The sequence below is a fragment of the Pseudomonas sp. LBUM1641 genome, assembly GCF_059716235.1.
Window position 1 is genome coordinate 6983114 of sequence record NZ_CP166815.1, and the last position, 56703, is coordinate 7039816.

The window sequence follows — 56703 nt, forward strand, 5'->3', positions numbered from 1 at the left end:
ATTGGCTGGCGTGGAAGCTGAAGGCACAGCGTTGCGGGTTGAACTGGAACTGCCGGTGCCTGAAGGTGGCTTCCCGGGTTGGCCGCATCTAGTTGACCTGAAGATGAGCCTCCTGCTGGATGATCAACTGCACATCCGCCTGACCAGCCACAACCGTGGCACCGAGACCGTCAGCCTCAGCCAGGCGCTGCACAGTTATTTTGCGGTCAGTGATGTGCGCAACGTGCAGGTCGACGGCCTGGACGGGCGAGCCTATATCGACACCGCCGACGGCTGGAGCCACAAGCAGCAATCCGGGCTTCTGCACTTCACCGCCGAGACCGACCGCATCTACCTCGACACGCCGGCTCAGCTGAACATTGTCGATAAAGACTGGCAGCGCCGCGTTCAACTCACCAGCACAGGCTCGCGCTCGACGGTGATCTGGAACCCGTGGACTGAACGTGCCAAGGCCTTCAGCGACATGGCCGACGATGGCTGGCAGGGCATGCTGTGCATCGAGACCGCGAACGTGCTGGACGATGTGGTGACACTGGCGCCTGGTGAAAGCCATACCTTGGGCGTGAGCATCAGCGGTATTGCCCTGTAAACCCAATCAAAAATGTGGGAGCGGGCTTGCTCGCGAATGCGGTTTTCCAGTTAGTGCATGTACTGACTGACACACCGCTTTCGCGAGCAAGCCCCCACATTAGGTTCTGCGTCAGATCAGAGATCCGACTCTTTGACCGCCCGCACTTTCCCCGCATCCAGCGCATACGCCGCATCGGCCAGGTCATTGTTGACCTTCTCCACCTTCAGCGTGCCCGTCACCCACAGCGGCGTGTAGATATCATCCAGCTTCAAACCCTTGGGATAACGCACCAGCACCAACTGGTTGGGCGGCGGTGGCGGCACGTGGATGCAGGCACCCGGGTAAGGCACCAGGAAGAACAGCGTGCTGCGGCCCTTGGCGTCGGTTTCCAGTGGCACGGGGTAGCCGCCGATGCGGATGTTCTTGCCGTTCATGGCGGCCACGGTCTTGGTGGAATACATCACCGCCGGCAAGCCCTTGCTCTGCTTCAGGCCACCCTTTTCGGTGAACGTGCCTTGGGCTTCCGGGGAGTTGTGGTCGATTTCCGGCATTTCTTCGAGGGCTTTCTGGTCCGACTTGGGCATCAGTTCCAGCCAGTCGGTTTCCGGCAGTTCACCCGCGTGGACCAACCCGGTGCATAGAAGAAGGGATAACAGAAGACGGCGCATGGAGAGGCTCGGCAAGGATTACAGTGCCGGCATTCTAGCCCTCTGCGCCTGCGCAGCGCAGAGGGCTTGGTCGCTAAATTACTTCTTTTTCAGCAGACCGTAGATCACCAGCAGCACCACGGCACCCACCAGCGCACCAATGAAGCCTGCGCCTTGGCCAGCCTGATAGATGCCCAGTGCCTGGCCACCATAGGTAGCAACCAGCGAACCGGCGATACCCAGCAGGATGGTCATGATCCAGCCCATGCTGTCGTCGCCTGGCTTCAGGAAACGCGCCAGCAGGCCGACGATCAAACCGATAAAGATGGTTCCAATGATACCCATGGCATTTCCCTCTGATTGAAGTGAGCTAAGTCAAAGCCTAGTCAGACTTTGGCTTCCTGCAATCAGAGGGTGGCGGGTACCAATGGTTCCCGCCCGGCCTTGGGTTATTGCTCGGCGATCAGCGCTTCTACCTTGAGAATCTGCGCTTCCAGGGTCGCGCGATCCTTGCAACGCAGGTTGGCGTGGCCGACCTTGCGCCCGGCCTTGAAAGCCTTGCCGTAGTGATGCAGATGGCAGTCATCGATGGCGATGACTTTTTCCACCGGCGGCACCACGCCAATGAAGTTGAGCATGGCGCTCTCGCCAACCTTGGCCGTGGAACCCAAGGGCAAGCCCGCCACCGCCCGCAGGTGGTTTTCGAACTGGCTGCACTCGGCGCCTTCGGTGGTCCAGTGCCCGGAGTTGTGCACGCGCGGGGCGATTTCGTTGGCCTTGAGGCCGCCGTCGACTTCAAAGAACTCGAACGCCATCACGCCGACGTAATCCAGTTGCTTGAGCACACGGCTCGAATAGTCTTCGGCCAGGGCTTGCAACGGGTGGTCGGTGCTGGCCACGGACAGCTTGAGGATGCCGCTGTCGTGGGTATTGTGTACCAGCGGGTAGAAGCGGGTTTCGCCATCCCGGGCACGCACGGCGATCAGCGAGACTTCGCCGGTGAACGGCACGAAGCCTTCCAGCAGGCAGGCGACGCTGCCCAATTCGGCGAAGGTACCGACCACGTCGGCGGCGGTGCGCAGGACTTTCTGGCCCTTGCCGTCGTAACCCAGGGTGCGAGTCTTCAGCACGGCCGGCAGGCCGATGGAAGCAACAGCGGCGTCCAGGTCAGCCTGGGACTGGATGTCGGCGAAGGCCGGCGTCGGGATGCCCAGGTCCTTGAACATGCTCTTCTCGAACCAGCGGTCACGAGCGATGCGCAAGGCTTCGGCGCTCGGGTACACCGGCACGAACTGCGACAGGAAGGCCACGGTTTCAGCCGGGACACTTTCGAACTCGAAGGTCACCAGGTCGACTTCATCGGCCAGTTGGCGCAGGTGATCCGGGTCGCTGTAATCAGCCCGCAGGTGTTCACCCAACGCAGCCGCACAGGCGTCCGGCGCCGGGTCCAGGAAAGCGAAGTTCATCCCCAGCGGCGTACCCGCCAGGGCCAGCATGCGGCCCAGTTGGCCGCCACCGATTACACCGATTTTCATCGTCAACAACCTCAGGCAATGCGGGGGTCTGGATTGTCCAGGACGCTGTCTGTCTGTTCAGCACGGAATTTTTTCAGCACCGCGTGGAACTGCGGGTGCTTGGCGCCGAGGATGCTGGCGGACAGCAAGGCTGCGTTGATCGCGCCGGCCTTGCCGATCGCCAGGGTGGCCACCGGAATACCGGCGGGCATCTGCACGATGGACAACAGCGAATCCACGCCCGAGAGCATCGACGACTGCACCGGAACGCCAAGTACTGGCAGGTGAGTCTTGGCGGCACACATGCCTGGCAAGTGAGCTGCACCGCCGGCACCGGCGATAATCACCTCGATGCCACGGGATTCTGCTTCATCGGCATACTGGAACAGCAAATCCGGAGTGCGGTGGGCGGAAACCACCTTCACTTCATAGGGAATGCCGAGTTTTTCCAGCATATCGGCGGTGTGGCTAAGGGTGGACCAATCGGACTTGGAGCCCATGATCACGCCAACCAATGCACTCATCGTCGTGCCTCTTCTCTCTGGGCGCCCGCAGGCGCGTCAAAAAACAACAAGCCACGCGGGAAATCCGGCGTGGCTTGTTGTACGAATTAAGGCCGGTTGGACCGGCCGAAGGCCGCGCAGTATACCGTAATAATGCAGATAAACAGCCCCTTGGGTGACCATCTGTCCAGTGGCCCAAAGTAGCGGTTTTATTGACTTCCAGGTCAGCGAAAACACCACAAACCCTGTGGGAGCTGGCTTGCCTGCGATGGCGGAGGGTCAGTGCCTGCAATGTAGGCTGATACACCGCTATCGCAGGCAAGCCAGCTCCCACATTTAACCGCGCTCAGCCGCCGGGGACTGCGCCGCACCACCTTCCAGCTTGCGCCACAGCAACCGCACGTTCGCCTTGCGCACCAAGGCACAGCGGTACAGCCGGATCTCCAGCGGCACATGCCATTGCGGGCCGCCGCACACCACCAGTTCGCCCCGGGCCAGCTCGGCGCGCACGCTCAACTGCGGCACCCAGGCAATGCCCAAGCCTTCGAGGGCCATGCTTTTCAGGCTGTCGGCCATGGCGGTTTCATAAATCGTGGTAAAGCGCAGCGCCCGCTGGCGCAGCAGCAGGTTTACCGAACGCCCCAGGAAAGCCCCGGCGCTGTAGGCCAGCAGCGGCACGCTGCCCTCGCCTTCCAGGTCGAACAGCGGCTTGCCGTCGGCATCGGCGGCGCACACTGGCAGCATCTCGGTGTTGCCCAGGTGCAGCGACGGGAAGATTTCCGGGTCCATCTGCATGGCCGCATCCGGGTCGTAGAACGCCAGCATCAAATCGCAACCGCCTTCGCGCAAGGCATGCACGGCGTCACCCACGTTGGTGGCAACCAACCGCGTGGCGATGTTCAGCCCTTCGTTGCGCAACTGCGCGATCCAGCGCGGGAAGAAGCCCAACGCCAGGGAGTGCGCCGCGGCCACTTGCATGACTTCGCCCTGCCCGCCTTCCAGGTGATGCAAGTGCCGCAGCACTTCACCGAGCTGCTCGACCACGGTACGCGCGGTGACCAGGAACAACTGCCCCGCCGCCGTCAGTTCGACCGGCGTGCGCGAGCGATTGACCAGTGTCAGCCCCAGCGCGGCCTCCAGGCTGCGAATGCGTCGACTGAACGCCGGCTGGGTGACAAAGCGCCGCTCCGCCGCCTGGGAGAAGCTGCGGGTGGCAGCCAGGGCGCTAAAGTCTTCCAGCCATTTGCTTTCAAGGTTCATCACATCCTCCCGGGGCATGCACCATTTTGGCACACACGACCGTTATGGTAACGGGGTCACACCGACATTATGCCGTTTATGCATAGCCCAGTGTTTAACAGCATTGGCCCAAAATCTCCTGCAAGCCTAGCATTCACAGCGTTCCGGCCTAGCCCGGGTCCATATCGAGATGATTTCCGTCATGTCCTCCGCTGCATCTTTCCGCACAGAAAAAGACCTGCTTGGCGTACTCGAAGTACCCGCTCAAGCGTATTACGGCATCCAGACCCTGCGAGCGGTGAATAACTTCCGCCTCTCGGGCGTTCCGATTTCGCATTACCCGAAATTGGTGGTCGGCCTGGCAATGGTCAAGCAGGCAGCTGCTGACGCCAACCGCGAGCTGGGCCAGCTTAGCGAAGCCAAGCACGCTGCCATCAGCGAAGCCTGTGCCCGTCTGATCCGCGGCGATTTCCACGAAGAGTTCGTGGTGGACATGATTCAAGGCGGCGCTGGCACTTCAACCAACATGAATGCCAACGAAGTCATCGCCAACATCGCGCTGGAGGCCATGGGCCACAGCAAGGGCGAATATCAATACCTGCACCCCAACAACGACGTGAACATGGCGCAGTCGACCAACGACGCCTACCCGACCGCGATCCGCCTGGGTTTGCTGCTGGGCCACGACGCCTTGTTGGCCAGCCTCGACAGCCTGATCCAGGCGTTCGCTGCCAAAGGTGAAGAATTCAGCCACGTCCTGAAGATGGGCCGTACCCAGCTGCAAGACGCCGTGCCGATGACCCTCGGCCAGGAATTCCGTGCCTTCGCCACCACCCTCGGTGAAGACCTGGCTCGCCTGAAGACCCTGGCGCCTGAGCTGCTGACTGAAGTGAACCTGGGCGGCACCGCCATCGGTACCGGCATCAACGCCGACCCGCGTTACCAAGCCCTGGCCGTGCAACGCCTGGCCACCATCAGCGGCCAGCCGCTGGTACCGGCTGCCGACCTGATCGAAGCCACCTCCGACATGGGCGCCTTCGTGCTGTTCTCCGGCATGCTCAAGCGTACCGCGGTGAAGCTGTCGAAGATCTGCAATGACCTGCGCCTGCTGTCCAGCGGCCCACGTACCGGCATCAACGAAATCAACCTGCCAGCGCGTCAGCCAGGCAGCTCGATCATGCCCGGCAAGGTCAACCCGGTCATCCCGGAAGCCGTGAACCAGGTAGCGTTCCAGATCATCGGTAACGACTTGGCACTGACCATCGCGGCCGAAGGCGGCCAGCTGCAACTGAACGTGATGGAGCCGCTGATCGCCTACAAGATCTTCGACTCGATCCGCCTGCTGCAACGCGCCATGGACATGCTGCGCGAGCACTGCATCGTCGGCATCACCGCCAACGAAGCCCGCTGCCGCGAACTGGTGGAGCACTCCATCGGCCTGGTCACCGCGCTGAACCCGTACATCGGCTATGAAAACGCCACCCGCATCGCCCGCATCGCCCTTGAAAGCGGCCGCGGCGTGCTGGAATTGGTGCGCGAAGAAGGCTTGCTCGACGACGCCATGCTCGACGACATCCTGCGCCCCGAAAACATGATTGCCCCACGTTTGGTCCCTTTGAAGGCCTAAGCGTTTGTTGCACCGCTCACCAGGTTGAGGGACTAGACACCTCTCACCTTTTGAGGGCCTGAAGGCTCGTTCTTCAGGCCCTTTTTTTTGCCTCACGGTTGCGAAATGATGCCAATAAAAACTCCAAGATCGCCCCACAAACCTGCCTTGCCCGTAACGCCTTGGCTGAAACCTTTAATCGCCTCGTGCAGACGGATCACACACTCCTAGGTATAGTGCCGCCCCTCTTCGCGTCAGCGGTCGTCGGTAACGAGACCCTGGGAAGCGCGAAACCGCATGAATAACAACACCCGCAAAAGGATTGGGGTCGAAGCGTCGTGCACTGCCTGGTGCCGAGCGATGCGTCGGACCGTCCTGCGTTTGCCATTAGAAAAATCAGCGAGGAACACTCCATGCTAGAAGTCATCAACGACTTCCTCTCAGGGAAAGTATTGATCGTGCTCATTGTCGGGCTCGGTGGTTACTTCACGATCCGCTCGCGTTTCGTTCAGTTGCGTCACTTTTTCCACATGTTTTCGGTGTTTCGCGACAGCCTGAAAAGCAGCGCCGGCCAACTCAGCTCGTTCCAGGCGCTGATGCTCAGCCTCGCCGGGCGCGTGGGTGCAGGCAATATCGCAGGCGTCGGCATTGCCGTGACCCTGGGTGGCCCGGGTGCCGTGTTCTGGATGTGGGTCACCGCACTGGTGGGCATGTCTTCGAGCTTTATCGAGTGCTCCCTCGGCCAGCTCTACAAACGCACCGACGCTGAAGGCACCTACCGTGGCGGCCCGGCGTATTACATCCAGCATGGCCTGCACAAGCGCTGGTTGGGCATGGTGATGGCGTTCCTGCTGCTGGTGACCTTCGGTTTCGCCTTCAACGGTCTGCAAGCCCACGCCGTAACCCACTCGCTGAACAACGCGTTTGGCCTCGACACCACCTACACCGGCCTGGCCCTGGCTGTGCTGCTGGGCCTGGTGTTCATTGGCGGGATCAAGCGTATCGCCTCGATCGCCGACCTGCTGGTGCCGGTCAAGACCCTGGTCTACATCGCCGTGACCCTGTACGTGATCGTGCTGCAATTCGACCACGTGCCAGCCATGCTCGCGACCATCGTCAAGAGCGCCTTCGGCCTCGACCAAGCCTTCGGTGGCCTGGTGGGCAGCGCGATCATCATGGGTGTGAAGCGCGGCGTGTTCGCCAACGAAGCCGGCCTGGGCAGTGCGCCTAACGTGGCGGCAGTCGCGTCGGTAGAGCACCCGATCGCCCAAGGCGTGGTGCAAGCGTTCAGCGTGTTCCTCGACACCTTTGTGATCTGCACCTGCACCGCGTTGCTGATCCTGCTCTCGGGTTTCTACACCCCGGGCTTTGAAGGCGACGGCATTGCCCTGACCCAGAACTCCCTGGCGGCAGTGGTCGGTGACTGGGGCCGGATGTTCATCTCGGTGGCCCTGGCGTTGTTCGTGTTCACCTCGATCATGTACAACTACTACCTCGGCGAGAGCAACCTGCGCTTCATCGTGGGCGACAACCGCAAGGTCCTGATGGGCTACCGCGCGCTGGTGCTGGTGCTGATTTTCTGGGGTTCCATCGAGAACCTCGGCACCGTGTTCGCCTTCGCCGACATCACCATGACCATGCTCGCGTTCGTCAACCTGTTCGCCCTGGCGTTCCTGTTCAAGATCGCCATGCGCATCCTGAATGACTACGACGGCCAGCGTGCTGCGGGCATCAAGACTCCGGTGTTTGATTCCAGCAAGTTCCCGGACCTGGACCTGGACCGCAAGGCTTGGCCGGCGAACCCGGTGAAGGCTGAGCCAGCCGCTCAGGCATCGGTCGAACTGAGCGCTCAAACGCAACGCTAAACCTAGATAGATGACACGCCGCCCGGCCTTGGGCATGCTCTGGGCCCGGCGGCGTTTTTCGTTCAGGAGATTCTTCAATGCAACCAGCCAACAACGTCATGGTGCTCTACACCGGCGGCACCATCGGCATGCAGGCCAGCGCAAACGGCCTGGCCCCCGCTTCGGGTTTTGAAGCGCGAATGAGCGAAGCCCTCGCCCAACTGAATATGCCAGCCTGGCGCTTCCGGGAAATGTCCCCGCTGATCGACAGCGCCAACATGACCCCCGCCTACTGGCAGCGCCTGCGCGCCGCCGTGATTGAGGCGGTGGACGAGGGCTGCGACGCCGTGCTGGTGCTGCACGGCACCGACACCCTGGCCTACAGCGCGGCCGCCATGAGTTTCCAACTGCTGGGACTGCCCGCACCGGTGCTGTTTACCGGCTCGATGCTGCCTGCCGGCGTGCCCGACAGCGATGCCTGGGAGAACGTCAGCGGTGCGCTGGCAGCCTTGGGCGAAGGCCTGGCGGCGGGCGTGCAACTGTACTTCCACGGCGCACTGATGGCCCCGACCCGTTGCGCGAAAATCCGCAGTTTTGGTCGCCACCCGTTTGCCGCGTTACAGCGTAATGGCGGCGTGGCCAAGGCCGAACTGGTGCCAGCCGCGCTGCATTACCGCCAGGCCAAGGCGCTGGCCAATGTGGGCGTGCTGCCACTGGTGCCGGGCATCGCCGCCGCGCAATTGGACGGGTTGATCGACAGCGGCATCCAGGCGCTGGTGCTGGAATGCTTCGGCAGCGGCACCGGGCCGAGCGACAACCCCCAGTTCCTCGCCAGCCTCCAGCGCGCGCAGGATAACGGCGTGGTGGTGGTGGCAATTACCCAATGCCATGAAGGCGGCGTGGAGCTGGATGTGTACGAAGCCGGTAGCCGCTTGCGTGGCGTGGGCGTGTTGTCAGGTGGCGGGATGACCCGGGAAGCCGTGTTCGGCAAGCTCAATGCCTTGATCGGCGCCGGGCTGGACACCGCCGAAGTCCGCCGCCTGGTCGAACTCGACCTGTGCGGCGAACTGAACTGACCGGCATATAACTTGCTCCTCTTCCAGCCATCCCCTGGCTGGAAGCACCCATGTTGCACTCCCACCTCACCACCCTCAATGCCGTCTCGTTGGTGCTGAATACCTTCAAGGCGGAAGGCCAACCCGCCGAGGCCTTGCTGGCCGGCAGCGGTATCTGCGCGGCGGACTTGAGCCGCGCCGACACCCGCATCACCACCAACCAGGAGATGCGCGTGTGCGCCAACGCCGTGGCCCTGCGCCGGGATATCGGCCTGGAGCTGGGCCGGCAAATGCACGTTTCTTCCTATGGCATGCTCGGTTACGCGCTGCTCACCAGTGCCACCTTCGGTGACGCTTTGCGCCTTGCGCTGCGGTATCCGGCGCTGCTGGGAACACTTTTCGAGCTGGACCTCGAGGAAGACGGCACGCGCATCTGGTTCAGCGCCGCGGATTACCGGGAAAATCCGGCACTGGAAATGTTCAACGTCGAACTCTGCCTGGCCTCGTTGAAGGTGATCTGCGACGACCTGCTGGGGCATGCCTTGCCGCTGCTGGGTGCGCGCTTTGAACATGACGCCCCGGATTACCGCGCGCGGTACGCCGAAAGCTTTGCCTGCTCGCTGCAATTCGGCGCCACCGCCAACGCGTTTGCCTTCGACCGAAGCTGGCTGGACCAGCCCCTGCCATTAGCCGACGCCGTCACCCACCAGGCCATGGCCGAGCGCTGCCGCAAGCAAAACACCGAGTTCACCGGGCGCCAGGCGTGGCTGGGCAAGATTCGCCACCTGCTCGCCAACCAACTCAGCGCCGCGCCGGGACTCGATGGCCTGGCCGAGCAGATGAACTGCTCCCCCCGCACGCTACGCCGGCACCTGCATGACTTGGGCTGCAGCTATCAGGAGTTGCTGGACGAGCTACGCTTCGAGCGGGCCAAACGGTTGCTGGGCGAGGATGAACTGCCCATTTACCGAATTGCCGAGGCGCTGGGCTTCAGCGAAACCGCGAGTTTCCGTCACGCCTTTGTGCGCTGGAGCGGCGTAGCGCCCAGCCAGTTCCGCCCCTGAAGCCACTTGGTGGGGCGTGGCCGCGCCATTTCGGGGCGAATTGCGGTCACACACTTTGGCCATATTGATCCCCTTTTGGCCGCTCCTGCCATTCTCATTAAACCCACCCGCCGCAAGACTGGACCTCACCGATTCAGCCTGCGGAGAACAACAATATGCTGACGATCTACTCGGACGATCACCACCTGCATCATGGCCGGTGCGAGTTGATGGACGGGCAACTGATGCCGTGTTTTGAAATGCCCTCGCGCGCCGACCATGTGTTGCAACGGGTCAAGGAGCGCGAACTGGGACCGGTGCAAGCGCCCAACGATTTTGGCCTGGCGCCGCTGCAACGCATTCACAGCCCCGCCTATCTGGACTTCTTTAAAGGCGCCTGGGAGCGCTGGACCGCGTTCGGCCAGGACGGAGATCTGCTGCCCTACACCTGGCCCGCACGCACTTTGCGCCGGGTCATCCCCACCAGCCTGCACGGCCAGCTCGGCTATTACAGCTTCGACGGCGGCGCGCCGATCACCGCCGGCACCTGGCAAGCGGCCTACAGCGCAGCGCAAGTCGCGCTGACTGCGCAACAGGCGATCCAGCAAGGTGCCCAAAGCGCCTTCGCCCTGTGCCGTCCGCCCGGGCACCATGCCGCCAGCGACTTGATGGGCGGCTATTGCTACCTGAACAACGCGGCGATCGCAGCCCAGGCGTTTCTCGACCAGGGCCACGGGAAGGTCGCCATCCTCGACGTGGACTACCACCACGGCAACGGTACCCAGTCGATTTTCTACGAGCGCAACGATGTGCTGTTCACCTCGATCCATGGCCATCCGGAAGCGGAATTTCCGTTCTTCCTGGGCTATGCCGACGAGTCGGGCGAAGGCGCCGGTGAAGGTTTCAACTTCAATTATCCGCTGCCTGCAGGTTCTGGCTGGGACCGCTGGAGCGCCGCGCTGGAGCAGGCGTGTGAGGAGATTGAGCGCTATGGCGCCGACATCATCGTGGTGTCGCTGGGCGTGGACACCTTCAAGGACGACCCGATCTCCCAGTTCAAGCTCGACAGCCCAGACTACCTGGCGATGGGCGCGCGAATCGCCCGCCTCGGCAAACCGACGCTGTTTGTGATGGAAGGCGGCTATGCCGTGGAAGAAATCGGCATCAATGCCGTCAACGTTCTCGAAGGTTTTGAGGGATTCGCCCAATGAACATGCTCAAGCATCTCGTCCTCTGCGCCGCCGTGCTGAGCGGGGCCGCGCACGCCGAAGAAAGAACCCTGCGGGTCTACAACTGGTTCGACTACATCACCCCCAAGGCCCTGGAAGATTTCAAGGCGCAGAACCCCAGCGTCAAGCTGGTCTACGACATCTTCGACACCAACGAAGCCCTTGAGGCCAAGCTGCTGACCGGCAACTCCGGCTATGACGTGGTGGTGCCGTCCAACGTGTTCCTGGCCAAGCAGATCGAAGCCTCGGTGTTCCAGCCGCTGGACCGCAGCAAACTGCCCAACTGGAACCACCTCGATCCCAAGTTGATGAAGCTGATCGAGGCCAACGACCCGGGTAATAAGTTCGCCGTGCCCTACATGTACGGCACCATCCTGATCGGCTTCAACCCGGACAAGGTCAAGGCCGCGCTGGGTGCCAACGCGCCCGTGGACAGCTGGGACTTGATCTTCAACGTCGAAAACATCAGCAAGCTCAAGCAATGCGGCGTGGCGCTGCTGGATTCGCCGTCGGAGATCCTGCCGCTGGCCTTGCAGCACCTGGGCCTGGACCCCAACAGCAGCAACCCGGCGGACTATGTCAAAGCCGAAGCGCTGCTGATGAAGATCCGTCCGTACATCACCTATTTCCACTCGTCCAAGTACATGGCCGACATTGCCAACGGTGACATCTGCGTGGCGGTCGGCTATTCCGGCAGCTTCTCCCAGGCCGCCAACCGCGCCAAGGAAGCCAAGAACGGCGTGACCGTGGACATGCGCCTGCCGAAAGAAGGTGCGCCAATCTGGTTCGATATGCTCGCCATCCCCAAAGGCGCCAAGGACCCGGAAGACGCCTACACCTTTATCAACTACCTGCTGCAACCGGGCGTGATCGCGCCGATCAGTGACTTTGTCGGTTATCCCAACCCCAACAAGGACGCCACCGGTTTGGTGGACCCGGCCATTCGCAACAACCCCAACCTGTACCCGACCGAGGCCGCCATGTCCACGCTGTATACCCTCAAGCCGCTGGGACGTGATGCCGAACGGGCCAGGACCCGCGCCTGGACCAAGATCAAGTCCGGCACCTGATCGGTTGCCGCCGGTTGCGCCTCAGCGCGTAACCGGCGCGCGCCAAACCTGGCTCAAGCGCTTCAACGCCTGGCTGATCTGCGCCTCGGGCACGGCAGCAAACCCCAACACCAATCCTGCACGCTGATCCAGCGGTGTAAGCGAGTCCGGCAACCAATAGCTGCTCAGGCCATTGACCTCCACACCCACCGCCGCTGCCTGTGCGATCAGCGCCTGTTCCCGCGCCAGACTATCGACCCGCACGGTCAAGTGCAGCCCGGCCGCCACTGACGGGAGGCGGCCAACGCCATCGATACCAGCGGGCCATTCGGCCACCAGCGCATTGAGCCGGCTCTGCGCGGCTCGGCGCATGCGGCGCACATGGCGTTGAAAGTGCCCGGTCGCCATGAACTCCGCCATCACCGCTTGAGTGCTGACTTCCGAGTGGCGCACGTCCACCGCACGGCGACGGGCAAAGGCCTGGACCAGGCCGACCGGCAACACCAGGTAACCCAGGCGCAGCGCCGGAAAGGCCACCTTGCCGAAGGTCCCGACATACAGCACCCGCCCCGTACGATCCAGGGCCGCCAGCGGAGCCAGGGGCGCGCCGCTGTAGCGGTACTCACCGTCGTAGTCGTCCTCGACGATCCAGCCGCCCGTACGCTCGGCCCAGGCCAGCAGTTCCAGGCGCCGGGCCAGGCTCATCATCACACCCGTTGGGTATTGATGCGATGGGGTGACGTAGGCCAAGCGGCAACTGCCGAGGCCGTTCAAGGCAGCGCAGTCGATGCCCTCGCTGTCCACCGTCACGCCATGCAATTGGCCCCCCGCCACTGCGAACGCATGGCCCGCCGCCCGATACCCCGGATTTTCAATCGCAACTGCATCGCCGGGCTCCACCAGCAACTGTGCACAAAGGCTGATTGCCTGCTGCGCGCCACTGGTGATCACTATTTGCTCAGCACTGCACTGCATGCCGCGAGAACTGCGCAAATAGGCAGCAATCAATCCACGCAGGCGCTCGTCGCCTGCCGGGTCGCCATAACACAGTTGCTGCAAGTCCGGCTTGCGCCAGAAAGCCGCATTCAGCTTGGCCCACACGTCGAAGGGGAACAGATCAAAAGCCGGTACGCCCACCCTGAAAGCCCTCGGCGGACCGCTGGGTGGAAGTGCCAAATGATTGTTTTCCACCCGCGCCAACGCACCGCTGTGGATAACTTGACTGGACGAAACCCCAGGTAAATCCGGCCGTTTTGTGGATAACCCTGGGGATAAGCCTGTTGATAACCCTGTGGACACTTTTGTGGATAGTTTTTTTCCGGGAGTCGGCGTCTGTGGCAATTGCGCGACATAGGTGCCATCACCCACTCGGCCTTCGATAAATCCTTCGGCATACAGCTGGTCGTAAGCGCGGACCACGCTATTGCGTGAGATCGACAACGCTGCCGCCAGGTCGCGGCTGGCGGGGAGCCGGGTGCCACTGACCAGCCGGCCATCCAATACCCGCTGGCGCAGCGCCTGATAGAGCTGGCGCGTGAGGCCCTGGCGGCGGTCCAACTCGATACCCGCCGGGTTGAACGAGAGCGGTGGTTCTAACGCAGGCATGGAATTGGACCTATGAAATTGACTGTAGATGGCTCTTACAACGAACCAATAGCCTGCCTAGGATGCAGGCATTCGCCAAGGAAAATCTTCATGTACACACCACGCGCCTTTGCCCTCGACGACTTGCCCGAAATCCAGCAACTGATCCAGCACACGCGCCTGGCGCAACTGGTCACTTTCGGCGAGCAAGGCCTGCAAGCCAGCCATTTGCCGCTGCTGCTCAACCCCGATGAAGGGCCCAACGGCACCCTTTACGGGCACATGGCCAAGGCCAATCGCCAGTGGCAGGACCTGCAAAATGGCGGCGAGGCCCTGGTGATTTTTGCCGGTGCCGAGGCCTACGTCAGCCCGTCGTTTTACCCGGCCAAAGCCGAACACGGCAAAGTGGTGCCGACCTGGAACTACATCGCGGTACATGCCTACGGCACCGGCGAAGTGTTCACCGACGCCGAGCGCCTGCTGGAGCTGGTCAGTGCCCTCACCGACCGCCATGAAGGCAAGCGCGCCCAACCCTGGAACGTCAGCGATGCGCCGGCCGATTACATCGACGGCATGCTTAAGGCCATCGTCGGCTTTGCCCTGCCCATCCAGCGCCTGGAAGGCAAACGCAAACTAAGCCAGAACCGCAGCCCGGCAGACATCGCCGGGGTTCGTGAGGGCCTCGCGGCCAGCACCGATGTGCGCGACCAGACCCTCGCCCGCTTTATCCCCAAGGAGCCATCATGAGCCAGATCGAAATCCGCCAGGTCAGCGCCGCCGACCACGCCGCATGGCTGCCCCTGTGGCAGGCCTACATGCGTTTTTACAACACCGAGTTGCCCGACGCCGTCAGCCAGAACACTTGGCAACGCCTGATCGACGCCCATGAGCCGACCCATTCGGCCCTGGCCTGGCAGGACGGCAAGGCCGTAGGCATGGTCAACTTCATCTACCACCGCTCCAACTGGAGCATCGAAAACTCCTGCTACCTGCAGGACTTGCTGGTAGACCCGGCCCAACGTGGTACCGGCGTCGGCCGCAAACTGATCGAATTCGTCTACGCCACCGCCAAGGCCGACGGCTGCTGCAAGGTCCACTGGCTGACCCACGAGACCAACGCCACCGCCATCCAGCTATACGAACGCATCGCCGAACGCCCCGGCTTTATCCAGTTTCGCAAAGGTCTTTAAGGAGAAGCACAGCATGACGACATCATTGGCCGACTGGAAAGGCGTCCCGGCGCCCACCGTCACCGTTATCGAAGGGCGCTTCATCCGCCTGGAAAAACTAGACCCGGCCCGCCACGGCGATGACCTGTTCAACGCCCTGCAAGGCCCCGGTGCTGATCCGAAGCTGTGGGACTATTTGCCTTACGGCCCGTTCCCCGAGCGCGCCGCCTTCGACGCCTGGCTGAACAACCACGCGTCCCACAGCGACCCGTACTTCTTCAGCGTGATCGACAAGGCCAGCGGCGACGTACAAGGCATCCTCAGCCTGATGTCCATCGTGCCCGAGCAAGGCCGCATCGAAATCGGCCACGTGACCTTCGGCGCGCCGATGCAACGCTCTCCGAAAAGCACCGAGGCGGTGTACCTGCTGGCCAAGCACTCGTTTGAGCTGGGCAATCGTCGCCTGGAATGGAAGTGCAATAACGCCAACGCCCGCTCCAAAAATGCGGCCGAGCGTTTGGGATTCAGTTTTGAAGGGGTGTTTCGCCAGCACACCGTGGTCAAGGGCCGCAACCGGGATACGGCGTGGTATTCGATCCTGGATGGGGAATGGCCGGCGATTGGAGCGGGGTTTGAGCGGTGGCTGTCGGATGAGAACCAGGCAGGTTCGGGTCAACTGAAAACGCTGGTGGAGTGCCGTACCTAAGCCGCCCTGCCACCCCCTGAGAAATGTGGGAGCGGGCTTGCTCGCGAAAGCGGTGTATCAGTCACAAATGTATTAACTGACACACCGTCATCGCGGGCAAGCCCGGCTCCCACATTGTATCTTCAGCGTATCCGAACCTTGCGCTCAGCCGACGCGAATAGGCGAGCATCCATACCTTGAAATACTTGCTCACGATCAAACACCACGCCATCGCCTTTTCCTACAAGCTCCTGCGAACCTTCACCACTCCCATCTTCAACCCAAACGGCCTGAACACTGCGTTCAACGACTTCAGCGTCTGATTGCCCTCGCCATGTTCGATGTGCACCAACGTGCGTACGGAAATTTTGCACATCTTGGCAAACTGGCTCTGGTGCAGCCCAGTGACTTCCGTTCGCAGCCGGCGCACCGCCTCGGCTATTTCCAGCGTTCCCTCGGCCAATGCATCCTGAATGCTTTCGATCAACCGGGTTCGTTCTTCAACCGTCAGGCTCATTTCAATCCCCACTGTGGCAAGTTCTTTAGAGCGATACCGGGATGATTCATTGTCACGGCGGGCAAGCCACTCGCACTCAGAATGTCTGTAATGTCAGGCTGAACATGGCTTTGACCTGCAATTTAGTGCGTTCTTTTAGGAACGAAAGAGGCTTTAAATGCAATATAGTGCAAACCAGAGCCCTGAACATCCTTAAGAACTGCATTAAAATGCATTTATCTCAAGATAACGTCATAGAAACTGCAATAAATTGCAAATTCCATCCCGTCACCTCCCCGCCATCATTCTGTAAAAAACCTCCGCTATACAGGTCGACTCTTTTCCAAAAACAAGGTCGCCCGCCATGCCCCCTTCGCCCCAGCGCCTTGCGCTCACTCTCGGCCTGCTGGTCAGCAGCGGTTTTGCCGATGCGGCGCCCACGCCAACCAAGACGCTGCAGATCGACACGCCCACCACCACCGGGCAAACCCTGGGTGGCAGTGACTCGTTGACGATTTCGGCACCGGGCAGCATCACGACTTCCAAAGTCGCAGTGACCTTGAAAGACGGCACCACCGGTAATGGCGTGGTGATCGACAACTCCGGCAGCATTACCTCCACGGGTGGCCGGGCCATCGACAGCAGCGGCAGCCTCTCCGGTACGCGCAACTACAGCATCTACAACCGAGCCGGCGGCGTGATCCAGGGTGCCAACGACGCGCTGCGCATCGACAGTAATTTCGCCAGCGGCAGCCTGTTGATCGACAACAGCGGTACCATTCGCTCCACCACCGGCCAAGGTCTGGACCTGGATGCGATCCGCAGCTCCAACGTCACCACCACTATCATCAACCGCCAGGGCGGGCTGATTCGCGGTGACGCCAGCGACGGCATGAAGACCGGCGGCAACGCCAGCATCACCAACTACGGCGAGATTTCCACCGGCGACACCCACTCGCGCGATGACAAATTCGATGGCGTCGACATCGACTCCGCCACCGGCGTGACCGTCACCAACTACGGCCTCATCTCCGGCGGGCGCCACGGCATCACCACCGACCTGGGCGCCACGCTGACCAACTACGGCACGGTGATCGGCCGTAACGGCTCGGGCTTTGGCTCCGACGGAGACGGCACGGTGATCAACCACGGCACCATCACTGGCGCATTCTCCGGACTGCAGCCAGATGGCGACGGCGACGGCGTGGACATCGACAAGATCGCCCACATTGAAAACTACGGAGTCATCCAGGGCGTGGGCGCCGGTGGCGTCGACAAGAACGGCTTTGCCAACGGCAGCGAAGGCATCGCCCTCGGCGGTGGCTATGTGTTCAACGGTGTCGGCGCGCTGGTGAGCGGGGCCAATAACGCGGTGCTGGTGGACGACGGCAGCGACGGCCCGGGACTGGCAGCCACGACCCTGATCAACCACGGCACCATCCAGGGTCTGGATGGCTTCGGCGTGAAGTTCGTCGGCGAGTTTGCCGACACGGTGGTCAACGCTGGCTTGATCAGCGGCAGTAATGGCCTGGCCCTGGATATGGGCGGCGGCGATGACAAGCTGACCCTGCTCGGCGGCAGCCGCTTTGTCGGCGTGGTGGATGGCGGCGCCGGATATGACCGCGTGATCATGGACGACGCCGCCGGCGGCAGTTTCGGCGACAGCCGCAACTTTGAATGGCTGGACGTGAAGCAAGGCACCTGGACCCTCACTGGCAGCGGTGACTTCAGCGATGGCGGCGAGATTTTCAGCGGCGCCAAGCTGATCAACCAAGGCGGGATCGCCGGCAACGTGACCGTCGATGAAGGCGGTATTTATGCCGGTGGCGGCAGCGTCGGCAGCCTGTTGGTCAAAGGCACGTTGCAGACCAACACTGCACTCGGCACCGCCAGCATCACCCGCGACCTGACCATGACCAGCGGCTCGACCCTGGCCTATGGCGTGAATGCCGACGGCAGCAGCGCACCGGTTCAGATCGGTGGCACTGCCTATCTGAACAGCGCGACCCTGGCGGTCAATCCCGGCACCGGCACCTACCCGTGGCAGAGCCACTACACGGTGCTGCAGGCCGGCAGTATCAATGGCACATTCGGCAAGGTCACCAGCGACTATGCCTTCCTCACCCCCACCCTGGATTACAGCCCTACCCAGGTTGGCCTGACCTACACCCGCAACGACGTGGCCTTCAATCAGTTCGCCAACACCGGCAACGGCACCCGCGCCGCCAATGCCCTGGCGAGCCTGGGCAACAACAACCCGCTGTATAACGCCCTGCTCAACACCACCAACAACAGCGCCGGTGCCGCCATCGAGCAACTGGCGGGCAGCAGCACTGCCAACCTGACCAGCGCGACCCTCGGCGCCAGCGCCCAGGTCGGCAACAGCATGCTGAGCGCCATGCATCAACTGGGCGGCGGCGCAGGATTGCTGGTGGGCCTTGATCAAAAAGACACCCCCGTACTGGCCGCCACTGGCGTACCCGCCGAAGCCCGTAACCTCAACGATCCGAATGCCAGGGGCCGCCTGTGGCTGCAAGGCATCGGCAGCTACGGCAAGCTCGACGGCGACCACGGCAGCAATGGCCTGACCCAGCGCACCAAGGGCAGCGTGCTGGGGGCCGATTGGGCGCTCGATTCGGACTGGCGCGTGGGCGTACTGGGCGGATATTCGAAGACCGACCTGGACACCACCGGCGTCGATGGCAGCGTCGACAGCTGGCACGCCGGTGTCTACGCCATGCGCCAGAGTGGACCGCTGGCCTTGCGCCTTGGTGCTGCCTACAGTGGGCATCAAGGCGACAGCAAACGCACCGTGACCTTCGACGGTTTCAGCGATCGCCCCAAAGGTGACTACGACGCCAACAGCCAACAAGCCTTCGCCGAACTGGGTTATGCCCTGGGCAGCGGGCGTCTGAGCGCCGAGCCGTTCGCCAACCTCGGTTACCAGCGCTACCACCGCGACAGCTATAACGAAAAAGGCGGCGCCGCCGCGCTGCGTGTCGATGGGCAAACCCAGGACAATTTCAGCAGCACGTTCGGCCTGCGCCTGGCGCACCTGAGCCAGCTCGACAATGGCATCAGCCTCACGCCCCGGGTCAGCGCCGGCTGGAAACACACCTACGGCGATGTCGACAGCAGCACTCGCCAGGCCTTCCTGATGGGCGGTACCGCGTTCAACGTCGAAGGCAGCGCACTGGACCGTGACAGCTTGATGCTGGAGGCCGGGCTGGATGTTGGCCTGTCGGCCCGCCACACGCTGGGCGTGGGCTACAGCGGCGAAATAGGCAGTAACAGCCGCAATCACGGGTTGATCGGGCAATGGCAGATGAGTTTTTAATCGCAGCCCACTAGAGACATCTCCGGCAAGGCAGGGGTGGATAGCCTGACATTTATCCGCCCTTTACCTCGCTAGATTTCCCGACCTCATACATCAAGAGGTTCGGTTTAGATGCCACTCCTACAGAAACAACTCGCTGTCGCCATCACCTTCGCACTGGGAGCCACCAGTGCTCAATTCGTCCTGGCACAAGGGGAGATTGATCCAGACAGCGAGTGGTTCACCCCACAGCCGGTGGTCGGCCAACAGGGCCACCTGTATCCCAAGCCACCCGAGCCCACTCCCGACTTCTACTTCGCCGACCAAGCGACCACCCGCAACGGGCAGCAGGTCGCTCGCGTGCTGGACTCCGCCGTGGACACCCTTCTCGAGTCGGGAGAACTCAACGAATGGGATGAGTACGAAATGGAAAGTGTCGCCCGGGAACTCGGCAATCTGGCACCCGGCCGTGTGGGTGCGGTCCTTGAGCAACTGGCAGGCAGCCAGAACGCCAACCTCGGCACCGCCACTCAAGACAGCATGAAACAGCTCAATAGCAGCCTGCTTTCAGCCATGCGCCAACTGAGCGACGGTCGCAACGTCAGCGATGGCGCAGGCAATGGCCGCGTCTGGCTCCAGGCTCTGGGCGACACTGGCAAGCTCGACGGGCAGCACGGTAGCGCGGGGCTGGATCGCCGCACTAAAGGCCTGATGCTGGGTGGCGACTGGGCACTGAACGACGCCTGGCGAGTGGGGGTGATGGGCGCCAAATCTGCCAGCGACCTGAGCGCCAAACGCTTCAAGAGTGATCTGGACAGCTGGCACCTTGGTGGTTACGCGGTGCGGCAAGACGGGCCACTGGCTCTGCGCTTGGGTGCGATCTACAGCAGCCATGCCGGCCAAACCAAACGCTCCGTGGACTTTGACTTCGTTGATTATCGCGAGCAGGCCAAAGGCAAATACAACGCCCAAAGCCAGAACGCTTTCGCCGAACTGGGCTATCAACTGGACAAGGGCAGCTTCAGCGTCGAACCCTATGCCGGTGTCGGCTACCAGCGCTATCACCGTGACCGTTACACCGAAAAAGGCCGTTTTACCGCGCTGAACGTCGGCACCCAGACCCAGGAAAACCTCAGCAGCACCTTCGGCCTGCGCATGGCCAGCGCATTTGAAATGGACAACCGGATGACCTTGAAACCGCATCTAAGCACAAGCTGGAAGCATCTCTACGGCGACGTGGGCAGCAGCGTGCGCCAATCCTCCGCCTGGGTAAAACGACCGACCTTCAACAGTGACTTCAACATCGAAGGCACCTCCCTTGACCGTGACAGTCTGGCCTTGCAAACCGGGATCGACCTGGCACTCTCGGCGCAACAGACCGTGGGCTTGGCCTACACCGCCGAGGTCGGCAGCAACAGCCATCAACAAGGACTGATGGGCAACTGGCAGATGGCGTTCTAACCTTGGTGAATTGAGGAACAATCCCGCAAGCATCGGCCCAATGTCCTGACAGTCATCAACCCGGGTTGCTCGCTACATTCCGGTCTCTTTTACCCAAGAGGCCGGAACATTATGTCGTCGACAATCCCGTACTTTCCTTCCATGGGCTCCCTGCTGGCCTACGGCACTCGGTCATTGGCCGAGGCCGTGGCGCCTCGGCCACCTTCAGCCGCCCCGGTCGGCGCAAACTTCACCTCCATCTCCGTAACCCTCAACAGTGGGGCAGGACTGGATATCGATAGTGTCAGCCAGCTGATTTCCCCCTACGCCAAAACCGGCCCACGCACTTCACTGCGAGGCGTCGAAATCACCAACTCACCTACCGCCACGACCCAGGGCCTTTCAAGCGCCGGCCAGAACCCTGTCTGGCTGGAAAACCAGGGCCTTATCGAAAACAAAAAGGGTACCGGGGTAAAACTTGCGGGCAACCAGGCAGACGAGGTGGTGAACGCAGGCCTGATCAAAGGCAGCAACGGCATTGCCCTGGACATGGGCGGCGGCGACGACCTGTTGATTGTGCGCAGCAGCGGCGGTTTCGACGGCGCAGTCGACGGAGGCAGCGGCACCAACCAGGTGCTCCTGGACAGTGCCAAGGGTGGCAGCTTTGACGGCGCCAGCCAGATGCAACACCTGTGGGTGGGCAGCGGCGCCTGGACCTTGACCGGCCCCGTGCCCGCCAACCAGAAGGGCGAGGTCTACGCCAACGCGACCCTGGTCAACAAAAGCCGAATCGGCGGGGAGATGCACATCCGCCCGGGAGGCACCTACACGGGTGGCACCGTCGGCAGCCTGAATGTTGCGGGCACCCTGCTGCTCGACCCAGCCACCAAGTCGCAGACAAGGGTCAAGGACACCTTGCGCCTTGAACCGGATTCGACACTGGCCTTCAAGGTCGGCACGGATGAAACCCACAGCACGTTGAAAGTCGACAACCGCGCCGTCCTGAACAACGCCACGTTGAACATCGAAGTCAGCGCCGAGACCGACCAGCTCCTGGCGCGGCAACTACGGGTGGTTGATGCCCAGCAGGTTGACGGCGAGTTCGGCACGGTTACCAGCAACCTGAAGGCCTACACCCCGGAGCTGATCTACACCCCAACCGGCGTTTTTGTGGCGTTCAAACCCAAGGAAGCCGTGGCGGCCTGAGGGCAAATCACAGGCGAAAAAAAAGGGGGCACATGCCCCCCCGAGGATTAAGCGGTAGTGTCGAAGGCTGTCAGTCAGCCTTCGATTTCAATCAGGATTTCGCCCGGGTTGACCCGGTCGCCCTTGGCCACGTGAACGGCGGTGACCTTGCCGGCGATAGACGCCTGTACTTCGGTCTCCATCTTCATCGCTTCAGTGATCAACACGGCCTGGCCGGCCTTGACCACGTCGCCTTCCTTGACCAGCACGTCGACGATGTTGCCCGGCATCGCCGTGCTGACATGACCCGGCTCGGTGGCGTGCTTGCGCTTGCTGCCGCCGCTGCTGACGAATTCGTTGAGCGGTTCGAACACTACTTCTTCGGGCATGCCGTCGATGGACAGGTAGAAGTGGCGCTTGCCTTCAGCCTTGACGCCAACGCCGGTAATATCCACGCGGTAGCTTTCGCCGTGCACGTCGATCACGAACTCGGTCGGCACACCTTCACCACCGGCGCGGGCCACGCCGCCGGCTTCAGGAATCGGCAACAACACTTCAGGGCTCAAGGTGCCGGCATCACGCTCTTCGAGGAACTTGCGGCCGATGTCCGGGAACATGGCGTAGGTCAGCACGTCTTCTTCGGACTTGGCCAGCGCGCCGATTTCGCCGCGCAGCTTGGTCATTTCCGGCTTGAGCAGATCGGCCGGACGGACGTCGATCACCTCTTCGCTGCCGATGGCCTGGCGCCGCAGTTTTTCATTCACAGTGCCCGGCGCCTTGCCGTAGCCGCCTTGCAGGTACAGCTTCACTTCGTTGGTGATGGTCTTGTAGCGCTCGCCGGCCAGCACGTTGAAGAACGCCTGGGTGCCGACAATCTGCGAGGTCGGGGTAACCAGCGGCGGGAAGCCGAGGTCTTCACGCACCCGCGGGATTTCAGCCAGCACTTCGCTCATGCGGTTCAGCGCGCCCTGCTCTTTCAACTGGTTGGCCAGGTTGGAAATCATCCCGCCCGGTACCTGGTTGACTTGCACACGGGTATCGACCGCCGTGAATTCGCTTTCGAACTGGTGGTACTTCTTACGCACGGCGTAGAAGTACAGGCCGATTTCCTGCAGCAGTTCCAGGCTCAGGCCGGTGTCGAACTCGCTGCCTTTGAGGGCGGCGACCATCGACTCGGTGCCCGGGTGGCTGGTGCCCCAGGCGAAGCTGGAGATGGCGGTGTCGATATGGTCGGCGCCGTTTTCGATAGCCTTGAGTTGGCACATCGCAGCCAGGCCGGCGGTGTCGTGGGAGTGGATGAAGATCGGCAGGCTTTGCTCGGCTTTCAGCGCCTTGACCAGTTCGCCGGTGGCATACGGCGTCAGCAGGCCGGCCATGTCCTTGATCGCGATCGAGTCGCAACCCATGGATTCCAACTGCTTGGCCTGGGCCACGAACGCTTCGACGGTGTGCACCGGGCTGGTGGTGTAGGCGATGGTGCCCTGGGCATGTTTGCCCGCCGCTTTCACCGCTTCGATGGCCACCCGCAGGTTACGCACGTCGTTCATCGCATCGAAGATGCGGAACACGTCGATACCGTTGACGGCAGCTTTAGCGACGAAGGCTTTGACCACGTCGTCGCTGTAGTGGCGGTAGCCCAGCAGGTTCTGGCCGCGCAGCAGCATTTGCAGGCGCGTGTTGGGCAATGCCGCACGCAACTTGCGCAGGCGCTCCCACGGGTCTTCTTTCAGGAAGCGTACACAGGCGTCGAAGGTCGCGCCGCCCCAGACTTCCAGGGACCAGTAGCCGACTTTGTCGAGCTTGTCGCAGATCGGCAGCATGTCGTCGGTGCGCATGCGGGTCGCCAGCAACGATTGGTGGGCGTCGCGCAGGATGGTGTCGGTTACGAAGATCTTCTTGCTCATTCTTATATTCCTCACAGGCCTGCGTGGGCGGCGATGGCGGCGGCGATGGCCAGGGCCAGCTCTTCGGGTTTGCGCTTGATCGAGTAGTTGGTCAGCTCAGGGTGGCTTTCCACGAAACTGGTGTTGAACTGGCCGCTGCGGAATTCCGGGTTGCGCAGGATTTCCTGGTAGTAGGCGGCGGTGGTCTTCACGCCTTGCAGGCGCATGTCGTCCAGGGCGCGCAGGCCACGGTCCATGGCTTCTTCCCAGGTCAACGCCCACACCACCAGCTTCAGGCACATGGAGTCGTAGAACGGCGGGATGGTATAGCCGGTATAGATCGCCGTGTCGGTGCGCACGCCGGGGCCGCCGGGTGCGTAGTAACGGGTGATCTTGCCGAAGCTTGGGAGGAAGTTGTTCTTCGGGTCTTCGGCGTTGATCCGGAACTGCAACGCGAAACCACGGTGCTGGATGTCTTCTTGCTTGACCGACAGCGGCAGGCCCGACGCGATGCGGATCTGCTCACGCACAATGTCGATACCGGTGATTTCTTCGGTGATGGTGTGCTCCACCTGCACCCGGGTGTTCATCTCCATGAAGTACACCTCGCCCTCGGCGAGCAGGAACTCCACGGTGCCGGCGTTCTCGTAGCCCACGGCCTTGGCTGCGCGCACCGACAGGTCGCCGATGTAGGCGCGCTGTTCAGGGGTCAGCTGGGGGCTCGGGGCGATTTCGATCAGCTTCTGGTTGCGGCGCTGAATCGAGCAATCACGCTCGAACAGATGCACCACGTTGCCAAAGCTGTCACCGAGGATCTGCGCCTCGATGTGCTTGGGATTGACGATGCATTTTTCCAGGAACACTTCCGCCGAACCGAACGCCTTGGTGGCTTCGGAAATCACGCGAGGGAAGGCTTGTTCGAGTTCTTCACGGCTGTTGCAGCGACGAATGCCGCGACCGCCACCACCGGAAGTGGCCTTGAGCATCACCGGGTAACCGATACGGTCGCCTTCGGTGAGGGCTTCAGCGATGTCAGCAACGTTGCCTTCGGTGCCAGGGGTGACCGGCACACCGGCCTTGATCATGCTGCGGCGGGCTTCGGTCTTGTCGCCCATGCGGCGAATCACTTCTGCCGACGGGCCGATGAATTTGATCCCGCGTTCGGCGCAAATGTCTGCCAGCTCGGCGTTTTCCGAGAGGAAGCCGTAGCCGGGGTGCAGCGCGTCGCAACCGGTTTCCACCGCGAGGTTCACCAGCTTGCGCGGGTTCAGGTAACCGGCCAGCGGCTCGGCACCGATGCTGTGGGCTTCATCTGCGCGCTTTACATGCAGGGCATGGCGATCGGCATCGGAATAGACCGCGACCGAACGAATACCCATCTCGGCGCAAGCACGCACGATACGTACGGCAATCTCACCACGGTTGGCGATCAGGATCTTTTTTATCACTTGGAAATTCCCTTGAGCCGATTGCTAGCTACTTCGACCCGCTGGAGCCGGGTCGGCGCGTGACCAAATGTTTCAAGCCAATCGCGAGACACACACTATGCCCCTGCAGGGATTAACAAAAATCAATAATAATTGGGTTGTGTATAAGTAAAGACTTATAGTCAGCGCATCAGAGGGCGACGGGAGGGTTTTAACAATGCGTAAGTCATTGATGCGTATGACATTGCGTCAGTTGCAGATTTTCAATGAGGTCTGTGATTTGCGCTCTTACAGCCGCGCAGCTGAAGAAATGTCTCTCACGCAGCCGGCCGTTAGCCTACAAATCAAGCAGCTGGAAGAGCTACTGGGCCAGCCGTTATTCGATTACGTCGGCAAAAAGCTCTATATGACTGAAGCAGCCGAAGCGTTGCAACGGGCCAGCCGAGACATCTTCGGCCGCCTGGAAAACCTCGATATGCAGCTCTCCGACATGCAGGGCTCATTGCAAGGCCAGCTGAAACTGGCGGTGGAATCCAGCGCCAAGTACTTCGTGCCGCACCTGTTTGCCGCCTTCAAGCGCCAGCACCCGGAGGTCAACCTGCACCTGACGGTGGTCAACCGCGCCCAGGTGATTCGCAGGCTGTCGGACAACCGTGATGACCTGGTGATCATGTCCATGGTGCCCCAGGACATGGGCCTGGAATTCCTGCCGTTCCTGAACAACCCGATTGTTGCCGTGGCGCCCCACGACCATCCGCTGAGCCATCAAGGGCCGCTGCGTTTGCAGGACCTGGAGCCTTACACGCTGCTGTTGCGCGAACCAGGGTCCGGGACACGGATGGCGTGCGAGGAGTACTTCAAGGAGAAGCGCGTGCACTTCACCCAGACGGTGGAAGTGTCCTCGGCCGAGGCGCAGCGAGAGTGCGTGACCGCAGGGTTGGGCGTGGCACTGCTGACGCGCCACGCGGTCAACCTGGAACTGGCCACCGGCGGGCTCAAGGAGCTGCCGGTGGAAGAACTGCCGCTGTACCGCAGTTGGTGCCTGGTGCAGGCCAAGGCCAAGCGTCTGTCACCGGTGGCCCATGCATTCCTGGGCTTTATCCGCAGCGAGCGGCTACAGATCAGCGCGCTGGCTGAGCGCTTCGCTGGGCAGCCGCGGGTGCCTGCCAATGAAGTTCCGGATAGTCACTGATGCTCTGTTGCAATTGACGCTGATCGCAGCGGTCTTCAATTGCACGACGGAAGGCCATGCGGCGCTGGTCTTCCTGTTGGCGACGAGTCTTGACGGTGCTGTTGCTTTCTTCGTATTGCCGAGCCATTTCGAGTCTCCCAATGCGAGTACGGGGAGTTCAGGATGGGCTTGGGCAATGACGGTTTAGCGGCACGGGGATGACAGGACGATGAATCTTCCGGGGCAGAACCCAATCAACATGTGGGAGCGGGCTTGCTCGCGAATGCGGTGGGCCAGCCAGCATATTCAGTGACTGACACTCCGCATTCGCGAGCAAGCCCGCTCCCACAATTGGTCCGCGTACAAACTATCAGTCGTCGAGCGCTTTTACGGATTTGGGCGACAACCGAAGGCTGCGCAAGCTGCGCTTCACGCTCTTGAGGTGGTTGACCAGGCTCGGGCCGCGCGCCATGGCCACGCCCATCGCCAGCACGTCGATCACCACCAGGTGGGCGATACGCGAGGTCAATGGCGTGTAGATTTCAGTGTCTTCGTGCACATCGATCGCCAGGTTGACGGTCGACAGCTCCGCCAAAGGCGTCTGGCTCGGGCACAGGGTAATCAGGGTCGCGCCGCTTTCACGCACCAGGTTGGCGGTGATCAGCAAATCCTTGGAGCGGCCGGACTGGGAAATGCAGATCGCCACGTCGGTGGGCTTCAACGTCACCGCCGACATCGCCTGCATGTGCGGGTCACTGTAGGCCGCCGCAGTCAGCAGCAAACGGAAGAATTTGTGCTGGGCATCCGCCGCCACCGCGCCGGACGCGCCGAAACCATAGAACTCCACGCGCTGGGCCTGGGACATGGCGGTCACGGCTTTTTGCAGTTCCACCGGGTCGAGCTTTTCCCGCACTTCCATCAGGGTATGCAGGGTGGTGTCGAAGATTTTCAGGCTGTAGTCGGCGACGGAGTCGTCTTCGTGAATCGCGAACTGCCCGAAGCTCGCACCGGCGGCGAGGCTCTGGGCCAGCTTGAGCTTCAAGTCCTGGAACCCGGAGCAACCGATGGCGCGGCAGAAGCGCACGATGGTCGGCTCGCTGATGCCCACGCTGTGGGCCAGGTCGGCCATGGAACTGTGCATCACAGCCGCAGGGTCAAGCAGCACGTGATCGGCAACCTTGAGTTCCGATTTGCGTAACAGGTGGCGCGACTGGGCGATATGTTGCAACAGGTTCAAAGGGCTGGACTCTTGTTATTGGCAGACGCCAGGGATGTAGCAAGCTTGTAGTTATACTACAAGAATTACCGATTTGCCCGCTCGATGCATCACTTAATCACGCTGCTGCCCGCTGAAACAGCGGGCAGGCTCGATGTAGCCCCGCGTGCGGCTTGGGCATAACTACGGAAAATCGGCATTTTTTCGTAACAAATCCGCCAGACCGTCCGCTTCCACCGGCCGACTGATCAAATAGCCCTGCACTTCATCGCATTGCTCGGCCCGCAGGAAATCCAGCTGCTGCTGATCTTCCACGCCCTCGGCCACCACCTTGAGCGACAGCCCGTGGGCCATGGCGATGATTGCACGGGTGATCGAGGCATCTTCGCGGCCCTGCCCTAGGCCGCGGATGAAGGTCTGGTCGATCTTCACGTAATCCACAGGAATGCGCTTGAGGTAGCTGAGAGACGAGTAGCCGGTGCCGAAATCATCAATCGCCAGTTTCACACCCAAGTCGCGCAGTTGCTGGAAGGTGGAAATGATGTGCTCGACACTGTCGAGCAGTTGGCTTTCGGTCAGCTCCAGCTCCAGGTACTGCGGATCAAGCCCGGTTTCTTCCAGCACCTGGCGCACCAGGCTGACCAGCTTCCCTTGGCGCAACTGATGCACCGACAGATTGACCGACACCCGAATCGGTTCCAGCCCCTGGCGCTGCCACTCACAGGCTTGCCAGCAGGCCTGGCGCAACACGAACTCCCCGAGCGGTACGATCAATCCGGTTTCTTCGGCCAGCCCGATAAAGTCCCCCGGCGGCACCATGCCCCACTGCGGATGCTCCCAGCGAATCAACGCCTCGGCGGCATTCAGCTTGCCGCTGGCCAGGCACAGCTTGGGTTGGTAGAACACGGTGAGTTGGCGCTCATCAATCGCCTTGCGCAGCTGGTTTTCCAGCTGCAAACGCTCCAGGGTGCTGGCCTGCAGGCTGTCGGTGTAGAACTGGAAATTATTCCCGCCCAAATGCTTGGCGTGCTGCATCGCCATGTTCGACTGGCTGACCAGTGCGGATATTTCCCGCGCATTGTCGGGCAACAGGCTGACACCCATTGAGGCGCTGACCACCAGCTCATGCCCTTCCACCGTCACCGGCACCCGCAACTTGGCCAGCAGCCGCGTGGCCACCCGCGCCAGGCTCGACAGGTTGCCGTACGCATCGAACAGCACGGCGAATTCATCGCCAGAGAGCCGCGCAATGGTGTCGGCCTCGGGCAAGGCATTGATCAAGCGCCGGGCCATTTTCTGCAATAACTGATCGGCCACTTCATGCCCGAGGCTGTCGTTGAGCAGCTTGAAACGGTCCAGGTTGATATGCAGCAAGGCCAGGCTGCGGCCGCCTTGGCGCACCCGTTGATGGGCTTCGCGCAGCCGTTCGCGGAATAGCGAACGGTTGGCCAACCCGGTCAATTCGTCGTAATGCGTGAGGTAGCGCATGCGCTCCTCGGATTCGCGCCGCGCGGACAGATCAGCGAAGAAGCCGACGATGTGGCTGACATTTCCCCGAATATCCCGCACTACATTGAGTTGCAGCCATTGTGGGTAGAGTTCGCCATTCTTGCGGGTTTCTACCAGCTCGCCCTGCCAGGTGCCGTGACTGAGCAGCGCCTGGCGGATCACCGGGAAATGGCGACGCGCGTCGCGGCTGCTGGGCAGTTCGACGACATTGCGGCCGATCATGTCATCAATATCGAAGCCGGTGACGCGGCTGAACGCCTGGTTGACCGCAACCAGCACATAGTCCGGGTTCAGGATCACGATGCCTTCGCTGGCCGCTTCGAACACCGTCGATGCCAGGCGCTGCTGTTCTTCCAGGACCTTGCCGGCGCTGATGTCGCGGCGGGTGCCGAGCATCCGCGTGACGCGTCCACTGGACGAGCGCTCCACGGCGCGGCCACGGTCCTGAATCCACACCCAATGGCCATCGCCATGGCGCACCCGGTATTCCACCAGGTAATCCTCGCTGCGGCCTTTCAGGTGTTCCACCAGCGCACGCTTGAGCAGCGGCAAATCATCCGGGTGCAGCCGCGGCTTGAGATGGCTGAGCATCGCCGTGACGTATTCCGGCTCCAGGCCGAACAGTTCCTTGAGTTGGGTGTGGTGGACCTCGTCGGTTTGCAGGTTCCAGTCCCACAGACCCAGTTCGCTGGCCTGCAATGCCATCGCCAGGCGCGCCTCGCTTTTGCTCAGGGCCAGGCTGGCGACATCCAGTTCCTGGCTACGCTGATCGACACGCTGCTGCAGGCCGATCTGCGCCTCACGCAGCTCTTGCTCGACCTGGCGTCGTTGCTCCACTTCACGCACCAGTTCCTGATTCAGCTGCTCGCTGCGCTGCTGCGCTTGCTGCAGATGCTCGATCAACGCCTGGTTCTGGAAGCGCCTGAGCAGCCCACGTTGAATCAAGCGATTGACCTGCCACGCCACCAGGCTTAAAGACGCCAGCAAAATCAGGCCCAGGCAACCCCAGCCTTGCTGCTGCGGGTCACCGCTCCAGAACAGATAGATAATCGCCGGCACCAGGCAGGGCAAGGCAAACGACAGGAATGCTGGCAGGCTGACGGCGTAGGCCACACTGGCGGACAAGGTCGCCGCGCCGAGCAAGCCGAACACCCAGGCCTGCTGCGCGAAGCTGTCCACCGGCACCAGGGCGATGGCAGCACTGGCCAGCGTCAGGCCGCTGATGGCCGAGCCCAGCATGAACATTCGGCGCCAGATCGGCTGTGCCTGGCGGCTCGGCATAGCGGACTCGAACGCCGCCACCTGAATCACCCGCAGGGCCACCAGCGCCAGCAGCCACACCAGCCAAATGCTGTCCAGCAGGTAGCGCTGCGGGCTCCAGAGCAACCAGGCGCAGACCAGTCCGTTCACCAGCATTAATAAGGTAGGCAGCAGTGAGCCTTGATACAGCAGGCGCGTGCGCTCGACCGCCATCTCCATGGCGTAGTGTTTGCGGATAACCTGCGCCGGCGCCACCGAAGGGCCAGCCAGGTCAATGCTAAGGGTCATAGGCAGTGTTCTTATAATGGTGAGCCCGAAACGTCGACGGAGCATACACAAGCAAACGCTCGGGCCAAACTGCTCCACGTCATAAAAACAGCGCGACAATCAGGCGCAAACCTTGGAGCCAGACAGCTTGAGTGAGACAGGGCGCGGGCTGCGGCCAATGACCGACCGGTCATCACCGTGAATAGATTGCTGCCTTATCCAGTGTAGGCCCTGAAGTTTTCCCGCGACCATCCGGCATTGGGATTTGCCCGACTCCCCCGGGCACCCTAGAATGCGCCGATGCGCGATGATCTCTCCCTTTTGCTGAACTCCCTCAACGATGCCCAACGCCAGGCCGTAGCAGCCCCCGTTGGCCGTCAGTTGGTCCTGGCCGGTGCTGGCTCCGGTAAAACCCGAGTGCTGGTGCACCGTATCGCCTGGTTGATCCAGGTCGAGAACGCCTCACCTCACTCCATCCTGTCGGTGACCTTCACCAACAAGGCCGCTGCCGAGATGCGTCATCGCATCGAGCAGTTGATGGGCATCAGCCCGGCCGGCATGTGGGTGGGCACCTTCCACGGCCTGGCGCACCGCTTGTTGCGGGCCCATTGGCAGGAAGCCGGCCTCGCCCAGACTTTCCAGATTCTCGACAGCGACGACCAGCAACGCCTGGTCAAGCGGGTGATCCGCGAGTTGGGCCTGGATGAACAACGCTGGCCGGTCCGTCAGGCCCAGTGGTTTATCAACGGCCAGAAAGATGAAGGCCTGCGCCCGCAACATATCCAGGCCAGCGGCGACCTGTTCCTGGCCACCATGCGCAGCATTTATGAAGCCTACGAAGTGGCCTGCCAGCGCGCCGGCGTCATCGACTTCTCCGAATTGCTGCTGCGCGCCCTCGACCTGTGGCGCGACAACCCGGGCTTGCTGGCGCACTACCAGAAACGCTTCCGGCACATCCTGGTGGACGAGTTCCAGGACACCAACGCCGTGCAGTACGCTTGGTTGCGCTTGCTGGCCAAGGGCGGCGACAGCCTGATGGTGGTGGGCGACGACGATCAGTCGATCTACGGCTGGCGCGGCGCGAAAATCGAGAACATCTACCAGTACAGCGACGACTTCCCGGACGCCGAAACCATCCGCCTGGAGCAGAACTACCGCTCCACGGCCGGGATTCTCAAGGCCGCCAACGCCTTGATCGCCAACAACACCGGGCGCCTGGGCAAAGAGTTGTGGACCGACGGCGGCGAAGGCGAGGCGATCAACCTGTACGCCGCCTTCAACGAACACGATGAAGCGCGCTACGTGGTGGAAACCATCGAAAGCGCCCTGAAAACCGGCCTGGCCCGCAGCGATATCGCGATTCTTTATCGTTCCAACGCCCAATCACGGGTGCTGGAAGAGGCCTTGCTGCGCGAGCGCATTCCGTACCGTATCTATGGCGGCCAGCGCTTCTTCGAACGTGCTGAAATCAAGAACGCCATGGCCTACCTGCGCTTGCTGGAAGGTCGCGGCAACGATGCGGCGCTGGAGCGGGTGATCAATATCCCGGCCCGCGGCATTGGCGAGAAGACTGTCGAAGCGATTCGTGACCATGCACGCCACAGCGATGTGTCGATGTGGGAAGCCATGCGCCTGCTGATCGCCAACAAGGGCCTGACCGGCCGTGCTGCCGGTGCCTTGGGCGTGTTTGTCGAGCTGATCGAGAACCTGGCCGCCAAGTGCATGGAAATGCCTCTGCACCTGATGACTCAGACCGTGATCGAGCAGTCCGGCTTGATCGCCTACCACGAAGCGGAAAAAGGCGAGAAAGGCCAAGCCCGGGTAGAAAACCTTGAGGAACTGGTCAGCGCCGCCCGCGCGTTCGAAAACAACGAAGAAGACGAAGACCTGACGCCACTGGCGGCATTCCTCGGCCACGCTTCGCTGGAAGCCGGCGACACCCAGGCTGACGAGCATGAAGACAGCATCCAGCTGATGACCTTGCACAGCGCCAAGGGCCTGGAGTTCCCGTACGTGTTCCTGGTGGGCATGGAAGAAGGCCTGTTCCCCCACAAGATGAGCCTGGAAGAGCCCGGCCGCCTGGAAGAGGAACGCCGCCTGGCCTATGTGGGCATCACCCGGGCCATGCAGAACCTGGTGATGACCTACGCCGAAACCCGGCGCCTGTACGGCAGTGAGACCTACAACAAGGTGTCGCGCTTCGTACGTGAAGTGCCGAAAGGACTGATTCAGGAAGTGCGCCTCTCCAACAGCGTCAGCCGACCGTTCGGCGGCGGCCAGCAGCAGAACTCCAGCAGCATGTTTGCCGGTTCTGAAATTCCCGAAACGCCGTTCAGCCTTGGCCAGCAGGTCAAGCATGCGGTCTTCGGCGAAGGCGTTATCCTCAACTTCGAAGGCGCCGGTGCCCAGGCCCGGGTGCAGGTGAACTTCGCCGAAGGCAGCAAGTGGCTGATGATGGGCTACGCCAAGCTCGAAGCAATCTGAAACAACTGCAGAACATGAAGGATGTTGGCCCGCCCTTGTATTTGGCAACGGTGGGGCCAATATCTGTACTAAGTCCTACAGACGATTCGGTATTGGCCCTACGCAAAAGCCCGAAACATTATGCCGCTGGCCACTGCCAACACACCTGTGCAACATGGCGCGCGTGCAATCCACAAATGGGAATTCCCTTTATGAAACGTTTTCTTAGCATCGCCATGGCGTTGTGCATCGGCCTGACGATGAGCCTCGACGCCAACGCCAAGCGCTTCGGTGGCGGCAAATCCATGGGTTCGGCGCCGAGCCACCAGACCAGCCAAATGGCCCCTGCCGGCGGCGGCATGGGCGGCGCAGCTGCGACCGCTGGTGCTGCCGGTGCAGCAGGCGCCGCTGCCAAGGCTGGCGGTGCTTCGCGCTGGTTGGGCCCTCTGGCCGGTATCGCGGCCGGTGGCCTGCTCGCCTCCATGTTCATGGGCAGCGGCTTCCAGGGCATGCAGATCTTCGACATCCTGATCATGGCGGTCATCGCCTTCCTGATCTTCCGCTTTATCGCCGCCCGTCGCCGCAAGCAGCAGGAGCACATGTCTCCGGCCGGCGCGCCGATGCAGCGTGAAGTGTTCGAACAGAAGCCTGCTGCAATGGGTTCGATCTTTGGGGGTTCGGCCGCACCTGCCGCTCGTCCGGTGATCAATGCGCCAGCCTGGTTCAACGAAGAGCGTTTCGTCGAAGCCGCTCGTGGCCACTTCCAGGCGCTGCAGCAACACTGGGACGCCAACGAAATGGACAAGATCGCCGAGTTCGTGACCCCGCAATTGCTGGAGTTCCTCAAGCGCGAACGTGCTGACTTGGGCGACGGCTTCCAGTCGACCTACATCGAAGACCTGAAAGTGCAGCTTGAAGGTGTGGATGACCGCGCCGACAAGACCATCGCCACCCTGACCTTCAGCGGCGTGTCGAAGACCTCGCGTTTCGACCAGGGCGAAGTGTTCAGCGAAAGCTGGAACATGGAACGTCCACAGGGCGAAAACCAGCCTTGGCTGGTCGCCGGTATCCGCCAGAACGGCTGATCCCTGCACGCTTTGAGTGCGCTGTAACAAAAACCCCGGACTTGTCCGGGGTTTTCTATTTCACGGTTGCACTTATAGCGAGCTACTGTATAAAACGCCCCTATTAACCGCGCCATCTAGCAAGAGGATCCCGGCCGTGGAAGAAGTTATCGAACAATTGCGTGAAGCCAACGAACCGGTACCGGTTCCTCTGGAGCTGCCTGACGAAGACCAACTGGTGGAAATCGAGGAACAACTGTTCATCGATATCCCGTTCGTCTTCCGGGAATTCCTGCTGACCGTCAGCGACGTGGTCTACGGCAGCCTGGAGCCGGTGACCGTCACCGACCCACAGTCCCACACCTACCTGCCGGACGTTGCCGCCAACGCCTGGGATGCCGGTGTTGACCGGAGCATGATCCCGATCTGCCAGGACGGCGACGACTACTACTGCGTCGAAGAAGACGGCACCGTGGTGCTGTGGTCCGGCGAAGAAGAACTCGTCACCGAAGAAACCTGGGAATCGGTGTGGCACTGGGCACGAGACGTCTGGCTGGAAAGCTGAGACCCCGCACCACCTTGTAGGAGCGAGCTTGCTCGCGAAAATCATCAACGATAACGCTGGCCTCCTGAGTGAACGCGGCGCTCTCAGGTTTTTCGCGAGCAAGCTCGCTCCTACAACGTGTCCTTATGGTTATCCAGGGTCTCCAGCAAGGCGACCTGCATCCGCGTATGCACGCGGATGAACCAGCGCCACAGCACGGCGGCCACGGCGGCCGCTACCACGGCGATCAGTACCAGCAACTTGTTGGTCGGCAGGATACTGGCCGACAAGGCTGCCAATAGCAGGAAAATCACCAACAACGAAAGAATCGGGATCACTTCGGCGATCACCCGGCGCACGCGCTGAGTGTGGCGCCCAGCCATTTCCGGCTTCACGCTCATCTCCGCCAGCAGCATCGACAGCGCCTTGAGCTTGCGGTACGCCGCAATCAAAAACGGCAGCGACAGCAGCAATGCCCCACCCCAGATCAATGCTTTCTGCCAGCTCGGATCGCTGATCCAGCCTTCCACATAACTGCCAATGCGCGCCGCAAAAAAGCTGCCGGCAAAGAAGATCGCCACCACCAATGCCAGATTCACACCCACCTGCAAAATGATCTTGCGGATCATCGACGCCAGCATCGCACCCTCGCCCTGGGGCTGAATGCTGCGTAGCCACTCGCCATACATCCCGAACACCCGGCTCATGCGCTTGGGCATCACAGCCGCTATCTTCAGCGACAGCGGGTCAGCGCCACGAATCAGATACGGGGTAAGCAGCGTGGTGATCGCAGAAACCGCCACCGCCACCGGATACAGGAAGTCACTGGTGACCTGCAACGTCATCCCCAGCGCGGCGATGATGAATGAAAATTCGCCAATCTGTGACAGGCCCATCCCCACCCGCAGCGAGGTGCGGCCATCGTTGCCGGCGATAAATGCCCCCAAGCCACAGGACAACATCTTGCCCAGCACCACGGCCACGGTAATCACCGCGATCGGCCAGGCGTATTGCAGCAGAATCTGCGGATCAATCATCAAGCCAATGGCGACAAAGAAGATCGCGCTGAACATGTCGCGAACCGGTTCGATCAGGCGCTCAATCTTCAACAGTTGCCGGGATTCGGCCATGATTGCGCCGATCAGGAACGCCCCCAGCACCATGCTGTATTCCAGCTTGACCACCAGCAGGCAGAAGCCGAAGCACAGGCCAAGCACGGTGATCAACAGCATCTCGTTGCTTTCGAATTTGGCCACGTACTCAAGCAGGCGCGGCACCAGCAAAATCCCGATCACCAGCGCAACGATCATGAACAATGAGAGTTTGCCGACCGTGGAGAACACCTCGCCGGAGCTGACCGTACCGCTGACGGCGATGCTCGACAGCAAAGCGATGATGCCGATGCCGAGGATGTCTTCAACGATCAGCACACCGAAAATCAGCTGGGCAAAACGCTGGTTTTTCATCTTCAGGTCATTGAGGGCCTTGACGATGATGGTGGTGGAGGAAATCGCCAGGATCGCGCCCAGGAACAATGAGTCCATGGTGTTCCAGTCGAACCAGCGGCCGATTTCGTAGCCGATCCAGATCATCAGGATGATCTCGAGGAACGCCGCGATAAACGCGGTGGCGCCGACCTTGAACAGCTTGCGCAGGCTGAATTCGAGGCCCAGGCAGAACATCAGGAAAATCACCCCAAGCTCGGCCAGGGTCTTGATGGTGTCTTCATCATGGATCAGGCCGAACGGTGGGGTGTGCGGGCCGATGATGAAGCCGGCGACGATATACCCCAACACCACTGGCTGCTTGAGCCGATGGAACAGGATCGTCACCACCCCGGCCACGAGCATGATCACGGCCAGGTCCTGGATAAAGCTGATGGCGTGCATGGCGAGGGGCTCCTTGAGGGGTACTGGCGCTTTTCCCATTTCCACGCATTCACCCCGAAAGGTCGCAATGAACGGAAAGAAAAGTCAGCCTTGATCGTAAGAATTGCCCTTGAGGCGGGCTTTTGAAGGGTAACACCGCGACTTGCGACAGAAAGCCGGTGCAATATATGGAAACAGATCGCCCCAGGCGTGACGGCAAGCCGGGGCCCAGCGTCCCGTTATGAATGGCTCTGCAAAGATTCCAGCACCCGCAGAGGTGCCTCCCCACCCAATGCCTACAACCCGTGAGTGTGCTATGGAACCCGGAAACGCCCAGCTGTCGATGACAGTATTGATGACCCCTGACATGGCCAACTTCTCAGGCAATGTGCACGGCGGCACGCTGCTCAAGTACCTCGACGAAGTGGCCTACGCCTGCGCCAGCCGTTATGCCGGCCGCTATGTGGTGACGTTGTCGGTGGACCAGGTGATTTTTCGCGAGCCGATCCATGTGGGTGAGCTGGTGACCTTCCTGGCTTCGGTCAACTACACCGGCAACACGTCGATGGAAGTGGGGATCAAGGTGGTCACCGAGAACATCCGCGAGCGTTCGGTGCGCCACACCAATAGCTGCTTTTTCACCATGGTCGCGGTGGATGACCAGCGCAAACCGGCCGCCGTGCCGCCGCTGCAACCGCAGAACAGCGAAGACAAGCGCCGGTTTGTGCAGGCCCAGCAACGCCGGCAGATTCGCCAGGAGCTGGAAAAGCGCTATCAGGAAATCAAGGCCGACGGGCCTTAAAGCCCTATGGGGGTTGCCTCGAAGCGAACCCGCGGATGGGCAATCCGGTCCTGGGCGCGCACCAGCTCCAGCTCATAGCTGGCGCACGCCTGGGTTTCCAGCAGCACTTCGTGCACCGCTGCAGCGGTGAACTCAAAAGCCGCCACCAGGCTGTCGCCCAACAACACCCGCGCCAGGAACAGGCCCGACGTCAGGTCCCCCACGCCCACCGGCTGACGCGGGAATGCCAGTAGTGGCCGACGCAGATGCCAGCTGCCTTCAGCCGTCACCAACAGCATTTCGAAGCCGTCTGGCAGCTTGCCGGGATAATCCAGGTGCTTGACCAACACCGCTTTCGGCCCACGAGCCAGCAACGCACGGGCCATGCCCAGGCAATCGAACAGCGACTGCGGCTTGCGCCCGGCAAAGCTGTCCAGCTCCAGCTGGTTGGGGCACAGGAAGTCGGCCATCGCCGCCGCTTCCTCCAGCAGGAAGTCGCTGACCTCCTGGGGCACGATGCAGCCTTTTTCCGGATGGCCCATCACCGGGTCGCACAGGTACAGGGCCTTGGGGTTGATCGCCTTGATTCGCGCCACGCCGGTAAGGATCGCCCGCCCCTGGGCCGCGCTGCCCAGGTAGCCGGACAGCACCGCATCACAGTTGCCCAGCTCACCAATCGCCGCGATGCCTTCCACCAGCGCAGGAATTTGCTGCGGAGCCAACACTTCTCCCGCCCACTGACCATACTGAGTGTGGTTGGAGAACTGCACGGTATTGAGCGGCCACACGTTCACCCCGACCCGTTGCATGGGGAACACGGCGGCGCTGTTTCCGGCGTGGCCAAAGACCACATGAGACTGGATCGCAAGCAGATGGGGCGTACGTTTCATGCAGGGGATTTCCGTAAAGCGGTTGAATTTCTGGCTGCGCAGTATGCGACTAAACGCGGCCTGTACGACAGACCGGAGACGCAGTTAAGCTGGCCACACTTTGTTGGAGTTCATCGAATGCTGACCCTCGGAAATATCTTCGTGCTGATGCTGCTGGCGACCGGTGCCGCCTGGCTGTGGCACAACCACGGCCTGCGCGAGCGGGCGCTGGAACGGGTCAAGCAGCATTGCGCCAAGCTCGACATCGAGCTGCTCGATGGCGCCGTGGCGTTGAAACGCATCGGTTTTGTGAAGGATGCCAGCGGTCGGCGGCGTCTGGCACGGATCTACAACTTTGAATTCACCGTGACCGGCGAAACGCGGCACCCGGGAACCATCACCCAGTTCGGTGCCCACAGCGCGCAAATCGAGCTGGCGCCCTACCCGTTTGAGATCAAGACGCCGCTGCCCAGCGCCGAGATCATTGAGCTAAGCCAATGGCGCCAGGAGCATGGCAGCAGCAAGACCCGTCACTGACGGCAATCGGCTAACCCGTCCTGTAATTGCGCAACGTCCTGCGCTTCACCAAAGATCAATTCGATACGCGAATCCCGGCGCCATTCACTGGGCAGCCAGGCCAACACGGCGTTATCCACAGCGTTGGCCGACATCCAACCGTCGAGGCTGTGGATAACCAGTTTTGCCCGCCGCCAATCCAGCGACTCCAGCCATTGCTGCAAGCGCTGCCGGTCGAATTGCTGGCTCGGATGCCAGCGCCAACCAATACTCCAGCCACCCTCCTGGCCCTGACTCAGGCAAATCGGCGCCGACGGGTCAGTCCAGATGGCCGGCATTTGCCCCACGCCTTTGGGCACCTCGAAGTTATCCACAGCCGCTGCGGCTTGAGCGTTCAAACCCGGCAATTGCGCCAGGGGTAGTTGCGCCTGCTGAGTCCAATAGATCGGCCGGTCAGGCAATTGCCCTTGAATCACCAGGCGCTGCGCATCACTTAGGGCTTCATTCTTATTCAATACCAACAGCCCGGCGCTGGCCAACGCTTCACGTTGGGCATTGGGTAATGGCTTGCCAGCCGCCAACGCCTGGGCATCGAGTACCAGCACGCACGGCTGCACCGCCAGCACCTGCTGCCAGGGCGCTTCCCGCAATTGCTTGAGCAGTTGAGCCGGATGCCCCAGCCCGGACGGTTCGATAAACAGCCGGTCGGGCTTGGCCTTACGTAACAAACGGCCCAGTCCTACCTGGAACGGCGCACCGTTGACGCAACACAGGCAACCACCCGCCACTTCCCCGAGGGCAATACCGTCGTCATCGCGGGTCAGCAACGCGGCATCCAGGCCAATCTGCCCGAACTCGTTGATCAACACCGCCCAGCGCTCGTTGGCCGGGCGCTGCGCCAGCAGGTGCTTGATCAGGCTGGTCTTGCCGGCGCCCAAGGGCCCGGCAATCACGTGGGTGGGAATGTTCTGCAGCATGGTGGACATCATTCAGACCGTGTAGAGAGGTTCGATCCTACCCGGTTACGCCAACCAATCCAGCGTCAGGATCAACCGTCGCTCATCCGCTTGCAACGGCGGAGAACGGTGGATAAGGCCAAAGCCTTCGTTGCCGTGCCATTTTTCGCCTTTGAGCAACGCCACTTCACCGCAGTGGATTTGCTCAATGCGCGCTTCCGGCTCCGCGCTCGCCTGGCTCAGGTGCCGCCTCTCCATCACGCCTTCACGCAACCACTGGCTACCGATGCCGGCGAAGGTGGTGATCAGCCGCACCGGCACATGGTCCACGTGAAAGCGCGGGCACATCGCCTTGTCCAATAGCCGCAAACGTACGCCGATGCGCTTGGCACCCAGCAAACAGGCAAAGGCGCTGACCAGCCACGACACATCGGCGATAAAGCCTTCGTAGCCTTCAAGGTCGCGGCTACCTGACGCGAAGTCCTGCAAGTTCGGCTCGGCGTCTTCGCTGTTCAGCTCAACCACCAGCGACTCGGCCAACGGCTCATTGAGCGCCACCAGCAACGCGCCGAACTCGGCGATGTGCAGCGGCAACTGACGCTGCCACACCGCCAGGTTCACGCCGTCTTCAAGGATATCGGTGAGCACGGCCGGGGTTTCACCGTGAGTCTGGCGAATCACCGGGCGCAGTTTCAGGGTCGGTGCCAGCATCAGGCAGCCTCTTCGAACCAAGGGCCAAAGGGATCAGCCAACAAGCGCCAACCTTCGACGCCTGTGGCCATTTCATCGTCGGTCAGCAGACAGGCGTCCAGCTCGGCGGTCATCTGCGCGAAGTCGATGTTCTGGCCGATAAACACCAGTTCCTGGCGGCAATCGCCGGTACTCGGCTGCCAGTTGTTCATGATCGCGGCAACACCTTCCTCGTCCTGCGGCCACTGGGTTTTCGGCACGAAACGCCACCAGCGCCCGGCGAAACCATGGCGCATCAGCCCGCCGGCCTGGGACCAACTGCCGGCGTCCTGGTGTTTGCTGGCCAGCCAGAAAAAGCCCTTGGAGCGCAGCAGTTTTCCATTCACCCAAGGCCGGTCGATAAAGTCGAAAAAACGCTGTGGATGGAATGGGCGGCGGGCGCGATACGCGGTGGAGGCGATGCCGTATTCCTCGGTTTCCGGCACATGCTCGCCACGCAATTCCTGCAACCATCCGGGTGCCTGGGACGCGCGTTCGAAGTCGAACCGACCGGTGTTGAGGATCTTCGCCAGCGGCACTTCGCCCATGACCATCGGGACGATTTCCGCTTGGGCATTCAGGCGCTCCAGGATCGCCATCAGCTCCTGACGCTCACTGCTGCTGATCAAGTCGATCTTGCTGATGAGGATCACGTCGGCAAATTCAATCTGCTCGATCAGCAGGTCGGTGATCGAGCGTTCGTCCTCTTCACCCAGGGTTTCGCCCCGGGACGCCAGGCTTTCGGCAGCCTGGTAGTCGAGCAGGAAGTTCATGCCGTCGACCACGGTGACCATGGTGTCGAGCCGGGCGATGTCCGCCAGGCTCTGGCCTTCTTCGTCGCGGAAGGTAAAGGTTTCGGCCACCGGCAGTGGCTCGGAGATGCCGGTGGATTCAATCAGCAGGTAATCGAACCGACCTTCCTTGGCGAGCTTTCCGACTTCTTCCAGCAAGTCTTCGCGCAAGGTGCAGCAGATGCAGCCATTGCTCATTTCCACCAGTTTTTCTTCGGAGCGATTGAGGGTGACGTCGCGCTGGACCTCACTGCCATCAATGTTGATTTCGCTCATGTCGTTGACGATCACCGCCACCCGCAGGTTTTCGCGGTTGCGCAGGACGTAGTTGAGCAGCGTGCTTTTACCGGCGCCGAGGAATCCGGACAGCACAGTAACGGGGAGACGATTGGGCATCAGGTATTCCTCATCAGGGTTGGCCGGTCAAATCGCCCGTTGATGGCGTTCGCGCAGCTCTTCACGTTCTTTGGCTTCGATACACAGGGTGGCCGTGGGGCGCAGCAACAGCCGCTTGAGGCCGATGGGTTCGCAGGTGGAGCGGCACCAGCCGTATTCGCCGCGGGCCAGGTGTTCCAGGGCTTCGTCGATCTTGTCCAACAGCTTCTTTTCGCGCTCCAGCAGGCGCAGTTGCCATTGGCGCTGTTCTTCAGCGCTGCCCACATCGGCGGGATCGCTGTTGGGTTCCTGTTCACGCAGCACCATGAATTCGGCATCGATACGCACTTGAAGCTCGTTGCGCTGAGCCAGCAACAGCTCGCGGAAGAAACCTTGCTGGGCTTCACTCATGTAATCAGCGAACGGTTGGGCGAGAAGGTCTTGTTCGGTCATTGGAGGCGGTTCACGGATCAGGCTGTTTTTTAATGTTATAGTATAACAATGCAAATAAGCCAATCCCCCTTGCTCGCAACGACGAAGGGCGCAATGCTTGCCACCGAATAACGCCCGAGAGCCTCTATGAAATACCTGTTGTGCGGTGTGTTGCTGATGGTGGCGAGTCAGGCCAATGCCCAGGCGCCCAGCCTGCTGGCCAACTGCACCCGCAGCGCCAACCTGCTGGCATGCGTCGACGCGCAGGGCAATGCCTACAGCGTCGCGACGGCGGGCAGCACCACGTATTTGCGAGGTTTCGAGGTGATCGGCAAACGCTACTGGGCACAGACCAACAGCCGCTACGGGCAGCTGACCTTCTTTACCGGGTTGGCATCCGATGGTGAGGCGTGGGTGGGCTACACGCGGCGAGTGGGCTGGACCACCATCAACCGTTTTTCCAGTTCTGGTGGTGCCAGCGCCAAATTCACCTGCAGCCGGATTACCGGCTGTTAGACCTGGCCATTCTTCTGTTCCTGAACCCAGGCCATGTAGCTGTTCATCGGCGGGTTCTTCTGGAAGTAATTCTTCAACCCTTCAAATAAACCGTCTGCCACCGCCTGTTGATGGCGCGCGGTGACCAGCCGCTGGGCGTCCTGGGTGTTGGAGATAAACCCGGTTTCCACCAGGATCGACGGCACGTCCGGCGACTTGAGTACCGCAAAGCCGGCCTGTTCCACGCGTTTTTGATGCAGCGAGGTGATGCTTTGCAGGCTGCCCAGCACCGAACTGCCCAGTTGCAGGCTGGAGGCGATGGTGGCGTTCATCGACATGTCGAGAATGACGCCGGCGAGCATCGGGTCTTTGTCCTTGAGGTTGAGCAAGGTGGTGGCGCCCAGCAGGTCGGCGCCGTTCTCCCGTTGTGCCATGAACCGCGCGGTGGCGGAGGTCGCACCGCCTTCAGACAACGCATAGACAGAAGCGCCTGACGCCGTGAGCCGTGGCGCCGCATCGGCGTGCACCGAGATAAACATGTCGGCCTTGTGCTGACGGGCGATGTCCACGCGTTTACGCAGCGGCACGAAAAAATCGTCGTTGCGCACCAGCTTCACATCGAAGCCCTTCTCACGCTTCAAGCGCTTGGCCAGCAATTGGGCGATGGACAGCACCACGTCTTTTTCACGCTGGCCTTTGGAGCCGATCGCACCGGGATCCTTGCCGCCGTGGCCTGGGTCGACCACCACGATGATGTCGCGTTTCGGATGCGCCTTGTCCACCGGCGATGCCAAGGGCGCCGGTGCCGCGGCGATTTGCTGAGGCGCATGGGTGGCACTGGTCAGGTCCAGCACCAGGCGATGACCTTGGCCATCCTGAGGCGGCAGCAGGAAGCTGTTGAGCTGCATCGGCGCCTTCAAATCCAGCACGATCCGCGTATCACCCTGGCCAAAGTGCCCCGAGCGAATCGAGGTAATGCCGCTGTTGGTCAGGGCCAGTTGGCTGAAATCCCCGGTCAGCTTCGCGCCGCTCAAATCAATGATCAACCGCTCCGGCGCAGTCAGGGTGAAGGTCTTGTATTGCACCGGGCCGCTGAGATCCAGCACCAGCCGCAGCTTGTTATCCGAGCGCCACAACCGTGCATTGCGGATCTGCGCGGCAGATACACCAAAGGGCAGGGTGAACACCGCGCTGGCCAGCAGCAGGTTGAGGAGTTGACGTCTGTGCATGACTTACACCGCAAATAAAGGAGCGTCCGTACTCGACATGACTGAATAAAAGACAGAGCAGAAAAACTTTCGTCGATTCAATTGTAATAATATAACATGTCTTTTTATTTCCAACGATGGACTGCTCATGAACGCGCTGACTCTGCCCGATATCGCCGCGCAGGCTTCACGCCAAGCCTTGCCGCTGGATTGGGTGGGCATGTGCGGCATTGCCCTGCCCATTCAGATCGACGGCCAGCGCCTCAGTGCCAAGGCCGATGCAGGCGTCAGCCTGGACGACGGCGAAGCGCGTGGCATTCATATGTCGCGGCTTTATCTTGCGCTGGAGATGCTTGAACAGCAGCCGCTTACGCCAGCACTGCTGCGCAGTGTATTGCAACGTTTTCTCGACAGTCATGAAGGTTTATCCACAAATGCCTACCTGCGGATTCATGCGGATCTTCTGCTGAAACGCCCCGCTTTGGTCAGCCCGCTGTCCGGCTGGAAAAGCTACCCGGTGAGCATTGAAGCCCGCCTGGAAAACCAGATGTTCCACGTGGAACTAAAAATTGACGTTACATACTCTTCAACCTGCCCCTGCTCGGCTGCTCTCGCCAGGCAATTGATTCAGCAGCAATTTATCGAAGACTTCGGCAACACCCCGTTGCAACACGAGGACGTGCTGACCTGGCTGGGCAGCGCAAACGGCATCGTCGCCACGCCCCACAGCCAGCGCAGCAGCGCGCTGTTGCAGGTCCGTCTTCGAGGCGACCAGCCAACCCTGCCGCTGACGCAACTGATCGACGAAACCGAAGCAGCCCTTGGCACCGCCGTACAAACCGCCGTAAAGCGCGCGGACGAACAAGCCTTCGCCCTGGCCAACGGGCAGAACTTGATGTTCTGCGAAGACGCCGCACGCCGCCTGAACCTCGCCTTGAAACGCTCGGATGCGGTCATTGCCTTCCACTTGAAAGTGATCCACGCCGAAAGCCTGCACGCGCACGATGCCGTGGCTGAAAGCCGCTGGACGAGACCTTCCGAATGATCACCTGCACCGCCCTGCGTTGGGGCGCTCCCGGCCAACCACTGACCCCCGCTGTCGATTTCACCCTGGAAAAAGGCAGCCTCACCGGCATCATCGGCGCCAACGGCACCGGCAAAAGCAGCCTGCTGAAAGTCATCGCCGGCTTGCAGAAGCCCTTGGCCGGGAAAGTGACGATTGATGTTCCACGCCGTTGTGGCCTGTCGTTCCTGCCCCAGCAACAAAACCTCGATCGGCAATTCCCCATCAGCCTGCAAGAATTGGTGGCCGCCGGTTTTTGGGGCAGTAAGCAAACCCCGCAACAACGCACCGAACGCCTGAACGCCGTACTCGAAGACTGGTGCCTCAGTGGCCTGGAGCATCGGCCGTTGATGGCCTTGTCGGGCGGCGAACTGCAACGCGCCCTGCTCGCCCGCATGAGTTTGGCCGAGTCACCGATATTGCTGCTGGACGAACCCCACGCCGCCCTCGACGAAGACGGCCAAGCGCTGTGCTGGAAACACATCCACGCCTGGCACGACGCAGGCCGCACGGTGGTCGTGGTGTGCCATGACCTCGGCTCTGTCCGCCAACACACCCAACAAGTGGTGCAGATCAAAAGCAGCGGTTGCGTGTTCGGCTCAAGCAAAGAGCTGATCCGCCCCCAGCCACATATGCAGGTGGCCTGATGCACTTCGCCGCTCACCTGTGGATGCCGTTTCTCGACTTCGTTTTCATGCGCCGGGCGCTTGTCGGCGGGCTGGTATTGGCGTGCAGCACGGCACCGCTGGGGGTGTTCCTGATCCTGCGCCGCATGAGCCTGATTGGTGACGCGGTGTCCCACGGCATCCTGCCGGGCGCCGCCCTGGGCTTCTGGTTCGCCGGCCTGAGTTTGCCCGCGCTGACCATCGGTGGCCTGGGCGCGGGCCTGAGCATGGCCGGCCTCGCCGCGTGGATCACCCGTCGCACCGGGCTGAAGGAAGACGCGAGCCTCGCCGCCATCTACCCAATCTCCCTGGCCAGCGGCGTGCTGATCCTCGGCCTCGCCGGCAAGCGCCTGGACCTGCTGCACCTGCTGTTCGGCTCGGCCCTGGCGGTCGACGGCCCGACCCTCACCGGCATGCTCTGGGTTTCGGGCTTCAGCCTGATAGCCATGGTGGTGATCTACAAACCGCTGCTGCTGGACACACTCGACCCGCTGTTCCTGCAAACCGTCAGCCGCCTCGGCCCGTTGGCCCACGGGCTGTTCCTGACGCTGGTGGTGTTGAACCTGGTGATCGGCTTCCAGGCCATCGGCGCCTTGATGGTGGTCGGCTTGATGATGTTGCCGGCGATTGCTTCACGTTTCTGGAGCCGGCGCCTGCCGGTGTTGATCGCCATATCGGCGGTGCTGGGATGCCTGTCGGTGTGGCTTGGCTTGTTGCTGTCGTTCTACTACTCGCTGCCCAGCGGCCCGGCGATTGTGCTGGTGGCTGGCGGCTTGTACCTGCTGTCCGTGGTCTTCGGTCCGGTGCACGGCTTGCTGCGCCGCCCGCCTTTGCTTACATCCCAATGAGGTGTTTCCCGATGCGCGCTCTACTCGTGCTGTTCAGTGTGTTGCTGCCGCTGTCGTTCGCGACGGCCCAGGCTGCCGACAAGCTTCAGGTGGTTACCAGCTTCAGTATTCTTGACGACATGACCCATCAGGTCGGTGGCGATCATATCCAGATCAGCAACATGGTCGGCCCCGACGCCGACGCCCACACCTACGAACCGACGCCAGACGATGCCAAGGCCCTGCTCAAGGCCAAGGTCATCATCAAGAACGGCCTGGGTTTCGAGCCTTGGCTGGATCGCCTGGTCACCAGCACCGAGACCAAAGCGACGGTGGTCACCGCCAGTAAAGGCGTGCTGTCCCACACCATGGAAGAAGACGGCGAAACCATTCCCGACCCACACGCCTGGCACAACCTGGCCAACACCGTGATCTACGTGAACAACATCACCAAGGCGTTGATCGCCGCCGACCCGGCCAACAAGGCGGACTACGAGCACAACAGCCAGGTGTACCTGAAAGAAATCTACCGCCTGCTGGCTGAAGCCAAAGCCAAGTTCGGCGCCCTGCCACCGGGCAACCGTCGCATCGTGACCTCCCATGACGCCTTCGGTTACCTGGGCCAGGCCTACGGTATCGAGTTCCTGTCGCCTCAAGGGTTGTCCACCGAACGTGAACCGTCTGCTGCCGAAGTCGCCACGCTGATCACCCAGATCCGCAAGGACAAGGTCAAGGCCGTGTTCATGGAAAACATCAAGGACTCGCGCCTGCTCAAGCAGATCGCGGACGAAAGTGGCGCGCAAATCGGTGGCACGCTGTACTCGGACGCCCTGGCATCAGAAGGCCCGGCCAGCACCTTTACCGGCCTGTTCGAATACAACCTCAACACCCTGTGCGCGGCCCTGAGCAAGCCATGAAGCTGAGCATGCTCGACCTGGAAAAGGCTGCCATCGGCAGCCGCTTTCCACTCGACCGCGTGCTCGACGCCCTGCCGTGGAACAGCGATGGCCTGATCGCCGCCATCGCCCAGCAACACGGCAGCGGCGAGGTGTTGATGCTGGCCTGGATGAACCGCCAGGCCCTCGACGAAACCCTGGCCACCGGGCAGGTCTGCTACTGGTCCCGCTCGCGCCAGCAGTTGTGGCGCAAAGGCGAAACCTCCGGCCACTGGCAACTGCTGGTGGAGGCGCGCCTGGATTGCGACGGCGACGCCGTGTTGCTGATCGTCGATCAGCAAGGCCCGGCCTGCCACACCGGGCGACCCACCTGCTTCTACAACGCTATCGACGGCCGCCACGTACACATCCTTACCGCGCCCCTCCAGGAGCCTGCCCCATGATCCGCAAGAACCCTTCCGGCGATCTGCCCGTGATTGCCGAATCGGCCTACGTCGACAAAACCGCAATCATCTGCGGCAAGGTGATCATCGGCGAAAACGTCTTTGTCGGCCCTTACGCGGTGATCCGCGCCGACGAAGTCGACGCGAACGGCGACATGGACCCAATCACCATCGGCGCCAATTCAAATATCCAGGACGGCGTGGTGATCCACTCCAAATCCGGCGCCGCCGTGACCATCGGCGAGTTCACCTCCATCGCCCACCGCTCCATCGTTCATGGCCCGTGCACTGTCGGCGACCGGGTGTTTATCGGCTTCAACAGTGTGCTGTTCAACTGCATCGTGGGTGACGGTTGCGTGGTGCGCCACAACTCGGTGGTCGACGGCCGCGATTTGCCCGCCGCGTTCTACGTGCCCTCCACCACCCGCATCGGCCCCACTACCGACCTGTCCCAATTCCCGCCGGTAAGTGTCAGCGCTTCGGAGTTTTCCGAAGACGTGGCACGCACCAACGTCGACTTGGTACTGGGTTACAAAGCCCTGCAAAACGAGTTCTGACCATGAGCCGCCTGCTGATCCGCAATGCCCGCCTGGTGAATGAAGGCCAGGAATTCGAGGCTGACCTGCTGGTCGCCAATGGCCGCATCGAGAAGATCGCCAGCAGCATCGACAACGCCAATGCCACCGTGGAAATCGACGCCCACGGCCAGTGGCTGCTGCCGGGCATGATCGACGACCAAGTGCACTTCCGTGAACCCGGCGCGCCGGACAAAGGCAGCTTCTACAGCGAGTCCCGTGCAGCGGTGGCCGGTGGCATCACCAGTTTCATGGACATGCCCAACACCAACCCGGCGACGTTGAACCTGGAAGCCCTGGCCGACAAGAAGCGCCGCGCGGCGCTGCATTCGGTGGCCAACTATGGCTTTCATTTCGGGGTGAGCAACGACAACCTCGACACCGTGGCCGCGCTGGACCCGCGGGAGGTGGCTGGCGTCAAAGTCTTCATGGGCGCCTCCACCGGTAATATGCTGGTGGATGATCCGAAGATTCTCGAGCGCCTGTTCGCCGAGGTGCCGACCATTCTTCTGGCCCACTGCGAGCACACGCCCAGCATCCACGCCAGCGAGCAACGGATGCGCGAGCGTTTCGGCGAGCACGTTCCGGCCGTGGCTCACCCGCTGATTCGCGATGCCGAAGCCTGTTATCGCTCGTCGTCTTTGGCAGTGGAACTGGCCAAGCGGCATGGCACGCGCCTGCATGTGTTGCACATCACCAGCGCGCGGGAATTGGTGCTGTTCGAAGACAAACCCCTGGCAGAAAAACGCATCACGGCGGAAGTCTGCCTGCATCACCTCTTGTTCGATGACCGCGACTACGCGCGCCTCGGCCACCAGATCAAATGCAACCCGGCGATCAAGACACGCGCCGACCGCGACGCCCTGCGCCTGGCATTGTTGAGTGATCGTCTGGATGTGATTGGCAGTGATCATGCGCCGCACACCTGGGCGCAAAAACAGCTGCCGTATCGTGAAGCGCCGTCAGGCTTGCCACTGGTGCAACACGCCCTGCCGGCGCTGCTGGAACTGGTAGCCGACGGCTTGCTGCCGCTGACCACCCTGGTGGCAAAGACCAGCCATCGCGTCGCGGACCTGTTTGCGATCCCCGACCGCGGCTACCTGCGGGAAGGCTATTGGGCCGACCTGGTACTGATCAAACCCGAGCCCCATGGCAAGCCCGTCAGCAGCCAGCCGATTATGGCCCGTTGCGGCTGGACGCCCTTCGCCGAGCGCAGCTTCCGGCACAGCGTCAGCACCACGCTGGTCTCCGGCCACCTGGCCTGGCACGACGGGCGCGTGCACGACAGTTGCCAAGGGTTGCCGCTGCATTTCCAGCGTTGAAGAGAATCAGGAACTGGCAATCCAATCAAATGTGGGAGCGGGCTTGCTCGCGAATGCGGTGGGTCAGTCGCCACATGTATTAACTGATCCACCGCATTCGCGAGCAAGCCCGCTCCCACATTTTGATCGGGGTTTATCTTAGGTTAAGCGCGCGGTTTGACGGTGCCGCAGTTGCTGCCCAACCACTGCGCGTGGGTGTCCAGGCTGCCCTTCTGCTGAATGCCGGTGGCATTGAAGGTACCGTTGACGGTGGTGGTGAATTCCTGCTGGCTCTGGAACGTCGCCACGCCGGTGCCCTGGGCTTTCGGGCAACTGAAACGGAATTTCCACTGGTTACCGGTCTTGTCCGTCACTTCCTGCTTGCACCCGGATTGCGGGTCGGTCAGCGGGATGGAATCGGACGCCACCTGGGCCGGGGTCAGGCACACCTGCACACCCTTACCGGCCATGGTGATGCCTTGCTTCTCGAGCATGGCGCGTTGTTCCGGGGTCATCTGTTGCTTGAGCTGACCGAGGATCAGCGACAAGTCCGGCAGGTCCTGGTTATCGACCTTCATATTGCTGGTGGTCAATTCCCACAAGCCCGGCGCCAACATCTGCGCTTGCGCCGCCACGGGCAGCGTTAAACCAACAACCATGGCCAAACCAAGCAGACGAGCATTCATCGGGTAACTCCTGGGCAATTGTCGGCGTTAGACGCCGCAAAAGCGCCAGTGTTGCACAGCAAATAAAATAGCGACATTCGTGGCCGAACATGGTCTGTTAGGCACTTGTTCGTCAGGAGTACCGTTGTCCATGGATTTCTTTGGCCCGCACCTGCTCGCCTATTTCATTGCCACCCTGCATTTTCTGGGCTCCCTCGCCGCCATCCATGCGGTGCTGACCGTCAGGACCGCCCAAGGCTCGATTGCCTGGGCCTTGTCGCTGATGTTCATCCCTTACCTGACGCTGATTCCCTACCTGATCTTTGGCCGCAGTACCTTCGACGCCTACATTCAGGCGCGTCGCCAGGCCAACCAGGAAATGCACAAGGCGATTACCGAGCTGAACTGGCGCCCGTGGGTGGAAGAGGCACTGGCCGCGCGTAATTCCCACGCCTACGCCTCGCTGCGGGCCATGCCGAAGCTGGGCCGCATGCCCTGCCTGGCGAACAATCAGGTGCGCTTGTTGATCAATGGCGAGGCCACCTTCAGCGCGATTTTCGAGGCGATCCGCTCGGCGAAGACCGCCGTGCTGTTCCAGTTTTTCATCATTCATGACGATGAGCTCGGCCGCCAACTGCACACTTTGCTCAAGGAAAAGGCCGCCGAAGGCGTCTCCATTTTCGTCCTGTATGACCGTATCGGCAGCCACGCCCTGCCCCACCGTTATGTGCAGTCGCTGCGGGACGCCGGGGTGCAGGTCAAGGCATTCGCCACCCGCAGTGGCTGGCTCAACCGCTTCCAGGTCAACTTCCGCAACCATCGCAAGATCGTGGTGGTCGACGGCATTACCGGGTTTGTCGGCGGGCATAACGTCGGCGATGAATACCTCGGCAAAAAGCCGCCTCTGGCGCCATGGCGCGATACCCACGTGCAGGTCAGCGGACCAGTGGTGGCGTGCCTGCAGGAATCGTTTGCCGAGGACTGGTTCTGGGCCGCGCGGGAGTTGCCGCCGTTGCTGCTGCCGGATACCTACCCGGACGACGGCGTGCTCTGCCAATTGCTCGCCAGCGGCCCGGCGGATCCCTATGAAACCTGCTCGCTGTTTTTCGTCGAGGCGATTCATGCGGCGACCGAGCGGGTGTGGATCACCAGCCCGTATTTCATTCCCGACGAGGCGGTGTTTGCGGCATTGAGGTTGGCGGTACTGCGCGGGGTGGATGTGCGCCTGTTACTGCCGTCACGGCCGGATCACCGCATCGTCTACGCCGCTTCCAGCCTGTACGCGATCGAAGCCGTGCGCGCCGGGGTGCGGGTATTCCGCTATACGCCGGGGTTCCTGCATCAGAAAGTGGTGTTGGTGGACAGTGAAATCAGCGCCATCGGCAGTGCGAATCTGGATAACCGTTCATTCCGGCTGAATTTCGAAGTGATGTTGCTGACCGTGGATGACACCTTCGCCAGCCAGGTGGAGCACATGCTGCTGGATGACTTCGCCCAGGCCCACGAAATCAGCCAGGAAGAAAACCGCCAGACCCACCGCCTGCAACAACTGGGCATGAGGGTCGCGCGCCTGATTTCTCCGATCCTGTAGGAGCAAGCTTGCTCGCGAAGAACGTTAACGATGACGCGTTCATTCTGGATAAACGCGGCGCCCTCAAGTTTTTCGCGAGCAAGCTCGCTCCTACAGGTACCGGGGTTTACTGGTACAGATCATCCCGTGTCCACGGCAGCTCATGGCTACCATCGGCATGGGGTTTCACCGCCAGAATCTGATGCAGGTTGATCCAGCCCCGGGCAAACGCATAGGCACAGCCAGCAAGGTACAGGCGCCAGATGCGCAAGGCCTGCTCCGGCACCATCTTGCCCGCCGCTTCCAGGTTATCTTCCAGGCGCTCACTCCAGTGATCCAGCGTGCGCGCGTAATGCAGGCGCAGGCTTTCGACGTCGACCACTTCCAGGCCCACGTCGCTGATCTCGGCAGTCATCATAGAAAGGTGCGGCAACTCGCCATTGGGAAATACATAGCGCTCGATAAAGTCTCCGGCACCACGGCCTACGGGCCGGCCATCGATATGCTTGGCGGTAATCCCGTGGTTCATCACCAGGCCGCCCTCACGCACCGCGCCGTAGAGAATCTTGCAGTACTCCGCCAGGTTGGCGTGGCCGACGTGTTCAAACATGCCCACGCTCACCACCTTGTCGAACCGGCCATCCTGGGGCAAGTCACGGTAGTCGAGCAGCGTCAACTCAACCTGGTCTTCCAGGCCTTCGGCTCTCACCCGTTCCTGGGCCAGTTCCAGTTGTTCCTTGCTCAGGGTGATACCAAACACCTTGACCCCGAATTCCCGCGCGGCATACCGCGCCAGCCCGCCCCAACCGCAACCCACGTCGAGCAAATACTCCCCCGGCTGCAGCCGCAATTTGCGGCACAGGTGGCGGAATTTGTCTTGTTGGGCTTGATCGAGGGATTCGCTGCCGGTCTCGAAATACCCGCAGGAATAGGCCATGTCACGGTCCAGCCACAGCTGGTAGAACTCGTTGGACAGGTCGTAATGGTAGGAAATAGCGGCTGCGTCGGTGGCCTTGTCGTGGATCGAGCGCACCGGACGAGTGTCCTCGTCGTCATTCACCAGGGCATGACTCAACTCGTCAACGACCCTGATCACTTCGGAAATGGAGCCTTCCAGCTCCAGTTTGCCCTCGACGAAGGCTTCGCCCAGTGAATTGAGCGTCGGATGGCTGAGGGTTGAAACCATCATGGGGTCCTTGACCACAATGGTGACACTGGGATCCGGGCCCAGGTTGAATTCATGGCCGTCCCAGAGTCGAAGACGCAGCGGTAGCTGAAGATTCTGTAAGGCCGGTGGAAGTTGCGCGAGCATGTGTAGTCCCCCCTTGTTTCAGACGTCTGAAATGAGGGTAGACCATCCACGGAAAAATTAGCAGGCTATCGAATCAATAGCGCTTTTCTATGGTGCCCGCCGCTGGAGCAAACCGTCCTGGACCCACTGTTTCAGCCAGGTAACCGCTTGCAATGGCGCGCCCTCCTGGTAAGTGACTGCCAACTCGGTACACAGTTCGGAAAAACTCCAGCCGCTGGTGACCATGCCTGTCAGCGCGCTGGTTTCAGCCGCTTCCAGGCTGCGGTACTGGCAAACATTCTGATGCCGCCAAACGAGGCAGACCTGCGCCAACGGCAGGGCCTCACTGCCGGGAAAGTCCCACTCGCCCTTGCTGGCGCGCCAGATGCCCAGGCTGTTGAAGTCACACAGCACTTGCTGCACCGAGGGCGCCAGTTGCACCTGCAACCCGGGCCAGTCTTCGGGCGGCAGCGATGCCATGTCTTGCAGGGTCAGCGGCTCGCCCTGCGGCGCATCAAAGGCCAGGGTGAAAGCCCATTCCAGCCGCGCCAATTCGGCCAACGGCAAACCTTGCCCGGCGTAATGCTCGACGATAAACCCGGGTAAACGCTCGCCAAACCAGCGCAGGCTGTAATGGGCCGAGGGGTAACGCCGGATGTAGGCCGAACCCAGTTGCGCAAACTCCTCATCCCCCAGCCAATACCAGACAGCGCTGAAATCATCGCGCAGCACGTCCTGCAACCGTGCGTGATAGGCGTTGTGGTAAATCGCCAGGCCCGTGTCGACATCCAGGGTCGGGCCGCCGATCAAGGTGGCGCTGAAGCCGTTGTCGACAGTGGACGTCTCGGCCAGCAAGTGCTGCTCAAACGCCAGTTGCCAATCGATCAGGCGCATAACGCTCTCCTGTCCAATGCGCTCGCGCCCAGTTCGCGGGCTTTGCTCAGCTCGTCGAGCAGTTCCTGGAACGGCGGGAAATGGTCATCGCGCTCCAGCAAGGTCGAGACCGGCCCAAGATGCTCCAGGGTCTGCTGATACAGCGCCCACACCGGATCGCATACCGGGTGGTCGTGCGTGTCGATCACGTAGTCGCCGTAATCCATATGCCCGGCCAAGTGCAGTTGGCGGATGCTTTCGGGCGGCAGGTTGCGGATAAACGTCCAGGCATCAAAGCCGTGGTTGCGCGAGCTGACGTACACATTGTTCACGTCCAGCAACAGCTGGCAGCCGGTGAGATGGGTCAGGGCGTTGAGAAACTCCCACTCGGTAAACTCATCCGCCTTGGAGCGTACATAGCTGGAGACGTTTTCCAGCACCAAGGGACGCTGCAACACATCCTGCACTTGCCGTACGCGACCGGCCACGTGGTACAGGCTTTCTTCGGTGTAAGGCAGCGGCAGCAGGTCATGCAACTGGTGCGCGTTGCCGCGGCTCCAGCACAAGTGATCGGAAATCCACGCCGGCTGGATGCGCTCGGAGAGCTGCTTGAGTTGTTTCAGGTAATCGATATCGAGGGCATGGGGCCCGCCGATGGACAGGGACACGCCATGCATCACCAGGGGATAACGCTCGGCAATCGCGTCCAGGTAGTACAAGGCCTTGCCGCCCTGCACCAGATAATTCTCGGAGATCACTTCGAACCAATCCACGGCCGGCGATTGTTCAAGGATCTGCTGGTAGTACTCGCTGCGTAAACCCAGGCCGTAACCCAGACTCGGAAGGGAAGCGGACATAACACACTCCTGGGGAAAGTGTCCGCAGCGGCGGGGGCCCGCTGCGGTTGCACTCGGTTGTCGGTTACTCGCCGACTTTGCCGCCTTTCTGGTCGCACATCGCCTTGCTCATCGACAAGAAGCCCTGGCCTTTGCAGGAGCCCATGCCTTTGCATGCGTGGTCTTTGGTCTTGCAATCGTTCTGGCCTTTGCAAGCGTTGACGCCATAGCAATGGACCTGGGCGTCTGCTGCCTGTACCTGGGTGGCAACACCGGCAAACATGCCAGCAGCGGCGATAGCGAGGGCGGCACCAGCAGCAGCGGATTTGATGTTCATTGTGTATTCCTCATGATCGGTAGTGGAGTCGGTCTGAACGGATTGTTCAATCTCGACATAGCACTAGAGTGAGGTCCCCCAATAGCGTTACAGCGAGACTGAAAAATTTATTCCTCGAGTTTCAATAACGGCTCTTGGAACCGCAACAGACGCCCCGCATTGCCCAGCACCAGCAGCGTACTGAGGTTGTGCAACACCGCCGCAATCATCGCTCCCGCCGCGCCCAACCAGCCGAATGCGGCGAACACCACGATCGCCAGCGTCCAGCCCAGGCCGATGATCACATTGACCTGCAGCGTGTGCCGGCACTGGCGACTCAAGCGCACACAGGTACCCAAGCGCCGCAGGTCGCTGCCGATCAGCACCACGTCCGCCGATGCCAGGGCGATATCTGCCCCGCCCGCGCCCATCGCCACACCGACCACGCCGGCCTTGAGCGCCAGGGAATCGTTGATCCCGTCGCCCACCACCATCGGCCGGAAACCGCTGCCGATTTCCCCCAGCACTCGGTTGAGCTTGTCCTCCGGCAAGGCCTGGGCTTCGACGTCGCTGATGCCCACTTCCAACGCCAGGCTGTCGGCCACGCTTTGGCGGTCGCCGGTCAGCAGCAGTTGGCGACCCAGGCCCAGTTCACGCAGCTCCTTCATGGCCTGGCGGGCTTCAGGTTTCACGCTGTCCGCCAGCAACAGCCAGGCGAGGAATTGCCCGTTCAACGCGAGCCCGGCAATCGGGCCGTCGTGATTGGGGACCGCCGTGGTCGCGATGCCCAATTGTTCAAACAATTCCGGCCGACCGAGGGCGGCTTCGCCCTGCCCGGTCTGCGCGACCACACCGAGGCCTTGGCGCTCGCGAATATCCGACAGCACCAGCATCTGCTCTTGAGTCGCCAGCCCCGCCAATGCCCGGCTGACCGGGTGGCTGCTGGCCGAACCGAGGCTGGCCGCAAGGTTGAGCAGCGCTTGCCGATCTGGCTCGCGGGTTTCGATGGACTGCAAACGCAGGGTGCCAAACGTCAGGGTGCCGGTCTTGTCGACCACCAGTGACGTCAGGTCCGCCAACTCCTCGAGAAACGCCGAGCTGCGAATCAGAATGCCGTGACGCGCCGCCACCGCAATGCCCGCAATCGCCGTAGCCGGTGCCGACAACACCAATGCACACGGGCACGCCGCCACCAGCACCGCGAGCATCGCCTGGGCGTCGTTGGTGACAAACCAGGTGACCGCCGCCAGCAACAACACCAGCACCATGTAGCTGCCGGCGTAGCGCTCCAGCAATCGAGTGATCGGCGGCTTGGAACGTTCGGCGCTCTGCATCAGCGCGATGACTTTGCCCAGGGTCGACTCATTGCCGGTGCGGGTCACT

The 56703-nt window shown here is 61.5% G+C and carries 53 protein-coding genes and 1 pseudogene (2 of these 54 only partly in view); 29 read left to right on the forward strand and 25 right to left on the reverse strand.

Annotation, left to right across the window (positions count from 1 at the left end; all coding sequences use genetic code 11):
- Window positions 1–589, forward strand: the 3' portion of a protein-coding gene (locus ACA046_RS32290) for a D-hexose-6-phosphate mutarotase (protein WP_459024812.1). It extends 311 nt beyond the left edge of the window; the window shows 589 of its 900 coding nt (coding positions 312–900); the start codon falls outside the window, past its left edge; it ends in the stop codon at window positions 587–589.
- A gap of 116 nt (window positions 590–705) precedes the next feature.
- On the opposite strand, the gene ACA046_RS32295 is transcribed toward ACA046_RS32290, so the two are convergent.
- From ACA046_RS32295 to ACA046_RS32315, 5 genes are all read right to left on the reverse strand, one after another.
- The gene (locus tag ACA046_RS32295; RefSeq protein WP_459024814.1) at window positions 706–1239 is read right to left on the reverse strand and encodes a DUF3299 domain-containing protein; all 534 of its coding nucleotides are present in this window, start codon (window positions 1237–1239) and stop codon (window positions 706–708) included.
- A 78-nt stretch (window positions 1240–1317) separates the two neighbouring features.
- Window positions 1318–1563 (reverse strand): GlsB/YeaQ/YmgE family stress response membrane protein, encoded by a 246-nt coding sequence (locus ACA046_RS32300; protein ID WP_003213408.1) that lies wholly within the window; start codon window positions 1561–1563, stop codon window positions 1318–1320.
- Between the two features lie 104 nt (window positions 1564–1667).
- Window positions 1668–2753: a 5-(carboxyamino)imidazole ribonucleotide synthase gene (locus ACA046_RS32305; RefSeq protein WP_088422012.1), complete on the reverse strand. Its 1086-nt coding sequence runs from the start codon at window positions 2751–2753 to the stop codon at window positions 1668–1670.
- A gap of 11 nt (window positions 2754–2764) precedes the next feature.
- Window positions 2765–3256 carry a 5-(carboxyamino)imidazole ribonucleotide mutase gene (purE, locus tag ACA046_RS32310; protein ID WP_003195648.1) on the reverse strand — a complete coding sequence of 164 codons (492 nt, stop codon included), beginning with the start codon at window positions 3254–3256 and terminating at the stop codon, window positions 2765–2767.
- A gap of 315 nt (window positions 3257–3571) precedes the next feature.
- Window positions 3572–4495, reverse strand: coding sequence for a LysR substrate-binding domain-containing protein (locus ACA046_RS32315; protein ID WP_063033807.1), 924 nt, complete (start codon window positions 4493–4495; stop codon window positions 3572–3574).
- A gap of 181 nt (window positions 4496–4676) precedes the next feature.
- Here ACA046_RS32315 and aspA point away from each other — a divergent pair, with 181 nt between their 5' ends.
- The 6 genes from aspA to ACA046_RS32345 all read left to right on the forward strand — a co-directional run bounded on the left by aspA (window position 4677) and on the right by ACA046_RS32345 (window position 12321).
- Window positions 4677–6101: an aspartate ammonia-lyase gene (aspA, locus tag ACA046_RS32320; RefSeq protein ID WP_003213415.1), complete on the forward strand. Its 1425-nt coding sequence runs from the start codon at window positions 4677–4679 to the stop codon at window positions 6099–6101.
- A gap of 392 nt (window positions 6102–6493) precedes the next feature.
- Window positions 6494–7945 carry an alanine/glycine:cation symporter family protein gene (locus ACA046_RS32325; RefSeq protein WP_459024818.1) on the forward strand — a complete coding sequence of 484 codons (1452 nt, stop codon included), beginning with the start codon at window positions 6494–6496 and terminating at the stop codon, window positions 7943–7945.
- A 77-nt stretch (window positions 7946–8022) separates the two neighbouring features.
- Entirely contained in the window at window positions 8023–9000 is a 978-nt protein-coding gene (locus ACA046_RS32330; protein WP_497675630.1) for an asparaginase, read from the forward strand.
- A gap of 50 nt (window positions 9001–9050) precedes the next feature.
- Window positions 9051–10043 (forward strand): AraC family transcriptional regulator, encoded by a 993-nt coding sequence (locus ACA046_RS32335; protein WP_459024822.1) that lies wholly within the window; start codon window positions 9051–9053, stop codon window positions 10041–10043.
- A 155-nt stretch (window positions 10044–10198) separates the two neighbouring features.
- Window positions 10199–11233 (forward strand): histone deacetylase family protein, encoded by a 1035-nt coding sequence (locus ACA046_RS32340; protein WP_459024824.1) that lies wholly within the window; start codon window positions 10199–10201, stop codon window positions 11231–11233.
- Complete coding sequence (locus ACA046_RS32345) at window positions 11230–12321, forward strand: polyamine ABC transporter substrate-binding protein (RefSeq protein ID WP_497675631.1); 1092 nt, start codon at window positions 11230–11232, stop codon at window positions 12319–12321. Before ACA046_RS32340 ends, ACA046_RS32345 begins: the two co-directional genes overlap by 4 nt.
- Window positions 12322–12342: 21 nt before the next feature.
- Here the strand turns inward: ACA046_RS32345 and pdxR are convergent, their stop codons facing one another.
- Entirely contained in the window at window positions 12343–13905 is a 1563-nt protein-coding gene (gene pdxR, locus ACA046_RS32350; RefSeq protein WP_497675632.1) for a MocR-like pyridoxine biosynthesis transcription factor PdxR, read from the reverse strand.
- A 90-nt stretch (window positions 13906–13995) separates the two neighbouring features.
- Here pdxR and ACA046_RS32355 point away from each other — a divergent pair, with 90 nt between their 5' ends.
- The 3 genes from ACA046_RS32355 to ACA046_RS32365 are packed head-to-tail and all read left to right on the forward strand — an operon-like array spanning window position 13996 to window position 15759.
- Window positions 13996–14631, forward strand: coding sequence for an FMN-binding negative transcriptional regulator (locus ACA046_RS32355; RefSeq protein WP_497675633.1), 636 nt, complete (start codon window positions 13996–13998; stop codon window positions 14629–14631).
- The gene (locus ACA046_RS32360) at window positions 14628–15074 is read left to right on the forward strand and encodes a GNAT family N-acetyltransferase (RefSeq protein ID WP_497675634.1); all 447 of its coding nucleotides are present in this window, start codon (window positions 14628–14630) and stop codon (window positions 15072–15074) included. The genes ACA046_RS32355 and ACA046_RS32360 overlap by 4 nt, the downstream gene beginning before the upstream one ends.
- Window positions 15075–15087: 13 nt before the next feature.
- Entirely contained in the window at window positions 15088–15759 is a 672-nt protein-coding gene (locus tag ACA046_RS32365) for a GNAT family N-acetyltransferase (protein ID WP_459024833.1), read from the forward strand.
- Between the two features lie 220 nt (window positions 15760–15979).
- Here the strand turns inward: ACA046_RS32365 and ACA046_RS32370 are convergent, their stop codons facing one another.
- Window positions 15980–16255, reverse strand: a complete 276-nt coding sequence (locus ACA046_RS32370) for a helix-turn-helix domain-containing protein (RefSeq protein WP_087694596.1) — start codon at window positions 16253–16255, stop codon at window positions 15980–15982.
- A gap of 343 nt (window positions 16256–16598) precedes the next feature.
- Between ACA046_RS32370 and ACA046_RS32375 the strand changes: the two genes are divergently transcribed.
- The 3 genes from ACA046_RS32375 to ACA046_RS32385 all read left to right on the forward strand — a co-directional run bounded on the left by ACA046_RS32375 (window position 16599) and on the right by ACA046_RS32385 (window position 22196).
- Window positions 16599–19571: an autotransporter outer membrane beta-barrel domain-containing protein gene (locus tag ACA046_RS32375; RefSeq protein ID WP_497675635.1), complete on the forward strand. Its 2973-nt coding sequence runs from the start codon at window positions 16599–16601 to the stop codon at window positions 19569–19571.
- Window positions 19572–19682: 111 nt separating this feature from the next.
- Window positions 19683–21011: an autotransporter outer membrane beta-barrel domain-containing protein gene (locus tag ACA046_RS32380; protein ID WP_497675636.1), complete on the forward strand. Its 1329-nt coding sequence runs from the start codon at window positions 19683–19685 to the stop codon at window positions 21009–21011.
- Between the two features lie 111 nt (window positions 21012–21122).
- Window positions 21123–22196 carry a hypothetical protein gene (locus ACA046_RS32385; protein WP_497675637.1) on the forward strand — a complete coding sequence of 358 codons (1074 nt, stop codon included), beginning with the start codon at window positions 21123–21125 and terminating at the stop codon, window positions 22194–22196.
- A gap of 74 nt (window positions 22197–22270) precedes the next feature.
- Here ACA046_RS32385 and oadA read toward each other — a convergent pair whose 3' ends face one another.
- Complete coding sequence (gene oadA, locus ACA046_RS32390; protein ID WP_076013216.1) at window positions 22271–24079, reverse strand: sodium-extruding oxaloacetate decarboxylase subunit alpha; 1809 nt, start codon at window positions 24077–24079, stop codon at window positions 22271–22273.
- A gap of 11 nt (window positions 24080–24090) precedes the next feature.
- A complete protein-coding gene (locus ACA046_RS32395; protein ID WP_003213442.1) occupies window positions 24091–25506 on the reverse strand; it encodes an acetyl-CoA carboxylase biotin carboxylase subunit in 1416 nt (471 codons plus the stop codon).
- A gap of 196 nt (window positions 25507–25702) precedes the next feature.
- Here ACA046_RS32395 and ACA046_RS32400 point away from each other — a divergent pair, with 196 nt between their 5' ends.
- Window positions 25703–26677, forward strand: coding sequence for a LysR family transcriptional regulator (locus ACA046_RS32400; RefSeq protein WP_076013217.1), 975 nt, complete (start codon window positions 25703–25705; stop codon window positions 26675–26677).
- Here the strand turns inward: ACA046_RS32400 and ACA046_RS32405 are convergent.
- The 3 genes from ACA046_RS32405 to ACA046_RS32415 all read right to left on the reverse strand — a co-directional run bounded on the left by ACA046_RS32405 (window position 26607) and on the right by ACA046_RS32415 (window position 30929).
- Window positions 26607–26804 (reverse strand): PA3496 family putative envelope integrity protein, encoded by a 198-nt coding sequence (locus tag ACA046_RS32405; protein WP_076013218.1) that lies wholly within the window; start codon window positions 26802–26804, stop codon window positions 26607–26609. The genes ACA046_RS32400 and ACA046_RS32405 overlap by 71 nt on opposite strands.
- Window positions 26805–27026: 222 nt before the next feature.
- Complete coding sequence (gene hexR, locus ACA046_RS32410; protein ID WP_010168370.1) at window positions 27027–27893, reverse strand: transcriptional regulator HexR; 867 nt, start codon at window positions 27891–27893, stop codon at window positions 27027–27029.
- Between the two features lie 162 nt (window positions 27894–28055).
- Window positions 28056–30929 (reverse strand): putative bifunctional diguanylate cyclase/phosphodiesterase, encoded by a 2874-nt coding sequence (locus ACA046_RS32415; RefSeq protein WP_459024841.1) that lies wholly within the window; start codon window positions 30927–30929, stop codon window positions 28056–28058.
- 279 nt (window positions 30930–31208) lie between these two features.
- On the opposite strand from ACA046_RS32415, the gene uvrD reads away from it, so the two are divergent.
- From uvrD to ACA046_RS32435, 4 genes and pseudogenes are all read left to right on the forward strand, one after another.
- Window positions 31209–33392 carry a DNA helicase II gene (gene uvrD / locus ACA046_RS32420; protein WP_459024843.1) on the forward strand — a complete coding sequence of 728 codons (2184 nt, stop codon included), beginning with the start codon at window positions 31209–31211 and terminating at the stop codon, window positions 33390–33392.
- 191 nt (window positions 33393–33583) lie between these two features.
- Window positions 33584–34456 carry a Tim44 domain-containing protein gene (locus ACA046_RS32425; protein WP_497675638.1) on the forward strand — a complete coding sequence of 291 codons (873 nt, stop codon included), beginning with the start codon at window positions 33584–33586 and terminating at the stop codon, window positions 34454–34456.
- Window positions 34457–34592: 136 nt separating this feature from the next.
- Window positions 34593–35000, forward strand: a complete 408-nt coding sequence (locus ACA046_RS32430) for an SMI1/KNR4 family protein (protein WP_003213456.1) — start codon at window positions 34593–34595, stop codon at window positions 34998–35000.
- Window positions 35001–35028: 28 nt separating this feature from the next.
- Window positions 35029–35115, forward strand: a pseudogene (locus ACA046_RS32435) (outer membrane lipoprotein carrier protein LolA); the annotation flags it as partial.
- Here the strand turns inward: ACA046_RS32435 and ACA046_RS32440 are convergent.
- On the reverse strand, window positions 35111–36868 hold the full coding sequence (locus tag ACA046_RS32440; protein WP_076013222.1) for a cation:proton antiporter: 1758 nt from the start codon (window positions 36866–36868) through the stop codon (window positions 35111–35113). The pseudogene ACA046_RS32435 and the gene ACA046_RS32440 sit on opposite strands and share 5 nt — an antisense overlap.
- A 295-nt stretch (window positions 36869–37163) precedes the next feature.
- Here ACA046_RS32440 and ACA046_RS32445 point away from each other — a divergent pair, with 295 nt between their 5' ends.
- Window positions 37164–37649 (forward strand): acyl-CoA thioesterase, encoded by a 486-nt coding sequence (locus tag ACA046_RS32445; protein WP_003213461.1) that lies wholly within the window; start codon window positions 37164–37166, stop codon window positions 37647–37649.
- Here the strand turns inward: ACA046_RS32445 and pdxY are convergent.
- Window positions 37646–38518 (reverse strand): pyridoxal kinase PdxY, encoded by an 873-nt coding sequence (gene pdxY / locus ACA046_RS32450; protein WP_003213465.1) that lies wholly within the window; start codon window positions 38516–38518, stop codon window positions 37646–37648. The two genes, ACA046_RS32445 and pdxY, sit on opposite strands and share 4 nt — an antisense overlap.
- 117 nt (window positions 38519–38635) lie before the next feature.
- On the opposite strand from pdxY, the gene ACA046_RS32455 reads away from it, so the two are divergent.
- Window positions 38636–39034, forward strand: a complete 399-nt coding sequence (locus tag ACA046_RS32455) for a DUF3301 domain-containing protein (protein WP_017476780.1) — start codon at window positions 38636–38638, stop codon at window positions 39032–39034.
- On the opposite strand, the gene ACA046_RS32460 is transcribed toward ACA046_RS32455, so the two are convergent.
- Genes ACA046_RS32460 through dksA form a run of 4 tightly spaced genes read right to left on the reverse strand, consistent with a single transcriptional unit; the run spans window position 39028 to window position 42317 of the window.
- The gene (locus ACA046_RS32460) at window positions 39028–39990 is read right to left on the reverse strand and encodes a CobW family GTP-binding protein (protein WP_497675639.1); all 963 of its coding nucleotides are present in this window, start codon (window positions 39988–39990) and stop codon (window positions 39028–39030) included. The genes ACA046_RS32455 and ACA046_RS32460 overlap by 7 nt on opposite strands.
- A 45-nt stretch (window positions 39991–40035) precedes the next feature.
- Window positions 40036–40680, reverse strand: coding sequence for a DUF1826 domain-containing protein (locus ACA046_RS32465; protein ID WP_076013226.1), 645 nt, complete (start codon window positions 40678–40680; stop codon window positions 40036–40038).
- Entirely contained in the window at window positions 40680–41885 is a 1206-nt protein-coding gene (gene zigA, locus ACA046_RS32470; RefSeq protein ID WP_497675640.1) for a zinc metallochaperone GTPase ZigA, read from the reverse strand. Before zigA ends, ACA046_RS32465 begins: the two co-directional genes overlap by 1 nt.
- 27 nt (window positions 41886–41912) lie before the next feature.
- A complete protein-coding gene (dksA, locus tag ACA046_RS32475; RefSeq protein ID WP_497675641.1) occupies window positions 41913–42317 on the reverse strand; it encodes an RNA polymerase-binding protein DksA in 405 nt (134 codons plus the stop codon).
- A 126-nt stretch (window positions 42318–42443) separates the two neighbouring features.
- Between dksA and ACA046_RS32480 the strand changes: the two genes are divergently transcribed.
- Window positions 42444–42812, forward strand: coding sequence for a glutamine synthetase (locus ACA046_RS32480; protein WP_076013229.1), 369 nt, complete (start codon window positions 42444–42446; stop codon window positions 42810–42812).
- On the opposite strand, the gene ACA046_RS32485 is transcribed toward ACA046_RS32480, so the two are convergent.
- The gene (locus ACA046_RS32485) at window positions 42809–44020 is read right to left on the reverse strand and encodes an N-acetylmuramoyl-L-alanine amidase (RefSeq protein WP_459024855.1); all 1212 of its coding nucleotides are present in this window, start codon (window positions 44018–44020) and stop codon (window positions 42809–42811) included. The genes ACA046_RS32480 and ACA046_RS32485 overlap by 4 nt on opposite strands.
- 127 nt (window positions 44021–44147) lie before the next feature.
- Here ACA046_RS32485 and folE2 point away from each other — a divergent pair, with 127 nt between their 5' ends.
- Genes folE2 through ACA046_RS32520 form a run of 7 tightly spaced genes read left to right on the forward strand, consistent with a single transcriptional unit; the run spans window position 44148 to window position 49790 of the window.
- Window positions 44148–45044, forward strand: a complete 897-nt coding sequence (folE2, locus tag ACA046_RS32490) for a GTP cyclohydrolase FolE2 (protein ID WP_459024857.1) — start codon at window positions 44148–44150, stop codon at window positions 45042–45044.
- Entirely contained in the window at window positions 45041–45709 is a 669-nt protein-coding gene (locus ACA046_RS32495; protein ID WP_497675642.1) for a metal ABC transporter ATP-binding protein, read from the forward strand. The genes folE2 and ACA046_RS32495 overlap by 4 nt, the downstream gene beginning before the upstream one ends.
- Complete coding sequence (locus tag ACA046_RS32500; RefSeq protein WP_063033778.1) at window positions 45709–46575, forward strand: metal ABC transporter permease; 867 nt, start codon at window positions 45709–45711, stop codon at window positions 46573–46575. The genes ACA046_RS32495 and ACA046_RS32500 overlap by 1 nt, the downstream gene beginning before the upstream one ends.
- 11 nt (window positions 46576–46586) lie before the next feature.
- Window positions 46587–47471: a metal ABC transporter substrate-binding protein gene (locus tag ACA046_RS32505; protein ID WP_201140704.1), complete on the forward strand. Its 885-nt coding sequence runs from the start codon at window positions 46587–46589 to the stop codon at window positions 47469–47471.
- Window positions 47468–47893, forward strand: a complete 426-nt coding sequence (gene hisI, locus ACA046_RS32510) for a phosphoribosyl-AMP cyclohydrolase (RefSeq protein WP_093203510.1) — start codon at window positions 47468–47470, stop codon at window positions 47891–47893. Before ACA046_RS32505 ends, hisI begins: the two co-directional genes overlap by 4 nt.
- Complete coding sequence (locus ACA046_RS32515) at window positions 47890–48450, forward strand: gamma carbonic anhydrase family protein (protein WP_167664588.1); 561 nt, start codon at window positions 47890–47892, stop codon at window positions 48448–48450. Before hisI ends, ACA046_RS32515 begins: the two co-directional genes overlap by 4 nt.
- A gap of 2 nt (window positions 48451–48452) precedes the next feature.
- Window positions 48453–49790, forward strand: coding sequence for a dihydroorotase (locus tag ACA046_RS32520; protein WP_459024861.1), 1338 nt, complete (start codon window positions 48453–48455; stop codon window positions 49788–49790).
- A 143-nt stretch (window positions 49791–49933) separates the two neighbouring features.
- On the opposite strand, the gene ACA046_RS32525 is transcribed toward ACA046_RS32520, so the two are convergent.
- Window positions 49934–50455 carry a DUF3617 domain-containing protein gene (locus ACA046_RS32525; protein ID WP_076013237.1) on the reverse strand — a complete coding sequence of 174 codons (522 nt, stop codon included), beginning with the start codon at window positions 50453–50455 and terminating at the stop codon, window positions 49934–49936.
- Between the two features lie 130 nt (window positions 50456–50585).
- Here ACA046_RS32525 and cls point away from each other — a divergent pair, with 130 nt between their 5' ends.
- Window positions 50586–52025 (forward strand): cardiolipin synthase, encoded by a 1440-nt coding sequence (gene cls / locus ACA046_RS32530; RefSeq protein ID WP_459024863.1) that lies wholly within the window; start codon window positions 50586–50588, stop codon window positions 52023–52025.
- Between the two features lie 106 nt (window positions 52026–52131).
- Here the strand turns inward: cls and cfaB are convergent, their stop codons facing one another.
- The 5 genes from cfaB to ACA046_RS32555 all read right to left on the reverse strand — a co-directional run.
- Entirely contained in the window at window positions 52132–53316 is a 1185-nt protein-coding gene (cfaB, locus tag ACA046_RS32535; RefSeq protein ID WP_167664590.1) for a C17 cyclopropane fatty acid synthase CfaB, read from the reverse strand.
- Window positions 53317–53403: 87 nt separating this feature from the next.
- Window positions 53404–54189 carry an HvfC/BufC family peptide modification chaperone gene (locus tag ACA046_RS32540; RefSeq protein WP_459024866.1) on the reverse strand — a complete coding sequence of 262 codons (786 nt, stop codon included), beginning with the start codon at window positions 54187–54189 and terminating at the stop codon, window positions 53404–53406.
- On the reverse strand, window positions 54180–55025 hold the full coding sequence (bufB, locus tag ACA046_RS32545) for an MNIO family bufferin maturase (RefSeq protein ID WP_076013241.1): 846 nt from the start codon (window positions 55023–55025) through the stop codon (window positions 54180–54182). Before bufB ends, ACA046_RS32540 begins: the two co-directional genes overlap by 10 nt.
- Before the next feature lie 64 nt (window positions 55026–55089).
- Complete coding sequence (gene bufA2 / locus ACA046_RS32550) at window positions 55090–55341, reverse strand: BufA2 family periplasmic bufferin-type metallophore (protein ID WP_003213503.1); 252 nt, start codon at window positions 55339–55341, stop codon at window positions 55090–55092.
- 107 nt (window positions 55342–55448) lie between these two features.
- Window positions 55449–56703: the 3' portion of a cation-translocating P-type ATPase gene (locus ACA046_RS32555; protein ID WP_459024869.1), read on the reverse strand. The gene runs 641 nt beyond the window's last position; the window shows 1255 of its 1896 coding nt (coding positions 642–1896); its start codon lies off the right edge, out of view; it ends in the stop codon at window positions 55449–55451.

Coding starts and splice junctions, on each gene's coding strand:
- ACA046_RS32540 (WP_459024866.1), bottom strand. CDS start 54,189: ATGCGCCTGATCGATTGGCAACTGGCGTTTGAGCAGCACTTGCTGGCC.
- bufB (WP_076013241.1), bottom strand. CDS start 55,025: ATGTCCGCTTCCCTTCCGAGTCTGGGTTACGGCCTGGGTTTACGCAGC.
- ACA046_RS32365 (WP_459024833.1), top strand. CDS start 15,088: ATGACGACATCATTGGCCGACTGGAAAGGCGTCCCGGCGCCCACCGTC.
- ACA046_RS32360 (WP_497675634.1), top strand. CDS start 14,628: ATGAGCCAGATCGAAATCCGCCAGGTCAGCGCCGCCGACCACGCCGCA.
- ACA046_RS32300 (WP_003213408.1), bottom strand. CDS start 1,563: ATGGGTATCATTGGAACCATCTTTATCGGTTTGATCGTCGGCCTGCTG.
- pdxR (WP_497675632.1), bottom strand. CDS start 13,905: ATGCCTGCGTTAGAACCACCGCTCTCGTTCAACCCGGCGGGTATCGAG.
- ACA046_RS32500 (WP_063033778.1), top strand. CDS start 45,709: ATGCACTTCGCCGCTCACCTGTGGATGCCGTTTCTCGACTTCGTTTTC.
- ACA046_RS32460 (WP_497675639.1), bottom strand. CDS start 39,990: ATGCTGCAGAACATTCCCACCCACGTGATTGCCGGGCCCTTGGGCGCC.
- ACA046_RS32455 (WP_017476780.1), top strand. CDS start 38,636: ATGCTGACCCTCGGAAATATCTTCGTGCTGATGCTGCTGGCGACCGGT.
- folE2 (WP_459024857.1), top strand. CDS start 44,148: ATGAACGCGCTGACTCTGCCCGATATCGCCGCGCAGGCTTCACGCCAA.
- uvrD (WP_459024843.1), top strand. CDS start 31,209: ATGCGCGATGATCTCTCCCTTTTGCTGAACTCCCTCAACGATGCCCAA.
- ACA046_RS32445 (WP_003213461.1), top strand. CDS start 37,164: ATGGAACCCGGAAACGCCCAGCTGTCGATGACAGTATTGATGACCCCT.
- ACA046_RS32415 (WP_459024841.1), bottom strand. CDS start 30,929: ATGACCCTTAGCATTGACCTGGCTGGCCCTTCGGTGGCGCCGGCGCAG.
- ACA046_RS32345 (WP_497675631.1), top strand. CDS start 11,230: ATGAACATGCTCAAGCATCTCGTCCTCTGCGCCGCCGTGCTGAGCGGG.
- ACA046_RS32315 (WP_063033807.1), bottom strand. CDS start 4,495: ATGAACCTTGAAAGCAAATGGCTGGAAGACTTTAGCGCCCTGGCTGCC.
- cls (WP_459024863.1), top strand. CDS start 50,586: ATGGATTTCTTTGGCCCGCACCTGCTCGCCTATTTCATTGCCACCCTG.
- cfaB (WP_167664590.1), bottom strand. CDS start 53,316: ATGCTCGCGCAACTTCCACCGGCCTTACAGAATCTTCAGCTACCGCTG.
- ACA046_RS32505 (WP_201140704.1), top strand. CDS start 46,587: ATGCGCGCTCTACTCGTGCTGTTCAGTGTGTTGCTGCCGCTGTCGTTC.
- ACA046_RS32400 (WP_076013217.1), top strand. CDS start 25,703: ATGCGTAAGTCATTGATGCGTATGACATTGCGTCAGTTGCAGATTTTC.
- ACA046_RS32305 (WP_088422012.1), bottom strand. CDS start 2,753: ATGAAAATCGGTGTAATCGGTGGCGGCCAACTGGGCCGCATGCTGGCC.
- ACA046_RS32495 (WP_497675642.1), top strand. CDS start 45,041: ATGATCACCTGCACCGCCCTGCGTTGGGGCGCTCCCGGCCAACCACTG.
- ACA046_RS32380 (WP_497675636.1), top strand. CDS start 19,683: ATGCCACTCCTACAGAAACAACTCGCTGTCGCCATCACCTTCGCACTG.
- bufA2 (WP_003213503.1), bottom strand. CDS start 55,341: ATGAACATCAAATCCGCTGCTGCTGGTGCCGCCCTCGCTATCGCCGCT.
- ACA046_RS32355 (WP_497675633.1), top strand. CDS start 13,996: ATGTACACACCACGCGCCTTTGCCCTCGACGACTTGCCCGAAATCCAG.
- ACA046_RS32485 (WP_459024855.1), bottom strand. CDS start 44,020: ATGCACAGACGTCAACTCCTCAACCTGCTGCTGGCCAGCGCGGTGTTC.
- ACA046_RS32440 (WP_076013222.1), bottom strand. CDS start 36,868: ATGCACGCCATCAGCTTTATCCAGGACCTGGCCGTGATCATGCTCGTG.
- zigA (WP_497675640.1), bottom strand. CDS start 41,885: ATGCCCAATCGTCTCCCCGTTACTGTGCTGTCCGGATTCCTCGGCGCC.
- purE (WP_003195648.1), bottom strand. CDS start 3,256: ATGAGTGCATTGGTTGGCGTGATCATGGGCTCCAAGTCCGATTGGTCC.
- oadA (WP_076013216.1), bottom strand. CDS start 24,079: ATGAGCAAGAAGATCTTCGTAACCGACACCATCCTGCGCGACGCCCAC.
- pdxY (WP_003213465.1), bottom strand. CDS start 38,518: ATGAAACGTACGCCCCATCTGCTTGCGATCCAGTCTCATGTGGTCTTT.
- ACA046_RS32515 (WP_167664588.1), top strand. CDS start 47,890: ATGATCCGCAAGAACCCTTCCGGCGATCTGCCCGTGATTGCCGAATCG.
- hisI (WP_093203510.1), top strand. CDS start 47,468: ATGAAGCTGAGCATGCTCGACCTGGAAAAGGCTGCCATCGGCAGCCGC.
- ACA046_RS32375 (WP_497675635.1), top strand. CDS start 16,599: ATGCCCCCTTCGCCCCAGCGCCTTGCGCTCACTCTCGGCCTGCTGGTC.
- ACA046_RS32425 (WP_497675638.1), top strand. CDS start 33,584: ATGAAACGTTTTCTTAGCATCGCCATGGCGTTGTGCATCGGCCTGACG.
- ACA046_RS32520 (WP_459024861.1), top strand. CDS start 48,453: ATGAGCCGCCTGCTGATCCGCAATGCCCGCCTGGTGAATGAAGGCCAG.
- ACA046_RS32525 (WP_076013237.1), bottom strand. CDS start 50,455: ATGAATGCTCGTCTGCTTGGTTTGGCCATGGTTGTTGGTTTAACGCTG.
- ACA046_RS32465 (WP_076013226.1), bottom strand. CDS start 40,680: ATGCTGGCACCGACCCTGAAACTGCGCCCGGTGATTCGCCAGACTCAC.
- ACA046_RS32335 (WP_459024822.1), top strand. CDS start 9,051: ATGTTGCACTCCCACCTCACCACCCTCAATGCCGTCTCGTTGGTGCTG.
- ACA046_RS32480 (WP_076013229.1), top strand. CDS start 42,444: ATGAAATACCTGTTGTGCGGTGTGTTGCTGATGGTGGCGAGTCAGGCC.
- ACA046_RS32385 (WP_497675637.1), top strand. CDS start 21,123: ATGTCGTCGACAATCCCGTACTTTCCTTCCATGGGCTCCCTGCTGGCC.
- ACA046_RS32340 (WP_459024824.1), top strand. CDS start 10,199: ATGCTGACGATCTACTCGGACGATCACCACCTGCATCATGGCCGGTGC.
- ACA046_RS32405 (WP_076013218.1), bottom strand. CDS start 26,804: ATGGCTCGGCAATACGAAGAAAGCAACAGCACCGTCAAGACTCGTCGC.
- ACA046_RS32295 (WP_459024814.1), bottom strand. CDS start 1,239: ATGCGCCGTCTTCTGTTATCCCTTCTTCTATGCACCGGGTTGGTCCAC.
- aspA (WP_003213415.1), top strand. CDS start 4,677: ATGTCCTCCGCTGCATCTTTCCGCACAGAAAAAGACCTGCTTGGCGTA.
- ACA046_RS32325 (WP_459024818.1), top strand. CDS start 6,494: ATGCTAGAAGTCATCAACGACTTCCTCTCAGGGAAAGTATTGATCGTG.
- ACA046_RS32330 (WP_497675630.1), top strand. CDS start 8,023: ATGCAACCAGCCAACAACGTCATGGTGCTCTACACCGGCGGCACCATC.
- ACA046_RS32370 (WP_087694596.1), bottom strand. CDS start 16,255: ATGAGCCTGACGGTTGAAGAACGAACCCGGTTGATCGAAAGCATTCAG.
- dksA (WP_497675641.1), bottom strand. CDS start 42,317: ATGACCGAACAAGACCTTCTCGCCCAACCGTTCGCTGATTACATGAGT.